The sequence below is a fragment of the Marinobacter sp. KM021 genome, assembly GCF_050707965.1.
Taxonomy (GTDB): domain Bacteria; phylum Pseudomonadota; class Gammaproteobacteria; order Pseudomonadales; family Oleiphilaceae; genus Marinobacter; species Marinobacter shengliensis.
Window position 1 is genome coordinate 4,358,386 of sequence record NZ_CP136129.1, and the last position, 55,207, is coordinate 4,413,592.

Consider the following 55,207-nt stretch of genomic DNA (forward strand, 5'->3'; position numbering starts at 1 on the left):
TGTGGGAAGGCTCAGACAGCTAGGAGGTTGGCTTAGAAGCAGCCATCCTTTAAAGAAAGCGTAATAGCTCACTAGTCGAGTCGGCCTGCGCGGAAGATGTAACGGGGCTCAAACTGGTCACCGAAGCTGCGGCTGCATACATTGTATGCGGGGTAGGGGAGCGTTCTGTAAGCCTGCGAAGGTGTGTTGAGAAGCATGCTGGAGGTATCAGAAGTGCGAATGCTGACATGAGTAACGACAATGCGGGTGAAAAACCCGCACGCCGGAAGACCAAGGGTTCCTGCGCAACGCTAATCGGCGCAGGGTGAGTCGGCCCCTAAGGCGAGACCGAAAGGTGTAGTCGATGGGAAACGGGTTAATATTCCCGTACCTTGGATAGCTGCGATGGAGAGACGGAGAAGGCTAGGTGAGCCGGGCGACGGTTGTCCCGGTTTAAGCGAGTAGGGAGTGGACTTAGGCAAATCCGGGTCCACAATCCTGAGACGCGACGACGAGTGCCCAAGGGCGCGAAGTCATTGATGCCCTGCTTCCAGGAAAATCTTCTAAGCTTCAGGCTATTCGAGACCGTACCCCAAACCGACACAGGTGGTCAGGTAGAGAATACCAAGGCGCTTGAGAGAACTCGGGTAAAGGAACTAGGCAAAATGGTGCCGTAACTTCGGGAGAAGGCACGCCGGTGTGTACGTGAAGCCCCTGCGGGTGGAGCGGAAGCCGGTCGAAGATACCAGGCCCCTGCGACTGTTTATTAAAAACACAGCACTCTGCAAACACGTAAGTGGACGTATAGGGTGTGACGCCTGCCCGGTGCCGGAAGGTTAATTGATGGGGTTAGCATTCGTGCGAAGCTCTTGATCGAAGCCCCGGTAAACGGCGGCCGTAACTATAACGGTCCTAAGGTAGCGAAATTCCTTGTCGGGTAAGTTCCGACCTGCACGAATGGCGTAACGATGGGGGCGCTGTCTCTACCCGAGACTCAGTGAAATTGAAATCGCCGTGAAGATGCGGTGTATCCGCGGCTAGACGGAAAGACCCCGTGAACCTTTACTATAGCTTCACAGTGAACTTTGAGCATGCTTGTGTAGGATAGCTGGGAGGCTTTGAACCCGGGACGCCAGTTCCGGTGGAGCCAACCTTGAAATACCAGCCTGGCATGTTTGAGGTTCTAACTCTGACCCCTTATCGGGGTTGAGGACACTGTGTGGTGGGTAGTTTGACTGGGGCGGTCTCCTCCCAAAGCGTAACGGAGGAGCACAAAGGTGGGCTAAGTACGGTCGGACATCGTACGGTTAGTGTAATGGCACAAGCCCGCTTGACTGCGAGACAGACACGTCGAGCAGGTACGAAAGTAGGTCATAGTGATCCGGTGGTTCTGTATGGAAGGGCCATCGCTCAACGGATAAAAGGTACTCCGGGGATAACAGGCTGATACCGCCCAAGAGTTCACATCGACGGCGGTGTTTGGCACCTCGATGTCGGCTCATCACATCCTGGGGCTGAAGCCGGTCCCAAGGGTATGGCTGTTCGCCATTTAAAGTGGTACGCGAGCTGGGTTTAGAACGTCGTGAGACAGTTCGGTCCCTATCTGCCGTGGACGTTGGAGATTTGAGGAAAGCTGCTCCTAGTACGAGAGGACCGGAGTGGACGAACCGCTGGTGTTCGGGTTGTGTCGCCAGACGCATTGCCCGGTAGCTATGTTCGGACAGGATAACCGCTGAAAGCATCTAAGCGGGAAGCCCCTTCCAAGATGAGATCTCCCTGAGGCCTTGAGCCTCCTGAAGAGCCGTTCAAGACCAGGACGTTGATAGGCTGGGTGTGTAAGCGCTGTGAGGCGTTGAGCTAACCAGTACTAATTGCTCGTGCGGCTTGACTATATAACACCCAAGACAATTGCGGATAACGCAGAGCGACAGCTCAATCGAAATCAAACATCACGTTCCATCTCGTCCTTCCCAGTGATCATCCGTTTTGCCTGACGACCATAGCGGTCTGGAACCACCTGATCCCATCCCGAACTCAGAAGTGAAACAGACCAGCGCCGATGGTAGTGTGGTTCGCCCATGTGAGAGTAGGTCATCGTCAGGCTCTTAATACCAAAAGCCCCAGCATCCTTGATGTTGGGGCTTTTTTATTTGTGTTTTCGAAAGTATGACTCGCCGCACAGCTACAACCTGCAAACAAAGTTAACATTCGGTAAAGACTGGCCGACCCAGAATATAAAAAGAGCCAGCTTCAGAGACACTCATCAGTCATTCAATCGATGCCGTCAATAACAAGAAACGGCGCAGGGTGTGGCTATGAGTAAAAAACTGCAGGCACTTGTTGTTGCCATTGTTTCCCTGCCGGTATCCGCCGAAGCAGGTCTTCAGCCTATTTCCGATGAGCAGATGTCGGAAGTCACCGGGCAAGCATTCCTTTCGGTTGATCGCCAATACCATCCCGATCCGGACAACACTACCTCTTATACCCGCGTTAACCTTGGCATGGACATAGAAATCCAGACCAATGTTGATGTTCTGGAGCTTGGCCGTTATGAACGGGAAGGTGAGAAGGCCGGCTCATCGGACGTCTTGATAAGGGATTTTGCGCTCGGCTATATCAACAACCAGGCCTACTATCAACGTAACCCCAAGGCGGCGAGACAATATCGTCCGGATGGCTCTTCTTATACCGAGAACGAAATCGTTCCGTTCATGATCGATAACCCCTTTTTCGAGTTTGCATTTGATGAGGCGACCAACGAAGTGGTTGGTGTTCGCCTTGGCTTTGGTGATGCAATGGGAGTGCTGTCGGGTAAGATCGAAACCCTGACGGGTAATGTGAATGTGGACATTATTGATCGGGGCGAAGGGCTGCGGGATGCCAGTTCCAGCGGTAACTTCTTTGATCAACTGATTGTTTTGCTGACCCCTCTTCTGGAAGGCGGAAGTCCCCTGGCAACCAAAGCGCAGCTGGTCTACGGCGATGATAACGATCCTCGGGTGGGTGAGCTTGACCCGATAAGAGCAGAGTACATCGGTATCCCCAACGGCGAAAAATTCGTTCTGGAGAACGCGGGCAGCTTCACCCGCTGGTCGGTTAAAAACCTGATTGGCTGGGGTTCGAGCTCGGAGATAGAGGTTCCCAATTGTTCATTCTTTAGCTGCGGCTCCGGTGATATCTACGTGTATGCCGATGGCTGCAGGGTGTTGGGCATTGACGCCTGTTTTGATCTGGATATCTATAACAGCTTCCCTATAGGGCAGGTAGAAGAGGTAAACGGAGAGCGTAGGCTCACCGGCCCTGCGGACGGAGCGTTCATTTCTTTCCAGACCAAAGATCTGGATTGGCTGAAAGACGTTAAGAAAAGCGATCTGACGGTGGCGGACTTTATCCGGGCGACCTCAGGAGCCTTCTTTAATATTCCGAACGGTGCCACCGAGGTTAACCTGAACGAAGCCCTGAATGGGACCGACCGGTATCGTACTGAGTATATCGACCGCGGCCGGGGGCTGTTCTGATGAACGGGCGTAGGCTGTCCTGTAAAGCAGGCTTCGGCTCTGCCTTTGCTGGCGTGTTTCTTGTTTTGGTTGCTATTACTCCGGCCTCCGCCCTGGCGGAGCTGGAGCGGCTCGCCGAGTCGGAGATGTCTGAGATAGATGGCGCAGGTATTGGTCTGGTATTCGATAACTTTACCTTTTCCCACGGCACTGACCGGCCGGACGCTGACGGCAACCAGGCTCGCATCTTCCGTATATCCGGTATCAAGAGCACCGATGGTCGGGAAGTGGATATCACGGTCAATCACCTGTATATCGCAGGCGCCAATTCAAATTACGGGGAAAACCTGACGCCGGTGAATCTTGGCAGGCTGGTTAATCCTTGGCGAATCGATATTGTTGACGGAAATGGCATTGGTGTTCCCGATAAGGCGGTTCTTGAACTGGCCACGCCGAGCAAGATTCCGGGAGCTGAAGGGTTCGACTGCATGGGCGCCACTGCCGCCGCCGGCAGTGGCCAATGTTCCAGTCGACCGGCCACAGCTGACTGGATTGGCGAGCGGGCAGATATCGGTATGCAGATGAATGTCGCCGTTGGCGATGACCGTTCAGCGAATCTCAATATCCATGCCCGAAGTGCTGTTATTGACGGGAGTTATCTGCGTTTGTGGGGTGATGACCAGCGCAGCCAGATGGCGGGGCAGTTCAAGCTCAACTTCTATTCACCCGAAGTGTCCATCAATGCCTGTACCCAAGACGGCACCGCTTGTGGTTCCCGGATTACCATGTCGGATTTTGCCTTGGAGCTGGCGATTGGTAACAGTTTACAGCCGGTATTTTTCGACGTTGATGGCGGCGGAAATTTCATCCTGGAGGTGGAAACCATTCGCTCCCCGGGCGCCGGCCAAATTGCTGCAAACGGACTGAGGGCCGGGAGTAATGCCCAAACCTGGGATTTCTATCAGGATTACTACAGCAACCCTGACTATCGAAGTAACCTCCAGATCGGCAACTTCAGCGTTGGCGACCGTGATTTCGGCGCTGCACGGGTTGAGGGCATGCTGATACAGCATTTGCAAATACAGACAAAGGATCTGGCGCCATGACTTTTTCATACGCAGTTCCTGTGCTCTCGCTGCCACTGATGGCAGTCCTCACCTTGCCGGCCAGCGCCGAGATGGCGCCGCTGGAAGATGAGGCCTTGTCGAAGGTAGCGGGACAGGGCGGAATTTATCTGTCGGGTGACATCAGCATCAATGAAATGGGCGGGCCGGTAGAGAATGCTTACTTTGGCCGTTGCGATGAAACGGACAAAAAATGCGGTGCCCGGTTTGCCTATCGCTTGAAAGGAGACGGAGGCTGGATGGTTCTTGATGAAATTCGGGGGCTGTTTGCGTTCGAGGGGTTAACGCTAAGGGTAAGAAAGATCGATTCCGGGTTTGGCGGCGACGGCGAGCTGTTTGATCGGGATGTGATTGAACTGGGGTTGCCAGATACCGTTCGGTTTACCGATGTGCATTTCAAGGTCGCAGCCAGCAGTACTGCCAGGCCGACCGATCCGGGGTTCATCCAGACCGATATTTTTGCGGTGCAGATGCAGGGTGATGTCATCATGCAGGGCAACCTGCTGGTCTTTCCGGACGGAAACCCATGAGGAAAAGCCTAATGGCCATGACAGATGCTCGTCTTTCCACGGCTCCTCTTTTATTGGTATCGATGGTGCCCGTGCTCGTTAACCCTGTGGCTGCCATGGAGCGGTTGGATGATACCGCCCTATCAAAGATTCAGGGGCAGAGCGGTATCACATTGGAGATGGAGTTGAACCTCTCCGCCGGCCGCCTCTCCTATTATGATGATGGCAAGGGTGTGCATCTTGAGGGTATGCGCGTTGGATCTTCCAGGGGAGATAATGCGGGGGCGTTCCATCGGGTAAAGGTTGACATTGGGGCCGATGCATCATTGAACCTCGATTATCTGGTAGAGGATCGAAGAGTCGAGTTTTCAGATATACGCCTGGCCGGAGCCCCCGGTGTGGGTATGGGGGGGATATTCTTTGATCACTCCCTGCAGGGTAGTCTGCGTATTCGACAAGGTGGGGCTGTGGGCGGCAGTGGTTACACCTTCGATACCGCCTACACCATGACGGGTGGGCGATTGGGATACCGGACTAATGGCAACAGCGTTTTCCTGGATGACATCACCATGGACGTCCAGGCTCTTGGGGTTACGCTGGATGTTGTGGGAGACACGCTGCAGCTGGTTTCCCCGGAGGTGATTGGCAACTGGAGCGTTGGTGCCATTCGCTACAGCAACGAACCGGGCAATTACGGCCAAAGTTATAGTTCTGCCACGGGGCTGCCCTTGCCGAGCTACGGTGGGCTGCAGGGGCACTACGAGCTATCCTCCGTGACCGACATTCGGGCCGGTGGCCGGTCGGGTGAGGGGTTAAGGCTGGATAATGAAACCATCATCCACTCGGCATCGTTTATCTATCTGGATGATGGCAACGGCCTGGCTTTGCGGGATATCACCGGTGACTATCGCATACACGACCTTCGCCTGGATGTTTCAGAGGACGGGCGTGGTCGACCTGCGGTTGCGCTGACCCTTGGTGGATTGCAGGGTAATCTGAATATCGGCTCTATAGAGGTGGGCAGTAGCGGCCAAAGCTTTGGCTCGCTGAATCTGTCGTTTTTACTGGAAGACCAGATATTCAACGGTCGAACCTATCGCAATGAGTTGTATCTCCAGGGTGGAGGGCACCCTGACGCCGGCCCGCAGGGACTGCGCATGGCAACGGAGTGGAGTTTGCGCCTCGCTGATCTGAGCTACACGGAAGATGGCAATCGTGTGATCTTCAGCGGTCTGCAATCCTGGGGATCGGGGGATGTCACCGTCAATGTCACGCGCAACGAAGTACGTAATGGCACACGGTTCTACGATGGCCTGCGAATTGGCTTTGAAGGCCTGGAAGCGGGTTATCGTATCAACGGGCTGAGAGTTGGCAGTGATGACGCACCGCTTCAGGGCGGTACCGAGTTGCTGTTGGCGCTGGGATTCTACCCCGCCTATGAGTTCGAACTGGATGGGCATATAACCCTGGGTGCCGGCGGCGCCTCGGGAGAGGGGCTCACAATCAATTCCGACATCCAGATTCGGGATGGTAAGGCAGCGGTGATCGCGGCTCCCTATGATGAAGGTAATGGCGAAATCGCCCAGAAGGGACTTTGGCTGACGGAAATGACTTATGACGGTCACGTCCGGGATATGACCCTGGATGTGACCGAAGAGGGGCTGGCCATTGGCACCGGGGAGTCCTGGAGCACCATGGATATAGGCAATGTGCGGGTGGGCACCAAGGACGACGGTGCCAGTATGGGACGGTTACGAATTCAAAAATATCAGACAGACAGCACGGCTTTGGTGAAGCCCGGAGGGGCCGGAGATATCTGTGTCGGGGGCGCTGGTAGTTCTGAGGGGGCCTGTGTGGCCGCCGGCGGGCAGTGGGAGACTCGGGGCAGCGAGGGTGTGACCATCGACATGGTGCAGGTTCTGGCTCGAGCCGAGGGCGACGACAAGAAGAACGCCTTGATGTGGGAGAGTAATCGCGCCGTGGATAGTCAGGGAAGGCCAATAAACAACACCGGTATGAAGTTGTTGGTTAACGATATCTATACCAGTGATGGCGGTGACTTTGATGGTGATGGCGTTGAAGACAATCGCTTCGGGATTCGAACCGATCTGTCGGTGGATGTCTACCAGACCAGGGTGACCAAAAAAGAGGATGGGCCTGACGCTCAGGGCGTCGTGGGAAGCCGCGGCGATGAGAAAATCATGAGCCCCGGGTCGGCGGCTGGGTACCGGTATGTAGCCAATCCAGGCCCGGGAGACGTTGCTAACCGCCCCCTTGGTTTTGCGGTAAAGGCAGATACCCGTTTCAAGGAGCTCTCAATCAATAACATCGACCTGATCCATCCTGTCGGCGGCAGTCAAACGGTTGTCTACGGAGCGAAATTCCAGAATGTAGATATCCGTGCGAACCTGACCGCAACCCCCATACCCTGACGATTCAGGGGGCCGGTTATGGCAAACGGGCAGTCAAGGCGACTGTCCTTTTTGTGTTTTTGGCTGTCCTGTTGTTTAATCCGGGCTGTTCCATGTCGCCTCCGGAAGTTGTTTCATGAAATCCAGCTCGCTGTTATCCCTTCTTGAAGATCGTCGAATCCATTCCGGCGAATCGCTGGCGCAAACGCTCGGTATTTCCCGAACCGCGGTCTGGAAGCAGATTCGCAAGGCGCAAGCCGAAGGCGTGGAAATCAGAACCATCCGCGGGCAGGGTTATCAGCTCATCTCTACGTTGGATCTCCTGGCAAGTGACCGCATTCGGCAAGCACTGCCGGAGCGCCTGCATAACGTCATTGCCCTTGATGTTCTGGATACCGTTGACTCAACCAACGCGGAAGTGGCGCGACGGTTGACCTCGGGGTTGAAAGGCGTGCCGGTGGTGGTGGCTGACAGCCAGACTGCAGGTCGTGGCCGCCGGGGGCGTCAATGGGTGAGTCCGCAAGGAGAAAACCTTTATCTGAGCCTGGGGTTGAGTGTTCAGGGCGGGTTTTCTGCCCTCGACGGTATGAGCCTTGTATTGGGGGTGGCGGTCAGTCGGGCCCTGTCGACCTTTGGGGCAACGGATGCCGGTTTGAAGTGGCCCAATGATCTGTTCTACGGTGACCGGAAGCTCGGCGGGATACTGGTTGAGATTCAGGGAGAGCTTCAGGACGGAGAAGTGCAGGTTATTGCTGGTATAGGGATTAACGTGCATATGAAGCAGGCTGAGTTGGTCGACCAGCCATGGATAAGTCTGGCCGAGGCATGGCCGGATGTCGTTTGGACGCGAAATGCTCTGGCGGCGGCCATTGTGTCGGAGGTAGTAGAGATTATCGCGCAGTTCGAACGTCAGGGCTTTGCCCCGTTCAGGGATGAATGGCAGGCACGGGATATCTTTTTCAGCAAAGATCTGGTGGCCAGAGATGGCGGCGTTGAGGGTAGAGGTGCTGGTATTGATGCCGCAGGCAACTATCAGGTTGATACCCCTGAGGGGCTGGTGCCCGTCAGGGCCGGAGATATCAGCTTGCGGGTGCGATCATGATTCTTTTGCTGGACTGTGGCAACACCCGGGTAAAATGGCGCCTCATGGCCGGTGGAGTCGTCGTGCATGACGGTGGGGGAGCCCTGGAAGAAACAGTGACTTTTACTGATTTGATACCGTACGCCCGCAAGATAGATCGTGTTGCCGTATCGACAGTCGCATCGGAACAGAGCCGACTGCGCCTAGAGGAGCGCTTGGCAACCGTTACCTCTGCCCCGGTTCGATACCACTGGGCGGAGGTGAGCCGGGACGGGCTCAGGAATTCCTACCAGGAAGTGGCCAAAATGGGTGCCGACCGATGGCACGCAATGGTGGCCGCGTGGGTTGGCGCCCGGCGCAGTTTCGCCGTCGTGGATGCGGGCAGTGCAGTGACTATTGACTATGTCGATGGCCAGGGCCAGCACCTGGGCGGGTATATTCTGCCAGGGCTGCATATGATGCGACGGAGCCTCAAGCTGGATGCCGCCCGCATTGGATTCGAATACGACGAACAGATCAACGCTGCGCCGGGCCAGTCCACCGGTGAGTGCGCAAACCACGGTCTCGCATGGCTGACAGAGAGCCTCGTTCAGCGTCTGCATCGTGATGTTGGTCGACTCGGGCTGGAACGAGTTGTTTTAACCGGCGGAGATGCGGGTCGTTTTCTGTCGTTGGGTCTGAAGGCGGAGCATCGGCCTGGTCTGGTGCTGGAGGGGCTGGAAATCGTCGATCTTCAGGAATCGCAGGCATGAGGCTGGTTGCGCTGGTGTTGTTGCTGGCCAACCTGGCTGTCTGGTTCGCCCCCGGCTTGATTCCGCCGGTCACCTATGAGACGTCGGCCGGTGGTATTTTGCCTCGCGTTGCAAGTCTGAAAGTGTCCGATTCGAGTGAGCAGGCTCCGCTACCTCCTACGGAGTGTGTCAGGGTCGGTTGGTTTGGCTCCCGCGAGGACGCCACTGCATTTGCAGAACGGGTTGGCGAGCATTTCCGCATTGAGGAGCGAGAGCGGGAGCTGCCGCCGCTGAATTGGGTGATGATCCCTCCGCAGCCCAGGGAGGTGGCGCTATCCCAGTTTCGCGATCTCTTTAGTCGTGGCGTGGAGTCTTATGTGGTGACAGAGGGTGAGTACCGAAACGCCATCTCGCTTGGCCTGTTTGAGTCGAGGGCAGCAGCAGAGTCTGTGCTGGAGGAAAAAAAACAGCAGAATCTCAATGTAGTGCTAGTCAACTTCCCCCGAAATCGTATAGGATACGCCCTCGTTTTTGATGTTGAGCCAGCAAGGGAAACCGAGGTGGTTCAGGCGGTTGAGGCGGAAAGTCACAGCAATTTCGACTTCGTTGAAATCTACGCTTGTGAAGGTGTTGCATCACCAGAAAAAAATCCGTAGTATACCGCCCTCGCTGAACAGGCGAATGTGAGCTGGCGTAGCTCAGTTGGTAGAGCAGCTGACTTGTAATCAGCAGGTCGGGGGTTCGATTCCGTCCGCCAGCTCCACTTTAAGTTTTGAGCAGATTTGCGGTTGCAGATCTGTACGGGAGGGGTTCCCGAGTGGCCAAAGGGATCAGACTGTAAATCTGACGCGAAAGCTTCGCAGGTTCGAATCCTGCCCCCTCCACCACTAATTGCTCGCGGGCATCGTATAGTGGCTATTACCTCAGCCTTCCAAGCTGATGACGTGGGTTCGATTCCCACTGCCCGCTCCAATTTGGTTTCAATGCTCATGTAGCTCAGTCGGTAGAGCACATCCTTGGTAAGGATGAGGTCACCGGTTCAATTCCGGTCATGAGCTCCATTTTTATCCGGTCAACGTTACGATCCTGGTTGATTAGGGAGATTGGTCGAATGTCTAAAGCAAAGTTTGAGCGTAACAAGCCGCACGTAAACGTGGGCACCATTGGTCACGTTGACCATGGTAAGACCACTCTGACAGCCGCCCTGACTCGTGTATGTCACGAAGTATGGGGTACTGGTGAGAGCCGTGCTTTCGATCAGATCGATAACGCACCGGAAGAGCGTGCGCGTGGTATCACCATCGCGACCTCTCACGTTGAGTACGATTCTCCGACCCGTCACTACGCACACGTAGACTGCCCGGGCCACGCGGATTATGTTAAGAACATGATCACCGGTGCTGCCCAGATGGACGGCGCTATCTTGGTTTGCTCCGCAGCTGACGGCCCCATGCCGCAGACTCGTGAGCACATCCTGCTGTCCCGTCAGGTTGGTGTACCGTTCATCGTTGTGTTCCTGAACAAAGCGGACATGGTAGACGATGAAGAGCTGCTTGAGCTGGTAGAGATGGAAGTTCGTGACCTGCTGAGCCAGTACGACTTCCCGGGTGACGACACTCCGATCATCACCGGTTCTGCGCTGATGGCTCTGGAAGGTAAAGACGACAACGAGATGGGTACTACCGCTGTTAAGAAGCTGGTAGAAGCCCTGGACGACTACATCCCTGAGCCGGAGCGTGCGATTGATCAGCCGTTCCTGATGCCGATCGAGGACGTATTCTCCATCTCTGGTCGTGGTACCGTTGTTACCGGTCGTGTAGAGCGTGGCATCATCAAAGTAGGTGACGAAGTGGAAATCGTGGGTATCCGCGACACCACCAAGACCACCTGTACTGGTGTTGAGATGTTCCGCAAGCTGCTGGACGAAGGTCGTGCCGGTGAGAACGTAGGTGTTCTGCTGCGTGGTACCAAGCGTGACGACGTTGAGCGTGGTCAGGTTCTGTGTGTACCGGGCTCCATCAAGCCGCACACCAAGTTCGAGTGTGAAGTGTACGTACTGTCCAAAGAAGAAGGTGGTCGTCATACTCCGTTCTTCAAGGGCTACCGTCCGCAGTTCTACTTCCGGACTACTGATGTAACCGGTTCTTGTGAACTGCCGGAAGGCGTTGAAATGGTAATGCCGGGTGACAACGTGAAAATGACTGTTACCCTGATCGCTCCGATCGCCATGGAAGATGGTCTGCGCTTCGCGATTCGCGAAGGCGGCCGTACCGTTGGTGCCGGCGTGGTCTCCAAGATCATCGAGTAACCTTCGGGTTACTCGTTGTTTGTTGCGCTGAGTTGTTTCGGTGCAGGCCAGTAGCTCAATTGGCAGAGCAGCGGTCTCCAAAACCGCAGGTTGGGGGTTCGATTCCCTCCTGGCCTGCCATTTTTCAACATCCGGATACATAAGTTGATTCCTATGGAGTCAAAAGCCGTTCAGTCAGCCGGCCGTTTCGATACCGTGAAATGGCTGGTTGTTTTCGTTTTGATTGCCGTCGGCGTTGTCGGTAATCAGTACTTCAGTGCCGAGTCCGTGCTATATCGGGTTCTGGCTCTTGTTGCGCTAGGCTTGGTTGCTGCGTTTGTGGCGTTGCAAACCGAGCGGGGGCGGCGTTTTGCCACCCTGTTAAAAGAAGCGCGTGTCGAGATCCGGAAAGTCGTCTGGCCGACCAGGCCAGAGTTGATTCAGACCACCATCATTGTGGTTGTGTTTGTTCTGGTAGTGGCGCTTATTTTGTGGGGCATGGATTCGCTGATCAGTTGGCTGGTCGCCGGATTTATCGGTTAACGGGAGTGGGCAATGGCTAAGCGCTGGTACGTCGTTCATGCGTATTCTGGCTTTGAGAAGCATGTAATGCGCACTCTTAAAGAGCGTGTGGCGCTCGAGCAGATGGAAGACAAGTTCGGCGAAATCCTGGTTCCGACTGAAGAAGTGGTCGAAATGCGGGACGGGAAGAAGCGCAAGAGTGAGCGCAAGTTTTATCCCGGCTACGTACTGGTCCAGATGGAAATGGACGACGCCTCGTGGCATCTTGTCAAGAATACACCTCGGGTGCTGGGCTTTATCGGCGGTACCAAAGACAAGCCGGCTCCGATTACTGAGCGCGAGGCTGAGGCTATTCTGCGTCGTGTTGAAAGTGGTGCAGACAAGCCCAAGCCCAAGACGCTGTTCGAGCCAGGTGAAATTGTTCGCGTTGTTGAAGGTCCGTTTGCAGACTTCAACGGTGTGGTAGAAGAAGTCGACTACGAGAAGAGTCGAGTGAAGGTTGCCGTTCTTATCTTTGGCCGTTCTACTCCGGTTGAGCTGGAGTTCGGGCAGGTCGAAAAAGACTGATGGCGGCTTTGAAAATTGAAAGCTCGCGCGCTACGGCGACGCGGGCTTTTTGTGTCTGCTTAAAGCAGTTGTGAAAAACCGGGGAGCCGAAAGGCGTTCGAACCCACAGGAGATCTATCATGGCAAAGAAGATTGAAGCCTATATCAAGCTTCAGGTTGCTGCCGGTCAGGCCAACCCGAGTCCCCCCGTTGGTCCTGCGCTGGGTCAGCGTGGTGTTAACATCATGGAATTCTGTAAGGCGTTCAACGCCAAGACTCAGGGCATGGAGCCTGGTCTGCCAATTCCGACCGTTATCACCGTTTACAGTGATCGCAGCTTCACATTCATCACCAAGACCCCGCCTGCGCCGGTCCTGCTGAAGAAGGCCGCTGGCATTAAGAGTGGCTCTGGTCGTCCGAACACTGACAAAGTGGGTACGGTTACCCGTGCTCAGCTGGAAGAAATCGCCAAGACCAAAGAGCCGGACATGACTGCTGCCGATATGGAAGCAGCCGTTCGCACCATCGCTGGTACTGCCCGCAGCATGGGCCTGAACGTGGAGGGTCTGTAAGATGGCTAAGCTGAGCAAGCGTCAAAAGCTGATTCGTGAAAAAGTAGACTCCACCCGCGCCTACTCTGTAGACGAAGCGGTTGCGCTGCTGGCCGAACTGGGTCAGAACGTGAAGTTCAAAGAGTCTGTAGACGTAGCGGTTAACCTGGGTGTTGATGCACGTAAATCCGACCAGGTTGTGCGTAGCAGCACTGTTCTGCCTCACGGTACCGGTAAATCCGTGCGTGTGGCTGTGTTCACCCAGGGTGCCAATGCCGAGAAAGCGACCGCGGCCGGTGCCGACATCGTAGGCATGGACGACCTGGCTGATGAAGTCAAAAAAGGCAACATGGACTTCGACGTGGTTATCGCCACTCCGGATGCCATGCGTGTTGTTGGTCAACTGGGCCAGATTCTCGGTCCCCGTGGCCTGATGCCGAACCCGAAGGTTGGCACCGTGACCGCTGATGTTGAGACAGCGGTTAAGAACGCCAAAGCTGGTCAGGTTCGTTACCGTACTGACAAAAACGGCATTATCCACGCTCCGCTGGGTAACGTTGAGTTCTCTGCCCAGAACATCAAGGAAAACCTTGAAGCTCTGGTGGCAGACCTGAAAAAGGCCAAGCCTGCATCGTCCAAGGGTGTGTATCTGAAAAAGATCACCATCTCTTCTACGATGGGTCCTGGTCTGACTATTGATCAGGGTACTCTGAGTCTCTGATTGGTAGTTACTTTGTAGTCTGGGCGGAAGCCAAGGCTGTCAAAGACCGCAGGCCCCCGAAGCCCTTGGTAACAAGGGCTGCAAGGGTTAAAGCAACGCCTGCGCAGACGGTGTGAAGACGTTCTCTCTGAACCCAAACACCGTTAGGCGTCCTCGTTGAGGACAATGATGGGTTTGCCGGCATAACGCTGGCGAAATCGAGGAGAAATCCAGTGGCAATTAGACTCGAAGACAAGAAGGCGATCGTCGCTGAAGTCAACGAGACTGCTGGAGCTGCTCTGTCTGTGGTTTTGGCTGACTACCGTGGTGTCACCTCTGGTGACATGACTGCCCTTCGTGCCAAAGCTCGTGCCGAGAATGTTCGTCTGAAGGTTGTTCGTAACAACCTGGCGAAGATTGCTATCAAAGGTACTGAGTTTGAGTGCATCGATCCGGCGCTGGTTGGCCCGACCATTCTGGCTTTCTCTATGGAAGATCCGGGTGCCGCTGCGCGCCTGCTGAAGGATTTTGCCAAAGAGAAAGAGGCGTTTGAGATCAAGGGTCTGGCTGTCGGCGGTGAGCTGATGGGCGCAGAACAGATCGATCGCCTGGCCACGCTGCCGACGCTGCACGAAGCGTTGACCAAGCTGGCTATTGTTACACAGGCACCAGTTACCAAGCTTGCACGTACCCTGAACGATATTCCGGGCAGGATCACACGTGTTGTAGCTGCAGTCCGCGACCAGAAGCAAGACGCTGCTTGATTCTGTTGAACACCATTTTTTACATTTTCGGAGAAAGTCATGGCTCTGTCTAAAGACGATATTTTGAATGCAATTGCTGAAATGAGCGTAATGGAAGTTGTTGAGCTCGTTGAAGCTATGGAAGAGAAGTTCAATGTTTCTGCTGCCGCTGCTGTTGCCGCTGCACCTGCTGCTGCCGCTGGTGGCGAAGCTGCTGAAGAGCAGACCGAGTTCGACGTAGTTCTGACTGGCGCTGGCGAGAAGAAAGTCAACGTCATCAAGGCCGTTCGTGAGCTGACTGGTCTGGGTCTGAAAGAAGCCAAGGAAATGGTTGACGGCGCTCCTTCTACTGTTAAGGAAGGCGCTAGCAAGGACGAGGCTGAAGAAGCCAAGAAGAAGCTTGAGGAAGCAGGCGCTTCTGTTGAGCTCAAGTAATAGTCGGCTGTTGATCGACACCGTGCGTTAAGCATGGATGGGCTGGTGGCTCTGTGCCACCGGCCTTTTTCTGTTGTATATGCTATAGAGTCTGGTGTGCTTTTACGGGTTAATGTCAGATCTATAACCTACAGCCAGAGTCTTGTTCAAGACGGCGCGATAAGCCGAGCAATTCGGCCCCGAAGCAGAACATTTGATTGCTTCTTGATACCAGGTATCAGGTCTAAAGCTGGGGAATGCAGATGACTTACTCCTACACTGAGAAAAAGCGGATTCGCAAAGATTTTAGTAAATTGCCTTCCGTGATGGACGTCCCCTATTTGCTGTCTATTCAGCTGGATTCGTTCCGGGACTTCCTGCAAATGGAAGCCGCTCCTGAAGACCGCCGGGAAACCGGTCTTCACGCAGCGTTCAAATCCGTATTCCCGATTGTCAGTTACTCTGGCAACGCCGCGCTCGAGTATGTGAGCTATCGAATCGGCGAGCCAGTGTTCGACGTCAAGGAATGTCAGCTCAGGGGCGTTACTTACGCCGCGCCGCTGCGGGTGAAAGTCCGCTTGATCATTTATGACAAGGAATCGTCCAACAAGGCGATCAAGGACATCAAAGAGCAAGAAGTCTACATGGGCGAGATGCCCCTGATGACTGAAAACGGTACCTTCGTGGTCAACGGTACCGAGCGTGTTATTGTTTCCCAGCTGCACCGTTCGCCTGGCGTCTTCTTTGATCACGACAAAGGCAAGACTCACTCCTCCGGCAAGCTGTTGTATTCGGCCCGAGTGATTCCTTACCGTGGTTCCTGGCTTGACTTCGAATTCGATCCGAAGGACTCCGTGTTCGTTCGTATCGACCGTCGTCGTAAGCTGCCTGCGTCGATCCTCCTGCGCGCTCTGGGGTACACCTCTGAGCAGATGCTCGACATGTTCTTCGAAACCAGTAAGTTTGCTCTGGGTGAAGAAGTCTGCAAGCTTGAGTTGGTGCCCAGCCGGCTGCGTGGTGACATTGCGACCTTTGACATCAAAGATAAGGAAGGCAACGTCATTGCTGAAGAAGGCCGCCGTATTACGGCGCGTCACATCAAGCAGTTGGAAAAGGCCGGCATTACCGAGCTGGAAGTTCCCACTGAATACCTGTACGGCCGTGTTCTTGCCAAGGACATGATCGATCAGTCTACCGGCGAAGTGCTGGTGGAATGTAACACCGAGCTGACCGAAGAAGTCATCACCAAGATTCTCGGCGCTGGTGTTAAGGATATTGAAACTCTTTACACCAACGATCTGGATTGTGGTCCGTTCATGTCTGATACCCTGCGTATCGACCCGACCCGAACTCCGTTGGAAGCGTTGGTTGAAATCTACCGGATGATGCGCCCGGGCGAGCCGCCCACCAAGGAATCCGCGGAGAACCTGTTCAACAACCTGTTCTTCTCTGAGGAGCGCTACGACCTGTCCGGCGTTGGCCGGATGAAGCTCAACCGTCGCCTTGGTCGTGACGAGAGCACCGGTGAGGGCACGCTGACCCACGACGATATCATCGACGTGCTGAAAACCCTGATTGCCATTCGTAATGGCCAGGGCCAGGTGGATGATATCGACAACCTGGGCAACCGTCGGGTTCGCTGTGTTGGCGAGATGGCTGAAAACCAGTTCCGGGTAGGCCTGGTACGGGTTGAGCGCGCGGTTCGAGAGCGTCTGAGTCTGGCTGAAAGCGAAGGCCTGATGCCGCAGGACCTGATCAACGCCAAGCCTGTTGCGGCCGCAGTCAAGGAGTTCTTTGGTTCCAGCCAGCTGTCCCAGTTTATGGACCAGAACAATCCGCTGTCTGAGGTAACTCACAAGCGTCGTATCTCCGCGTTGGGTCCGGGCGGTCTGACCCGTGAGCGTGCCGGCTTTGAGGTTCGGGACGTTCACCCGACCCATTACGGCCGTGTGTGTCCTATCGAGACTCCGGAAGGCCCGAACATCGGTCTGATCAACTCGCTGGCAACCTATGCCCGTGCCAACTCCTACGGCTTCCTGGAAAGTCCGTACCGTAGAGTCGTCGACGGCGTGGTGACCGATGAGCTGGTGTATCTGTCTGCGATTGAAGAGAGCAACTATGTGATCGCTCAGGCCAGTGCTGCTACCGATGATGGCAAGCGCCTGACCGACGAGCTGGTTACCGTGCGTCACCAGAACGAATTTACCGTCGCCCCGCCGGAAGCGGTTAACTTCATGGACGTATCTCCACGCCAGGTTGTATCGGTGGCGGCGTCTCTGATCCCGTTCCTTGAGCACGACGATGCTAACCGGGCCCTGATGGGTGCGAACATGCAGCGTCAGGCGGTTCCGACGCTGAAATCACAGGTTCCGCTGGTCGGCACCGGTGTAGAACGCACCGTTGCCCAGGATTCCGGCGTGTGCGTGACCGCCCGTCGTGGCGGTGTGATTGAAAGCGTGGACGCTGCCCGTATCGTGGTGCGCGTAAACAACGAAGAAACCGAGGCCGGTGATGCAGGTGTGGATATCTACAACCTCACCAAGTACACCCGCTCTAACCAGAATACCTGTATCAACCAGCGCTCCATCGTGCGTCAGGGCGATGTGATTGCCCGTGGCGACGTGCTGGCAGATGGTCCCTCCGTGGATCTGGGTGAGCTGGCGCTGGGCCAGAACATGCGCATCGCGTTCATGCCCTGGAACGGTTACAACTTCGAGGACTCCATCCTGATCTCCGAAAAGGTGGTTCAGGAAGACCGGCTGACCACGATCCACATTCAGGAACTGACCTGTGTGGCCCGTGACACCAAGCTGGGTAGCGAAGAAATCACTGCGGATATTCCGAACGTTGGTGAAAGCGCCCTGTCCAAGCTGGATGAGTCCGGTATTGTCTACATCGGTGCGGAAGTGGGCCCGGGCGACATTCTGGTGGGTAAGGTCACGCCGAAAGGTGAGACCCAGCTGACACCGGAAGAGAAGCTGCTGCGTGCGATCTTTGGTGAAAAGGCCTCTGACGTTAAAGATACCTCTCAGCGTGTTCCGACCGGCACCCGCGGAACGGTTATCGATGTTCAGGTATTCACCCGTGACGGTATCGAAAAAGATGCCCGCGCTCAGTCCATCGAGAAAGAGCAGCTCGATCAGTACCGTAAGGATCTGAAAGACGAGTACCGCATTGTCGAAGGCGCTACCTATGAGCGTCTGACTGCAGCACTCAACGGCCAGGAAGTGATCAGTGGCCCGGGTCTGAAGAAGGGCGCCAAGCTTGATGAAGCCTATCTGGCCGATCTGCCGCGTCCGGACTGGTTCAAGCTGCGCATGAAAGACGAAGCTCTGAACGAACTTCTGGAGAAATCCGAGCAGGGTCTGGAAGATCGCAAGAAAGAGCACGAAGCCCGCTTCGACGACAAGAAAGGCAAGCTGCAGCAGGGCGATGACCTTGCTCCGGGCGTGCTGAAAATCGTCAAGGTTTACCTGGCCATCAAGCGTCGCATCCAGCCGGGTGACAAGATGGCCGGTCGTCACGGTAACAAGGGTGTTATCTCCGCGGTAATGCCGATTGAGGATATGCCTTACGACGAAAACGGCACCACCGTTGATATCGTGCTCAACCCGCTGGGTGTTCCTTCGCGGATGAACGTTGGTCAGGTTCTGGAAACCCATCTGGGCGCAGCCGCCAAGGGGCTGGGTGAAAAGATCAGCCGGATGCTGGAAGAGCAGCGTAAAGTGGCTGAACTGCGCAAGCTGCTGGATGAGATCTACAACCACTCAGACGAAGTGACCAAGGTTGATCTCGACAGCCTGAGCGACAAGGAAATTCTGGAGCTGTGCGGTAACCTGCGTGACGGTGTCCCGATGGCAACGCCGGTCTTTGACGGTGCCAAGGAAGCCGAGGTCAAGCGTATGCTTGAGCTGGCCGACATGGATACCAGTGGTCAGGTCAAGCTGTACGACGGCCGCACCGGTGATGCATTTGACCGTCCGGTGACTGTGGGCTACATGTACATGCTCAAGCTCAACCACTTGATCGATGACAAGATGCACGCTCGTTCCACCGGCTCTTACAGCCTGGTAACCCAGCAGCCGCTGGGTGGTAAGGCTCAGTTCGGTGGTCAGCGTTTCGGTGAGATGGAAGTCTGGGCTCTGGAGGCATACGGTGCCGCCTATACCCTGCAGGAAATGCTTACCGTCAAGTCTGATGACGTCAACGGTCGGACCAAGATGTACAAGAACATTGTCGATGGTGATCATCGTATGGAGCCGGGCATGCCCGAATCCTTCAACGTTCTCGTCAAGGAAATCCGCTCGTTGGGTATCGACATCGAGCTGGAATCCGAGTGAGCCGAATTGTTTTTGGCAGCGTGAGCGGGCACCTCGTGTGCCCGCCCGAGATTAACGCCATCCGGAGCTTTTACTGATGAAAGATTTGCTGAATCTTCTCAAGAGCCAGAATCAGAGCAAGGAATTCGACGCCATCCGTATCGGACTGGCTTCGCCTGACATGATTCGTTCCTGGTCTTTTGGCGAAGTAAAAAAGCCTGAGACCATTAACTACCGTACCTTCAAGCCGGAGCGTGACGGTCTTTTCTGTGCCAAGATTTTCGGCCCGATCAAAGACTACGAGTGCTTGTGCGGAAAATACAAGCGCCTGAAGCATCGCGGCGTTATCTGTGAAAAGTGCGGTGTTGAAGTCGCACTGGCCAGCGTGCGCCGTGAGCGTATGGGCCATATCGAGCTGGCCAGCCCGGTCGCTCACATCTGGTTCCTGAAGTCATTGCCGTCCCGTATTGGCCTGATGCTGGACATGACCCTGCGAGATATCGAGCGGGTTCTGTACTTTGAATCCTTCATCGTTATCGATCCGGGTATGACCACCCTGGAGAAGGGCCAGTTGCTGAATGACGAGCAGTACTATGAGGCCCTGGAAGAATTCGGTGACGAGTTCGACGCCCGTATGGGTGCCGAGGCCATCAAAGAGTTGCTCGAAGCTATCGATCTGCAGGCGGAAGTTGACGCCCTGCGGGAAGAGATCCCCCAGACCAACTCCGAGACCAAGATCAAGAAATTCAGCAAGCGCCTGAAAATTCTTGAGGCGTTCCTGTACTCCGGTAACAAGCCGGGCGACATGGTGATGACCGTTCTGCCGGTTCTGCCGCCCGATCTGCGCCCGCTGGTTCCCCTGGACGGTGGCCGTTTTGCCACTTCCGACCTGAACGATCTGTACCGTCGGGTCATTAACCGGAACAACCGTCTCAAGCGCCTGCTGGAACTGAACGCTCCGGATATCATCGTGCGCAACGAGAAGCGTATGCTGCAGGAAGCGGTTGACGCCCTGCTGGATAACGGTCGTCGTGGTCGGGCCATCACTGGCACCAACAAGCGTCCGCTGAAGTCTCTGGCTGACATGATCAAGGGTAAGCAGGGTCGTTTCCGTCAGAACCTGCTGGGTAAGCGAGTCGACTACTCTGGCCGTTCTGTGATCGTGGTGGGTCCGTACCTGCGCCTGCACCAGTGCGGTCTGCCCAAGAAGATGGCCCTGGAGCTGTTCAAGCCGTTCATTTTCTCCAAGCTTGAGCACCGTGGCCTGGCGACCACCATCAAGGCCGCCAAGAAAATGGTCGAGCGCGAGGAAGGCGTGGTCTGGGATATCCTGGACGAAGTCATCCGCGAGCACCCAATCCTGCTGAACCGTGCGCCCACCCTGCACCGTCTGGGCATCCAGGCGTTCGAGCCGGTTCTGATCGAAGGTAAAGCGATCCAGCTGCACCCGCTGGTGTGTGCGGCTTACAACGCCGACTTCGACGGTGACCAGATGGCGGTACACGTACCGCTGACCCTGGAAGCCCAGCTTGAAGCCCGTGCGTTGATGATGTCCACCAACAACGTGCTGTCTCCAGCGAACGGTGAGCCGATCATCGTACCGTCTCAGGACGTGGTATTGGGTCTGTATTACATGACCCGCGAGCGCCACGCTGCCCTGGGTGAAGGCATGGTGTTTGCTGATGTCAAAGAAGCCCATCGTGCCTATGGTGCCGGCAAGGTTGACCTGCAGGCGAAGGTCAAGGTGCGGGTTAAGGAAGTGGCCTATGCCGAGGATGGCAGTAAGTCCGAAGCCTACCGTGTGGTTGATACCACCGTTGGCCGTGCTTTGTTGTTTGATATCGTTCCTGACGGCCTGCCGTTTGAAATCGTCAACCGTCCTATGGTCAAGAAGGCGATTTCCAACCTGATCAACACCTGTTATCGGGACGCTGGTCTGAAAGATACTGTCATCTTTGCTGACCAACTGATGTACATGGGTTACCACTATGCAACCCGTTCCGGTATTTCTATCGGCTTCAACGACTTCGAGATTCCGCCGGAGAAGTATGAGCTGGTTGATGCGGCGTCTGACGAAGTAAAAGACATCGAGAACCAGTACGCATCCGGTCTGCTGACCCAGGGTGAGAAGTACAACAAGGTGATCGATATCTGGTCCCGCGCCAACGATAAAGTGTCCAAGGCGATGATGGAGCGTCTGTCCAAAGAGCAGGTTATTGGTCCTGACGGCCAGCCTGTGAAGGGTGAAGACGGCGAAGACCTGATGCAGGAATCCTTCAACTCCGTCTACATGATGGCCGATTCCGGTGCGCGGGGTTCCGCTGCCCAGATTCGTCAGTTGTCCGGTATGCGTGGTCTGATGGCCAAGCCGGATGGCTCCATCATCGAAACGCCGATTACCGCGAACTTCCGTGAAGGTCTGAACGTACTCCAGTACTTCATCTCCACCCACGGTGCTCGTAAAGGTCTGGCGGATACTGCACTGAAGACCGCGAACTCCGGTTACCTGACCCGTCGTCTCGTTGACGTGTCCCAGGACCTGGTAGTGACCGAGGAAGACTGCGGTACCGATGAAGGTCTGCTGATGACGCCGCACATTGAAGGTGGCGACGTTGTTGTGCCGCTGGGTGATCGTGTTCTGGGGCGTGTGACAGCCCGTGACGTATTCACCCCAACCGACAAGGACAACGCTGTTGTTCCGGCCGGCACATTGCTGGACGAGAAAACCGTCGAGATGGTCGAGCGCGCCGGTGTGGATGAGATCTGGGTTCGCTCTGCGATTACCTGTGAGACTCGTCACGGCATCTGCTCCAAGTGTTACGGCCGCGATCTTGCCCGTGGTCACCGTGTTAACGTGGGTGAGGCCGTCGGTGTTATCGCTGCCCAGTCCATCGGTGAGCCAGGCACTCAGCTGACCATGCGGACCTTCCACATTGGTGGTGCGGCCAGCCGGGCCTCCGCCGTGGATAACATTCAGGTCAAGCACGGCGGCACGGTACGTCTGCACAACCTGAAGTCCATCGAGAAGACCGATGGCTCCCTGGTTGTGGTGTCCCGTTCTTCGGCCCTGGCGATTGCCGACGAGCAGGGTCGTGAGCGCGAGTGGTACAAGCTGCCCTACGGTGCCGTTCTGTCTGTGAAGAACGGTGACGTGGTTGAGGCTGGCGTTGTAGTTGCCAAGTGGGATCCGCACACGCATCCGATCATCGCCGAAGCGAAAGGCACGGCCAAGTTTGTCAACATGGAAGAGGGCATTACTGTCCGTACCCAGGCTGACGAGCTGACCGGTCTGTCCACCATGGAAGTGATTGACCCGAAAGAGCGTCCTGCTGCTGGTAAGGACATTCGTCCGGCTATCCAGCTGATCGACGATGCGGGTGAAGAAGTAGAACTGCCAGGCGGTGGTACCGCGATCTTCTTCCTACCGGCTAACGCGCTGGTGACCATGGCTAATGGCGCGAAGATCGAGCTGGGTGACGTAGTTGCCCGTATTCCGCAGGAAAGCTCGAAGACCCGGGACATCACCGGTGGTCTGCCGCGGGTTGCCGACCTGTTCGAGGCTCGTCGCCCGAAAGAGTCTGCCATCCTGGCGGAAATCAGTGGTGTGGTGTCTTTCGGTAAAGAGACCAAAGGCAAGAAGCGCCTGGTCATCACGCCGAAAGATGACGATGCCTATGAGGTTCTGATTCCGAAGCATCGCCAGCTCAACGTTTTCGAAGGTGAAACGGTTGAGAAGGGTGAGGTGATTTCCGACGGTCCGTCCAACCCGCACGACATCTTGCGTCTGCTGGGTGTGGTCGAGCTGGCCAAGTACATCACCAACGAAATCCAGGATGTGTACCGCCTGCAGGGTGTTGTCATCAACGATAAACACATCGAGGTTATCGTTCGGCAGATGCTGCGCAAGGTGGAAATTACCGATCCGGGTGATACCACCCTGCTGTCTGGCGACCAGGTGGAAATCACTCAGGTGCTGGAAGAGAACGAAAAGGCGAATCAGGCGGACAAAGAGCCTGCCAGATTCGAGCGTCTGCTGCTTGGTATTACCAAGGCATCGCTGGCCACCGAATCGTTCATTTCTGCGGCTTCGTTCCAGGAAACCACCCGGGTGCTCACCGAAGGTGCGGTGACCGGTAAGCGTGACTTCCTGCGAGGTCTGAAAGAAAACGTTGTGGTTGGTCGACTGATTCCGGCGGGTACCGGTCTGGCTTACCACAGCGAACGTCGTCGCAAGCGTGACCTGGAAGAGCAGGGCGTGACCGCGGCAGATGTTGAAGAAGCTCTGAGCGCGGAGCTCAACCGAGAAGGTTGATTGCCGGCGTGCCATTCTCGGGGTAGTTACTTATCCCGAGGGTGGTTAAAAAGAGAACAGTCATCTTGACTGAGTCGGGGCGCAGGCTTACACTTGCGTCCCTTAAATTTTACCCCCTGCACAGGGGGTAAGTTTCATTGGTATGGTTTTTTGGAGTTTGCTTACATGGCAACGATTAATCAGTTGGTGCGTAAGCCTCGTAAGCGCAAGGTAGCCAAGAGCGATGTTCCTGCTCTCCAGGCTTGTCCTCAGCGCCGTGGTGTGTGCACTCGTGTGTACACCACAACGCCGAAGAAGCCGAACTCAGCACTTCGTAAAGTGTGCCGTGTTCGTCTGACCAACGGCTTCGAGGTTTCCTCTTACATTGGTGGTGAAGGTCACAACCTTCAGGAGCACAGTGTTGTGCTGATCCGTGGTGGTCGAGTAAAAGACCTTCCGGGTGTGCGCTATCACACTGTTCGCGGTACTTTGGATACCCAAGGTGTTCAGAACCGTAAGCAGGGCCGCTCCAAGTACGGTGCAAAACGACCCAAGTCCTGATGTCCCGAGCGGGTGTCTTTTATCGTTGCTTGTAAGAACGGTAAGAGTAAGGCTGAGTAGCATTTGGCTATCTCAGGGGTTCCTGAAGACCTTTTAGATATAAGGGCTTATCGATGCCTAGAAGAAGAGTTGCAGCAAAGCGGGAAATCATTCCCGATCCTAAATTCGGCAGTGCACGTCTTGCCAAGTTCATCAACCATGTGATGGAAAGCGGTAAGAAGTCGGTTGCAGAGCGCATTGTTTACGGTGCTCTGGATATCGTTGCCGAGAAATCTAAAGAAGAGCCGATCGAAATGTTCGAGAAGGCCCTGGAGAACATCCAGCCGATGGTTGAGGTTAAGTCCCGTCGTGTGGGTGGTGCTACTTACCAGGTGCCGGTTGAAGTTCGGCCTTCCCGTCAGAACGCGTTGGCGATGCGCTGGCTCGTTGAATATTCCCGGAAGCGCGGTGAGAAGAGCATGGCGCAGCGTCTGGCTGGCGAAATTCTTGATGCGGCCGATAGCAAGGGTGCCGCAGTGAAGAAGCGCGAAGACGTGCATCGCATGGCAGAAGCCAACAAGGCATTCTCTCACTTCCGTTTCTAACAAGCCGAGGTTTATATCGTGGCACGCAAGACTCCTATCAAACGTTACAGAAACATTGGTATCTGTGCGCACGTGGATGCGGGCAAGACTACTACCACCGAGCGTATTCTTTATTACACCGGTCGTAGTCACAAGATGGGTGAGACCCATGACGGCGCTTCCACTACAGACTGGATGGAGCAGGAGCAGGAGCGTGGTATCACCATCACGTCTGCCGCTGTTACAACCTTCTGGCAGGGTATGGACAAGCAGTATCCCGAGCACCGTATCAACATCATCGACACCCCGGGGCACGTTGACTTCACCATCGAAGTAGAGCGTTCCCTGCGTGTTCTTGATGGTGCCGTGGTTGTGTTCTGTGGTTCCTCAGGTGTTGAGCCGCAGTCCGAGACTGTATGGCGCCAAGCCAACAAGTATGAAGTTCCCCGCATGGTTTTCGTCAACAAAATGGACCGTGCAGGCGCCAACTTCATGCGCGTTGTTGAGCAGATTCGTAACCGTCTGGGTGCTATCACTGTGCCCATCCAGCTGCCGATCGGCGCCGAAGACGATTTCGAGGGTATCGTGGATCTGCTTCGCATGAAGGCAATCTACTGGAACGAAGCTGATCAGGGTATGACCTACGAGCTTCGCGATATTCCTGAGTCCATGGTTGCTGAGGCCGAGAAAGCGCGCGAGCAGATGATCGAAGCCGCCGCTGAAGCCAACGAAGAGTTCATGGAGAAATACCTCGAAGGCGAAGAGCTGACCTACGAAGAGATCAAGCAGGGTCTGCGTACTCGTACCATCGCCAACGAAATCGTTCTGGCTACCTGTGGTTCTGCGTTCAAGAACAAGGGCGTGCAGGCGGTGCTGGATGCGGTCATCGAATTCCTGCCGGCCCCGGATGAGGTTAAAGCCATCCGCGGTGAGGTGGATGACGAGGGTACCGAGGAAACCCGTCCGGTTGACGACGATGCTCCGTTCGCCGCTCTGGCGTTCAAGATCGCTACCGACCCGTTCGTGGGTACGCTGACGTTCTTCCGGGTTTACTCCGGTAAGCTTGAGTCCGGTAACGCGGTATTCAACTCCGTGAAGGGCAAGAAAGAGCGTGTGGGCCGTATGGTTCAGATGCACGCCAACGACCGTGAAGAGATCAAAGAAGTTCTGGCGGGCGACATCGCGGCTGCGATCGGCCTGAAGAACGTGACCACGGGTGACACCCTGTGTGATGAGAACAACAGAATTGTTCTTGAGCGCATGGAGTTCCCGGAGCCGGTTATCTCCGTTGCGGTTGAGCCGAAGTCGAAAGCCGACCAGGAAAAGATGGGTGTTGCTCTGGGTAAGCTGGCCCAGGAAGATCCGTCATTCCGTGTTCGCACCGACGAAGAGTCCGGCCAGACCATCATCTCCGGTATGGGTGAGCTTCACCTGGATATCATCGTTGACCGTATGCGTCGCGAGTTCAAGGTAGAAGCAAATATCGGTAAGCCGCAGGTTGCTTACCGTGAGTGCATCCGCAAGCCGGTTGACGTTGAAGGTAAGTTCGTTCGTCAGTCTGGTGGTCGCGGTCAGTACGGTCACGTAAAAGTGAAGTTGGAGCCGCTGCCTCTGGATGATGAAGATGCTGAAAACTTCATCTTCGTGAACGAGATTGTTGGTGGTGTGGTTCCGAAGGAATACATCCCGGCTGTTCAGCAGGGTATCGAAGAGCAGATGCAGAACGGCTGTCTGGCCGGCTATCCGCTGCTGGGTATCAAGGCAACGCTGTACGATGGTTCCTACCACGACGTTGACTCCAACGAGATGGCGTTCAAAATCGCTGGTTCCATGGCGATGAAGAAAGGCGCCCTCGAAGCGAATCCTGCCCTTCTTGAGCCGATCATGAAGGTTGAGGTTGTTACCCCTGAAGATTACATGGGTGACGTTGTTGGCGACCTGAACCGTCGTCGCGGCCTTGTGCAGGGTATGGATGAAGGCCCTGCGGGCAAGGTCATCCGTGCTGAAGTTCCGTTGTCGGAGATGTTCGGTTACGCCACCGACCTGCGTTCTGCAACACAGGGTCGGGCGTCTTATGCGATGGAGTTCTCCCGCTATATGGAAGCTCCTTCGAACATTGCCGAAGCGATCATTAAAAAGGGTTGATCCCCAGGACTTAAGAAACAGGAAGAGGTGTAACCGTGTCTAAAGCAAAGTTTGAGCGTAACAAGCCGCACGTAAACGTGGGCACCATTGGTCACGTTGACCATGGTAAGACCACTCTGACAGCCGCCCTGACTCGTGTATGTCACGAAGTATGGGGTACTGGTGAGAGCCGTGCTTTCGATCAGATCGATAACGCACCGGAAGAGCGTGCGCGTGGTATCACCATCGCGACCTCTCACGTTGAGTACGATTCTCCGACCCGTCACTACGCACACGTAGACTGCCCGGGCCACGCGGATTATGTTAAGAACATGATCACCGGTGCTGCCCAGATGGACGGCGCTATCTTGGTTTGCTCCGCAGCTGACGGCCCCATGCCGCAGACTCGTGAGCACATCCTGCTGTCCCGTCAGGTTGGTGTACCGTTCATCGTTGTGTTCCTGAACAAAGCGGACATGGTAGACGATGAAGAGCTGCTTGAGCTGGTAGAGATGGAAGTTCGTGACCTGCTGAGCCAGTACGACTTCCCGGGTGACGACACTCCGATCATCACCGGTTCTGCGCTGATGGCTCTGGAAGGTAAAGACGACAACGAGATGGGTACTACCGCTGTTAAGAAGCTGGTAGAAGCCCTGGACGACTACATCCCTGAGCCGGAGCGTGCGATTGATCAGCCGTTCCTGATGCCGATCGAGGACGTATTCTCCATCTCTGGTCGTGGTACCGTTGTTACCGGTCGTGTAGAGCGTGGCATCATCAAAGTAGGTGACGAAGTGGAAATCGTGGGTATCCGCGACACCACCAAGACCACCTGTACTGGTGTTGAGATGTTCCGCAAGCTGCTGGACGAAGGTCGTGCCGGTGAGAACGTAGGTGTTCTGCTGCGTGGTACCAAGCGTGACGACGTTGAGCGTGGTCAGGTTCTGTGTGTACCGGGCTCCATCAAGCCGCACACCAAGTTCGAGTGTGAAGTGTACGTACTGTCCAAAGAAGAAGGTGGTCGTCATACTCCGTTCTTCAAGGGCTACCGTCCGCAGTTCTACTTCCGGACTACTGATGTAACCGGTTCTTGTGAACTGCCGGAAGGCGTTGAAATGGTAATGCCGGGTGACAACGTGAAAATGACTGTTACCCTGATCGCTCCGATCGCCATGGAAGATGGTCTGCGCTTCGCGATTCGCGAAGGCGGCCGTACCGTTGGTGCCGGCGTGGTCTCCAAGATCATCGAGTAATCTGCTCGTTTGATCAGGAAAAAGGGGCTGACTGGTTCAGCCCCTTTTTCTGTTTAAGTCGCAAAGTCTGCCTGACCTCCGTCAATATCAATGATGTTGACAGGGTTGGGTATTATGCATACAATGCGGCTCCTTTTTTTGAAGGTCGGCTAACTAGTAGCTGCTACGAGTGGAGTTTGGTGCATCATGCAAAGCCAAAAGATTCGAATCCGGTTGAAGGCGTTTGATTATCGCCTGATCGACCAGTCCACGCAGGAGATCGTCGATACCGCCAAGCGGACCGGCGCTCAGGTGCGTGGTCCTATTCCTCTGCCGACGCGCAAGGAAAAGTACACGGTATTGATCTCTCCGCACGTCAATAAAGACGCGCGTGATCAGTATGAAATTCGTACCCACAAGCGTTTGCTCGACATTGTTGAGCCGACGGAGAAGACAGTGGATGCTCTGATGAAACTGGACCTGGCAGCAGGTGTAGACGTTCAGATCAGCCTCGGCTAATACCGCCCGGTATTAGTCTGTGTAACTGTCACAGGCCATAGAGGGTGCAAGCCCCGTACACTTAAGAGGTGAAACATGGCAATTGGTGTTGTCGGTCGTAAGGCCGGTATGACCCGTATTTTTACGGACGAGGGGCAGGCATTGCCCGTAACGGTAATCGAGGTTGAGCCCAACCGCATTACCCAACTGAAAACTCTCGAAAACGACGGCTACCGCGCTGTGCAGGTAACCGTAGGTTCTCGTCGTGCCTCCCGCGTGAGCAAGGCTGCTGCTGGTCACTTTGCGAAAGCAGGTGTTGAAGCTGGTCGTGGCGTGTGGGAATTTCGTCTGGCTGATGGCGAAGGTGAAGACCTGGCTGCAGGCGGCGAGCTGACAGTCTCTGTGTTTGAAGACGGTCAGGTGGTTGATGCCACTGGTCAGTCCAAAGGTAAGGGCTTCCAGGGTGGTGTCAAGCGCTGGAACTTCTCCATGCAGGACGCTACTCACGGTAACTCCCTGTCTCATCGTGCTCCGGGTTCTATTGGTCAGAACCAGACTCCGGGCAAGGTATTCAAGGGTAAAAAGATGGCCGGTCAGATGGGTAACGCGCAGGTCACTGTGCAGAACCTGAAAATCGTCCGTGTCGATGCCGAGCGCAACCTGCTGCTGGTAAGTGGTGCCGTACCTGGTGCGACTGGCGGCGACGTTGTCATCAAGCCTGCAGTTAAAGCCTGAGGAGCGGTGCGATGGAATTGACAATTACTGGTAGCGGCAAGGGGATTTCTGTTTCCGACGCTGCGTTTGCCAAAGATTTTAATGAAGCACTGGTGCACCAGGTGGTAACTGCCTACATGGCAGCTGGCCGTCAGGGTACCAAGGCTCAGAAAACACGTTCCGAAGTCAGTGGCGGTGGCAAGAAGCCGTGGCGTCAGAAGGGCACCGGTCGCGCTCGTGCGGGCACCATTCGTAGCCCGATCTGGCGTTCAGGCGGCGTAACTTTTGCGGCCAAGCCCCGTGATTTCGAGCAGAAAGTTAACCGCAAGATGTATCGTGCGGCTATGTGTTCCATTCTTTCCGAGCTGGTCCGTCAGGAGCGTCTGGTGGTTGTTGACGATATGAACGTTGACAGTCCCAAGACCAAGGCGTTCACCGCCAAGCTGAAGGATCTGGGCGTATCTAACGCTCTGATTCTTTCCGATAGCGTTGAGCAGAACCTGCACCTGGCTTCCCGCAACATTCCTCACGTGGATGTTCGCGACGTGGCAGGTCTGGATCCGGTCAGCCTGGTTGCCTACGAGAACGTTGTGGTAACTGTTCCCGCTCTGAAGAAGATCGAGGAGATGCTGGGATGAATCAGGAACGTATTTATAAGGTCCTGCTGGGACCGCACGTATCAGAGAAAGCGTCTCTGGCAGCCGAGCGTGGTCAGGTGGTATTCCGTGTAGCACCAGACGCCACCAAGCCGGAGATCAAAAAAGCCGTTGAGCAGCTGTTCAACGTCACCGTCGAAGGTGTTCAGGTTCTGAACCGTAAGGGTAAGCTCAAGCGCACTATCCGCGGGTTCGGCAAGCGTAATGACATTCGTAAGGCTTACGTCAAGCTGGCAGAAGGTCAGGACATCGATTTTCTGGATGTGGAATAAGGTAAAGGGGTCGTAATATGCCGATCGTCAAAACCAAGCCAACATCTGCCGGACGCCGTCACGTTGTAAAACTTTACAACCCGGATCTGCACAAAGGACGTCCTTACGAGCCGTTGGTAGAAACTAAGAGTAAGTCAGGTGGTCGTAACAACGCTGGCCGCATTACTACTCGTCACATTGGTGGTGGCCACAAGCAGCACTACCGTGTAATTGATTTCAAGCGGACCAAAGATGGTATCCCGGCGGTTATTGAACGCCTAGAATATGATCCTAACCGCTCTGCGCACATCGCGCTGCTGAAGTACTCCGATGGCGAGCGTCGCTACATCATCGCTCCCAAAGGTATGAAGGCAGGTGATCCTGTGCGGTCCGGCGTCGACGCGCCGATTAAGGTGGGTTCCACTCTGCCGCTCCGGAACATTCCGGTTGGTTCTGTGATCCACTGCGTCGAACTCAAGCCTGGCAAAGGTGCCCAGCTGGCTCGCTCCGCGGGCGCATCCGTACAGCTGGTAGCTCGGGAAGGGGCTTATGCCACTATCCGCCTGCGTTCAGGTGAAATGCGTAAGGTGCTTGTAGATTGCCGTGCAACGCTGGGTGAAGTATCCAACAGCGAGCACAGCCTCAAGCAGCTTGGTAAAGCGGGTGCATCACGTTGGCGCGGTAAACGTCCAACAGTACGTGGTGTTGCTATGAACCCAGTTGACCACCCACATGGTGGTGGTGAAGGGCGTACCTCTGGCGGGCGTCACCCGGTTACTCCGTGGGGTGTTCCGACCAAAGGGCATAAGACTCGTAAGAACAAACGTACTGACAAGATGATAGTACGTCGTCGTTCAGCCAAGTAAACGACTACATAGAGGTAAATGCTGTGCCACGTTCTTTGAAGAAAGGTCCTTTTATAGACCTGCATCTGTTGAAGAAGGTCGAGGCAGCTCTGGAAACAAGTGACAAGCGGCCGATCAAAACCTGGTCCCGCCGGTCAACAATCTTTCCGGAGATGGTAGGCCTGACCATTGCAGTCCACAACGGCAAGCAGCACGTGCCGGTTTATGTCACCGAAGATATGGTCGGACATAAACTGGGTGAGTTCGCGGCAACGCGTACTTATCGTGGTCATGCGGCCGACAAGAAAGCTAAACGCTGATTGTGAGGTAATAGAAATGGAAGTAGCAGCCAAGTACAAGGGCGCTCGCCTCTCAGCTCAGAAAGCACGTCTTGTTGCCGACCAGGTACGCGGCAAGGCTGTTGAGGACGCCCTGAACATTCTGACTTTCAGCCCTAAGAAGGCAGCGGTTGTGATCAAGAAAGCTCTTGAATCCGCCATTGCCAACGCTGAGCACAACGAAGGTCTGGACGTAGATGATCTGCGGGTTTCCACTGTCATGGTGGATGAGGGCCCAACGCTCAAGCGAATCAAAGCTCGAGCCAAGGGGCGCGCTGACCGTATTTTCAAGCGCACCTGTCATATCACCGTCAAGGTCGCCGACAAGTAGGAGATGCTCAGATGGGTCATAAAGTAAATCCAACCGGCATGCGCCTGGGTGTGATCAAAGAGCACAACTCAGTGTGGTATGCCGACAAGAAGGACTACGCGAAGAATCTGCTGAATGATATTCAGGTTCGCGAGTTCCTGGACAAGCGTCTGGTTAAGGCGTCTGTCAGCAAGATCGTGATCGAGCGCCCTGCTCAGAACGCCCGGATCACGATCCATACCGCCCGCCCCGGTATTGTTATCGGTAAGAAGGGTGAAGATGTTGACCGTCTGCGTCGCGAAGTCAGCGACATGATGGGTGTGCCTGTGCACATCAACATCGAAGAAGTCCGCAAGCCGGACCTGGATGCCCGCCTGGTAGCGCAAAACGTTGCCGGTCAGCTGGAGCGTCGTGTGATGTTCCGTCGCGCTATGAAGCGTGCGGTTCAGAACGCCATGCGTCAGGGTGCCAAGGGTATCAAGATTCAGGTTGGCGGTCGTCTTGGGGGTGCTGAAATCGCACGTTCCGAGTGGTATCGCGAAGGTCGTGTACCTCTGCACACATTACGTGCAGATATTGATTATGCAACCTATGAAGCGCACACCACTTACGGCGTTATCGGCGTAAAGGTATGGATCTTCAAAGGTGAGATTCTTGGTGGTATGGAGCAGGTCCGTGCTGACAAGAAAGCCTCTGGGAAGAAAGGTTCTAAGTAAAGGGGCACTCTTATGCTGCAACCAAAACGCACCAAATTCCGCAAGGTAATGAAAGGCCGTAACACCGGTCTTGCTCACCGCGCCAACAAGGTGAGCTTCGGTGAATACGGATTGAAAGCGACCAGTCGCGGGCGTATAACTGCGCGCCAGATTGAGGCGGCACGTCGTACTATGACACGTCGTATCAAGCGGGGCGGTAAGATCTGGATCCGGGTTTTCCCGGACAAGCCGATCACCGGTAAGCCGCTTGAAGTACGGATGGGTAAAGGTAAAGGTTCTGTCGAGTATTGGGTGGCTGAAATTCAGCCAGGCCGTATGTTGTATGAGATGGAAGGTGTTTCCGAGGAAATCGCTCGTGAGGCTTTCACTCTTGCAGCGGCCAAACTGCCGGTACAGACCACCTTTGTAACGAGGACGGTGATGTGATGAATGCAACAGAGCTGCGTGAAAAGTCAGTCGAGGAGCTGAACAAAGAGCTGATCGACCTCCTGAAGGAGCAGTTCAACCTGCGCATGCGCAAAGCGACAGGTCAGCTGAATCAGTCTCACCTCCTCGGCAAGGTGAAGCGCGATATCGCTCGCGTTAAAACGGTATTGAATGAAAAGGCAGGACAGTGACATGACCGAAGCTACCCAAACTGCCAGAACTCTGAGCGGCAAGGTCGTGAGCAACAAGATGGATAAGTCCATCGTGGTCCTGGTTGAGCGTCAGGTGAAACATCCTCTGTACGGCAAGTACATGAAGCGCTCGACCAAGATCCATGCGCACGATGAAAGCAATCAGTGCAACATCGGCGACATCGTAACCATTCAGGAAACCCGCCCGGTCTCCAAGACCAAAAGCTGGGCCCTGGTGGAAGTCACCGAACGCGCGTCCAAGGTGTAATTCGCCCGGAGAACAACCATGATTCAGACTCAAACAATGCTTGAAGTCGCGGATAACAGTGGTGCACGTCAGGTTATGTGCATCAAGGTCCTGGGCGGATCTCACCGGCGTTATGCGAGCGTTGGGGATATCATCAAGGTAACCGTTAAGGAAGCCATCCCCCGCGGTAAGGTGAAGAAAGGCCAGGTCCTCAAGGCTGTTGTAGTACGTACCCGTAAGGGTGTGCGTCGTCCGGACGGTTCATTGATCCGTTTTGACGGTAACGCGGCGGTACTTCTGAACAATCAGGACGCTCCCATTGGTACCCGTATCTTCGGACCGGTTACCCGTGAACTGCGTAACGAGAAGTTCATGAAGATTATCTCACTGGCACCCGAAGTACTTTAAAGGACCAGAGGCCGGTTATGAAAAAGATCAAACGAGATGACGAAGTAATCGTCACCACGGGGAAAGACAAAGGCAAACGTGGTAAAGTCCTGAAGGTTCAGGACGACGGCCGTGTGATTGTTTCTGGCATCAATATGATGAAGAAGCACACCAAGCCGAACCCGATGCTCGGCACCCCGGGTGGTATCGTCGAAAAAGAAGCGCCTATCCAGGCTTCCAACGTGGCTATTTTTAATCCGCAGACCGGCAAAGCCGATCGTGTTGGCTTCCAGACCAAGGAAGACGGCAGCAAAGTGCGGATCTTCAAGTCCACGAACGAAGCTGTCGATAACCAGTAAGCGGTGGTGGTTACGATGCTTAACATGAAAGAGCAGTACACTAAGGAAGTGGTACCCGCCCTGCAGAAAGAGTTCGGTTACAAGAACGTTATGCAGGTGCCGCGTATCGAGAAAATCACCCTGAACATGGGTGTTGGCGAAGCGGTTGGTGACAAAAAGCTGATTGAAAACGCGGTGGCGGATCTTGAGCGCCTGGCGGGTCAAAAAGCGGTTGTTACCAAGGCACGCAAATCCGTAGCGGGTTTCAAAATCCGTGAAGGTTGGCCGATTGGCTGTAAGGTGACCCTGCGCGGTGAGCGTATGTGGGATTTCTTTGATCGCCTGGTGCACATTGCGGTTCCCCGCATTCGTGACTTCCGCGGTCTGAACCCGAAATCCTTCGACGGTCGCGGTAACTACAGCATGGGTGTTCGTGAGCAGATCATCTTCCCTGAGATCGAGTACGACAAAGTCGACAAGATCCGCGGGCTGGATATCACCATCACCACCACTGCCGGTACCGACGACGAAGGTCGCGAACTGTTGAAAGCCTTTGGCTTTCCGTTCAAGAAATAAGGAACGAGTGACATGGCGAAGGTTTCAATGAAAAACCGTGAGCTCAAGCGCGAAAAGACTGTGGCTAAATTCGCAGCCAAGCGCGCCGAGCTCAAGGCGATTATCAAAAACCCGAATACCAGCGAAGAAGATCGTTGGAACGCGCAAATGAAGCTGCAACAGCTGCCTCGTGATGCGAGTCCCTCACGTCTTCGGAATCGTTGCCAGGTGACTGGTCGTCCCCACGGCGTTCTGCGCAAGTTCGAACTGTCACGGATCAAACTCCGTGAGTACGGCATGCGCGGTGACGTTCCGGGCCTGACCAAGGCAAGCTGGTAAGATAGGTCGCCTGACTTCGGTCAGGTGCCTGTTGGTAAGCGGTGCGGCACGCCGCTGCACAACTAAAAAGATCAGGAGCCTCATACTAATGAGTATGCAAGACACGCTTGCGGATATGTTTACCCGTATCCGTAATGCCCAGATGGCATCGAAAGCTGATGTGACGATGCCATCTTCAAAAATGAAGGTCTCCGTGGCCCAGGTCCTTAAGGACGAAGGCTACGTAGCAGATTTTTCTGTTTCAGCTGACGCGAAGCCCGAGCTGACTATCACTCTGAAATACTTCGGCGGCAAGCCGGTTATCGAAGAGATCAAGCGGGTCAGCCGTCCGAGTCTGCGCCAGTATAAAGGCGCTGGGGAACTGCCGAAGGTTTCCGGCGGTCTGGGAGTCGCGATTGTCTCAACGTCCAAGGGCGTTATGACAGACCGCGCCGCACGTGCTGCAGGCGTGGGTGGCGAAGTCATCTGCACCGTATTCTAGGAGATACACATGTCCAGGGTTGCCAATAATCCTGTCGTGCTGCCTTCCGGTGTTGAGGTTAAGCTGAACGGACAGGAAATTAATGTGAAGGGCTCCAAGGGAGCTCTCCAATTCACCATTCACCAAGCGGTTGAAGTGAAGCAGGAAGAGGGTTCTCTTCGCTTTGCGGCCCGCGATGGTGCGAAACAGTCCCGCGCTCTTGCTGGTACTACTCGTGCGCTGGTTAACAACATGGTTACCGGCGTATCCACAGGCTGGGAGCGTAAGCTGCAGCTGACGGGCGTAGGTTATCGTGCGCAGGCGCAAGGTAAGAAGCTCAATCTGACACTGGGTTTTTCTCACCCGGTTGAGTACGAGCTGCCCGAGGGTGTTACCGCTGAAACTCCGTCCAATACGGAAGTTGTGATTCGCGGTATCGACAAGCAACAGGTTGGCCAGGTCGCTGCTGAAATCCGCGCGTTCCGTCCGCCCGAGCCTTATAAGGGCAAGGGTGTTCGTTATGCGGATGAGCAGGTCAGACGCAAAGAAGCCAAGAAGAAATAAGGCGGGACTATGAGCGCGAATAACGAAAGATTGCGTCGCGCACGCAAAGTGCGCATGAAGATCCGTGAACTGGGTACCGACCGTCTGTGCGTTCACCGCACGCCGCGTCATATGTACGCCCAGGTTACGACTGCAGATGGCAGCAAAGTGCTGGCCACTGCCTCCACGTTGGATAAGGAACTGCGCCAGGGTGCAACCGGTAACGTGGACGCTGCCAAGAAGGTCGGTCAGCTGATTGCTGAGCGTGCCAAGGCGGCAGGCATTGAGAAGGTCGCTTTTGACCGCTCAGGTTACCGTTATCACGGTCGTGTACAGGCTCTGGCCGACGCAGCCCGTGAAGCTGGCTTGCAATTCTAAGAGGTGGAGAAGATGAGCGTTAACGAACAGAAGGCGCCTGAGCTCCAGGAAAAGCTGGTTCAGGTCAATCGCGTCGCCAAGGTAGTTAAAGGCGGCCGTATTTTTGCCTTCACCGCACTGACTGTAGTGGGTGATGGCAAAGGACGCGTTGGTTTCGGTCGTGGTAAGGCCCGGGAAGTCCCGGTTGCCATCCAGAAGGCGATGGAAGCTGCTCGCAAGAACATGGTAGACGTGGCCCTTGACGGCACCACCCTGCAGTACGCAGTTCGTGCCCAGCACGGTGGCTCCAAGGTGTTCATGCAGCCTGCATCCGAAGGTACCGGTATTATCGCCGGTGGTGCGATGCGTGCGGTACTGGAAGTGGCCGGCGTACACAACGTACTGTCCAAGTGCTACGGCTCTACCAACCCGGTGAACGTTGTACGTTCTACCATCAAGGGTCTGCAGGCCATGAAGGCGCCTGAAGATATTGCAGCCAAGCGCGGTAAATCCGTCGAAGATATTCTGGGTTGAAGTCATGGCGAACGCAAAAACGATCAAAGTAACTCTGACCCGCAGCCCGATCGGCTGTCAGCCCAAGCACAAGCTGTGTGTGAAAGGCCTGGGTCTTCGTAAAATCGGTCATACCGTTGAAGTGGAAGATACACCTTCTATTCGCGGCATGATCAACCGGGTTAACTACCTGGTACAGGTTGAGGAGAACTAAGATGCGTCTGAACGAACTTGCTCCGGAACCTGGTTCACGTCCTTCCGCCAAGCGTGTTGGTCGTGGTATCGGTAGCGGTCTGGGTAAAACTGGTGGTCGCGGTCATAAAGGTCTGAAATCCCGTTCCGGTGGCTCTGTAGCGCCTGGTTTCGAGGGTGGTCAGCAGCCTTTGGCCCGTCGTCTGCCAAAGTTTGGTTTCACTTCCCGCCAGCAGCGCTATGTTGCCGAAATTCGCCTGAACGAGCTGGCGAAGGTTGAAGGCGACGTGGTCGATCTGGCTGCACTGAAGAAGGCTGACATCATTCGCGAAGAAATTCGCGAAGCCAAGGTTATGCTGTCCGGTGAGCTGGATCGCGCTGTAACCGTTAAAGGGCTACGTGTCACCAAAGGCGCACGCGAGGCAATCATTGCCGCGGGTGGGAAAGTCGAAGACTAAGACGAGTCGAGGACTAAATGGCCAAGACAGCATCATTGCCTGCGGGCGCCGGAAAGGGATTTGCAGAGCTGCGTTCGCGGCTCTGGTTCGTGTTTCTGGCGTTGTTGGTGTACCGGATCGGTGCCCACATTCCCGTTCCAGGCATCAACCCGGACCGGTTGGCGGCACTGTTTGATCAGAACCAGGGAACCATCCTGAGTTTGTTCAACATGTTTTCCGGTGGTGCGCTTGAGCGCATGAGTATCTTCGCACTCGGTATCATGCCGTACATTTCGGCTTCTATTATCATGCAGCTCATGACTGCGGTCAGTCCGCAGCTTGAGCAGCTGAAGAAGGAAGGCGAGGCGGGTCGTCGCAAGATCAGCCAGTATACGCGGTATGGTACGGTTGTCCTGGCCCTGGTTCAGGGCTTTGGTATTTCTGTAGGGTTGGCCTCTCAGGGCGTCACCTTCAACGACAGCTTCAGCTTCCACTTTGTGGCAGTGGTGTCTTTCGTGTGTGGTGCCGTCTTCATGATGTGGCTCGGTGAGCAGATCACCGAGCGTGGCGTTGGCAACGGTATATCACTGCTGATTTTCGCAGGGATTGTCGCCGGCTTGCCGGGCGCCATCGGTCAGACTCTGGAGCAGGCCCGTAACGGTGAAATGAGCCTGCTGGTAGTGCTCGGTATTGGTGTGTTGGCGATCGCGGTGGTTGGCTTCGTGGTGTTCATGGAGCGGGGCCAGCGGCGGTTAACCATCAATTATGCCAAACGGCAGCAGGGCCGCCGGGTGTTTGCCCAGCAGTCCAGTCATTTGCCGCTGAAGGTCAATATGGCCGGTGTCATTCCGCCGATCTTTGCCTCGTCGATTCTGTTGTTCCCGGCCTCCTTGGGCCAGTGGTTCGGGCAGGGTGAGGGCATGGAATGGTTGAGTGACATTTCTCAGGCATTGGCTCCGAGCCAGCCGTTGTATATCATCCTGTTCGCAGCAGCAGTGGTCTTCTTCTGCTTCTTCTATACAGCACTGATGTACAACCCGAAGGAAGTTGCGGATAACCTCAAGCGTTCCGGCGCGTTCATCCCGGGCATTCGCCCAGGAGAGCAGACTGCCAAGTACATCGATGGTGTACTGACCCGTCTGACGTTGTTCGGGGCTATGTATATTGCAGCAGTGTCCTTGTTCCCTCAGTTCCTGATGGTGGCAGGTAATGTACCTTTCTATCTTGGTGGTACCTCACTGCTGATTGTTGTAGTCGTGGTGATGGATTTCATGGCTCAGGTTCAGTCGCACCTGATGTCGCATCAGTATGAATCGCTGATGAAGAAGTCCAATCTCAAGGGCTATGGTCGGAACGGCTGACACAGCCGTTCCCCTTGAAAACTGGAGTCGACAATGAAAGTACGCGCTTCGGTAAAGAAAATTTGCCGTAACTGCAAAGTAATTCGTCGCAATGGCTCGGTTCGAGTCATCTGCACGGAGCCTCGTCACAAGCAGCGCCAGGGCTGATTTCCAAGAAATCGCTCTGACATTGTAAAAGGGGTTCGGAATAGTAGCGCTTGACTCGCGAGCGGGTCAGGCGCTATTATTTCGCGCCCTTTTTGTGGCGGAAAATTCACACAGCAAAGCTTTGAACGCGGAGTAATTTGGATGGCACGTATAGCCGGTGTCAATATACCCGATCACAAACATGCTGTTATCTCGCTCACCTACATCTTTGGTGTTGGCAAGACAACAGCCCAGAAGCTTTGCGATGCAACCGGCGTTAAGCCGGACGTCAAGGTCAAAGACCTGAGCGACGAGCAGCTTGAAGCACTTCGTACCGAAGTGGGCAAGTTCACCGTCGAAGGCGATCTGCGTCGTGAAGTACAGATGAACATCAAGCGTTTGAAGGATCTCGGTTGCTTCCGTGGTCTGCGTCATCGTCATGGACTTCCGGTCCGTGGCCAGCGCACCAAGACCAACGCCCGCACCCGTAAAGGTCCTCGCAAACCTATTCGTAAGTAACAGGTAGGCAAACATGGCAAAGCCAGGTACACGTACCCGTAAAAAGGTGAAAAAGACGGTTGTTGATGGCGTCGCGCACATTCACGCGTCCTTCAACAACACCATCGTGACCATTTCGGACCGTCAGGGCAACGTCCTGTCCTGGGCCACCTCAGGTGGTTCCGGTTTCCGCGGCTCACGTAAGAGTACACCTTTTGCTGCGCAGGTAGCAGCTGAAAGAGCCGGTAATGCGGCTGCTGAATACGGCCTTAAAAACCTGGACGTAGAGGTTAAGGGTCCTGGGCCCGGACGTGAATCTGCAGTTCGCGCGCTGAATGCGTGTGGCTACAAGATCACCAACATCACTGATGTGACGCCGATTCCCCATAACGGCTGTCGTCCGCCCAAGAAGCGCCGCGTCTAACACAGGAGACAGTGAAATATGGCTCGTTATATAGGCCCGAAGTGCAAGCTGTCTCGTCGTGAAGGGACAGATCTTTTTCTGAAGAGCGGCGTACGCGCGCTCGATTCGAAGTGCAACATCGAGACTCCGCCGGGTATGCACGGCGCGCGTCGCGGTCGTCTGTCCGAGTACGGCGTACAGCTTCGTGAAAAACAGAAAGTCCGTCGTATCTACGGCGTACTTGAGAAGCAATTCCGCAACTACTACAAAGAGGCCGCTCGCCTGAAGGGTGCAACCGGTGAAAACCTGCTGCAACTTCTGGAAGGTCGTCTGGATAACGTTGTGTATCGCATGGGCTTTGGTTCTACCCGTGCAGAAGCCCGTCAGCTCGTCTCTCACAAGGCGATCCTGGTGAACGATAAGCCGGTCAACGTGCCGTCCTATCAAGTCAAGCCGGGCGACGTTGTGAGTGTGCGTGAGAAGGCCAAAAACCAGCTGCGCGTTAAAGGTGCACTGGATCTGGCTGGTAGCCGCGCACCGGTAAGCTGGGTAGAGGTTGACGCCAACAAGATGTCCGGCGTTTACAAGTCAGTACCTGAGCGTACTGAACTGCCGGCCGACATCAACGAGAACCTCATCGTCGAGCTTTACTCCAAGTAAAGCCCAGTTAGCAACGATAGCAGATAGGGGCGTCTATGCAGCGTTCAGTACATGAGTTATTGACACCTCGTACCATTGACGTGAAAGAATCCAGCGCCACGCGCGCCAAGGTGACACTGGAGCCGCTTGAGCGCGGTTTCGGTCATACCCTGGGTAGCGCACTGCGTCGCATTCTCTTGTCTTCGATGCCGGGCTGCGCCGTGACTGAAGCACAGATCGACGGTGTCCTGCACGAGTACAGCGCCATTGAGGGTGTCCAGGAGGACGTCATCGAGATTCTTCTGAATCTCAAGGGCGTCGCCGTAAAGATGAACGGCCGTGACGATGCTGAGCTGACGCTCAGCAAGAAGGGCCCGGGTGTAGTGACCGCCGGCGATATCAAGCTGGACCACGATGTGGAAATCGCTAACCCCGAGCACGTGATCTGTCACCTGAGCGAGAACGGCGAAGTCAACATGCGTTTGCGTGTTGCCCGCGGTCGCGGCTATGAGCCGGCTGATCAGCGTGGTCTGGACGAGGATGAAACTCGTGCCATCGGACGTTTGCAGCTTGATGCTACGTTCAGCCCGGTTCGCCGAGTGGCGTATGCCGTCGAAAGCGCACGGGTTGAGCAGCGTACAGATCTGGACAAGCTTGTTATTGATCTGGAGACAAATGGCACCATCGATCCGGAAGAAGCGATTCGCCGGGCGGCCACGATTCTCCAGCAGCAGCTGGCTGTGTTTGTAGATTTCGATCATGAGAAAGAGCCAGAGCGTGTAGAAGAAGAGGAAGAAATCGATCCGATTCTGCTGCGCCCGGTTGATGATCTGGAATTGACTGTGCGTTCAGCTAACTGCTTGAAGGCAGAAAACATTTACTATATCGGCGATCTTATCCAGCGCACCGAAGTGGAGCTGCTGAAGACGCCTAACCTTGGCAAAAAGTCGCTGACCGAGATCAAGGACGTTCTTGCGTCCCGTGGTTTGTCTCTGGGCATGCGTCTTGATAACTGGCCGCCGGCAAGCCTTCGTGGTGATGACCGGGTTCTGGGCGGTTGATCGCCGATTAGTTTAAGGTAAGGAATCAGAGCAATGCGTCATCGTAAGAGTGGTCGTAAGTTCAGCAGGACCAGTGCGCATCGCAAGGCCATGTTCCGTAACATGACTGCGTCACTGGTTGAACATGAGCTGATCAAGACAACGCTGCCGAAAGCCAAAGAGCTTCGTCGTGTAGCTGAGCCGTTGATCACGCTCGCAAAGAATGATTCGGTTGCAAATCGTCGTCTGGCGTTCTCACGCCTGCGTAGCGATGCTGCGGTAGCCAAGCTGTTCAATGAGCTGGGCCCCCGTTATAGCGAGCGTCCGGGTGGTTATCTTCGTATTCTGAAGTGCGGTTTCCGTGCTGGCGACAATGCCCCTATGGCATTCGTTGAGCTGGTTGGCCGTCCTCTGGACATCGAGGCTGAAGAAGTGGACGAAGGCGAAGAGTAAAATCTACGCTCTAGTTCAAAAAAACCGGGTTCCGAAAGGTTCCCGGTTTTTTTTGTGGTGAAAACCTACTTGAGCATAGGCTTCAGATAACGCCCGGTATGGGATGCCGGATTGTCCGCTACCTCCTCCGGCGTTCCCTCAGCAATAATCTGCCCGCCGCCAGAACCACCCTCTGGTCCCAGGTCGACAATCCAGTCAGCCGTTTTGATCACATCCAGATTGTGTTCGATGACCACGATGGTGTTGCCGTGATCCCTTAGGCGTTCAAGGACGTTCAACAGTTGCTGGATGTCGTAAAAGTGCAAACCCGTGGTGGGTTCGTCGAGGATGTACAAGGTTTTGCCGGTGTCGCGCTTGGACAGTTCCTTGGCCAGTTTTACCCGCTGGGCTTCACCACCCGATAGGGTAACCGCGCTCTGGCCGAGTCGGATGTAGGATAGGCCGACGTCCATCAGTGTTTGCAGTTTTCTGGCAATAAAGGGTACGGCGTCGAAGAATTCGCGCCCCTCTTCCACGGTCATCTCCAGCACTTCGTTGATGTTCTTGCCCTTGTAGCGGACTTCCAGGGTTTCGCGGTTGTAGCGTTTGCCTTTGCAGATGTCGCAGGGTACGTAGACGTCTGGCAGGAAGTGCATTTCCACTTTGATTACGCCGTCGCCCTGGCAGGCTTCACAGCGGCCGCCTTTGACGTTGAAGGAGAATCGGCCGGGCTTGTAGCCGCGAGACCGTGCTTCCTGGGTGCCGGCAAAGAGCTCACGGATGGGGGTGAACAGGCCGGTGTATGTCGCCGGATTCGACCGGGGGGTGCGCCCGATCGGACTTTGATCAATGTCGATAACCTTATCGAGGTGATCCAGGCCCTTGAGGTTTTTATAGGGGGCATGGTTCAGGCTGGTGGCCTTGTTTAGCTTGGCCGCAGCCACCGGGTACAGGGTGCTGTTAATGAGGGTGGATTTACCGGAGCCGGAGACCCCGGTTACGCACGTCATGACCCCCAGTGGCAGCGTTAGCGTGACGTCCTGAAGGTTGTTGCCTGTGGCGCCGGACAGGACCAGGTGTTTGCCGTTGCCCTTGTTGCGGGTTGCTGGCACGGCAATTTCTTTCTCTCCGCTCAGGTATTGGCCAGTCATCGATGCCGGGTTGGCGATAATCTCTTCAGGGGTGCCGCGGGCAACGATTTCACCACCGTGTACGCCGGCACCGGGACCAATATCGATGACATAATCGGCAGCACGGATGGCGTCTTCGTCGTGCTCAACGACAATCACGGTATTGCCGAGGTCGCGCAGGTGGGTGAGGGTGGCCAGCAGGCGGTCGTTGTCCCGCTGGTGCAGGCCGATGGACGGTTCGTCCAGGATGTACATGACACCCACCAGCCCGGCGCCAATCTGGCTTGCCAGGCGAATCCGCTGTGCCTCACCGCCCGAGAGGGTGTCTGCGCTGCGTTCCAGTGTCAGGTACTCAAGGCCGACATTGACCAGGAACTGTAAGCGTTCCCGCACTTCCTTGAGGATTTTTTCGGCGATTTCACCTTTACGGCCGGGGAGAGTCAGCTCGCTGAAGTAGCGGTGAGCGTCGCCTACCGGCAGGTGAGTGATTTCCGGTAGTGTCCGTTCTTCAATAAAGACGTTGCGGGCGCCGCGGCGAAGCCGGGTGCCTCCGCAGTCTTTGCACGGCTGGGTGCTCAGGTTGCGGGCCAGTTCCTCGCGCATGCTTTGGGAGTCTGTCTCCCGGTAGCGGCGCTCCAGGTTCGGGATGATGCCCTCAAATGGGTGGGCTCTCTCCATGATCTGGCCACGGGAATTGACGTACCGGAAGCTGATCTCTTCATTGCCGGAGCCATAGAGCAGTGCTTGCTGAAACGGTTCTGGCAAGTCTTCCCACGGCGTTTCCAGGTCGATGTCATAATGCTCGGCCACGCTGGTCAGCATCTGGAAATAGTAGACCGCGCGCCGGTCCCAGCCCTTAATCGCGCCGGAGGCCAGTGTGGCTTCCGGGTTCTGGATAACCTTCTCGGCATCAAAGAACTGGCGGACTCCGAGACCGTCACAGGTGGGGCAGGCGCCGGCGGGGTTGTTGAAGGAGAAGAGCTTGGGTTCGAGTTCGCTCAGTGAATACCCGCATTGGGTACAGGCATAGCGTGCCGAGAAGGTCTGTTCTTCGCCGTCGCCGGTCATTGGGGCGACCAGCGCGATACCATCGGCCAACTCAAGGGCGGTTTCGAAACTTTCCGCCAATCGCTGTTCCAGGCCCTCTTTGACCTTGAAGCGGTCTACCACGACATCAATCTGGTGTTTGCGCTTCTTGTCCAGTGCCGGAACATCATCGATGTCATAAACCGTGCCGTCGATCCTAAGGCGGATGAAACCCTGGCTGCGCATGGTATCAATCACCTGGAGGTGCTCGCCTTTTCGGTCCCTGATCACCGGCGCCAGGATCATCAGTTTGCTGCCTTCAGGCATCGCCAGGACCTGATCGACCATTTGGCTCACGGTCTGGGCTTCCAGCGGCTGGCCGTGGTCCGGGCAGCGGGGTTCGCCGGACCGGGCAAAAAGCAGTCGCAGGTAGTCGTAGATTTCAGTGATGGTGCCAACGGTTGAGCGAGGGTTATGGGATGTGGACTTCTGTTCAATGGAAATGGCGGGTGACAGGCCTTCGATGTGGTCAACATCGGGTTTTTCCATCATCGACAGGAATTGTCGCGCGTAGGTGGACAAAGACTCAACATACCGGCGCTGCCCTTCGGCATAGAGGGTGTCGAAAGCCAGTGAGGATTTTCCTGAACCTGACAGCCCGGTGATGACAATGAGTTTGTCTCTTGGCATATCCAGGTCGATGTTCTTCAGGTTATGCGTGCGTGCGCCTTTGATCTGGATATGGTCCATAACACCTCGCTTGGGTAAAACCACCATTATATCGTTTTCGGTAGCCCCCGGCGAAACTGGTGTTGTGCCGCCTGGGGTACGCTGTCTTGGGTAGTCCCTCACCCGGGGCGCATCTGTTACAATGCGCCGCTCGCAGCCAGTAGCTGCCTTCCCAATTTTTTCAATCCGGCACAGGTAAGCATGAACGCGCTTGAAAAACGCTCTGTTACGGCTTTGGCCTCGGTGTACGCAATGCGTATGCTTGGCCTGTTCATGGTCATGCCGGTGTTCGTGTTGCTCGGTAGTGATCTGCAGGGCGCGACGCCTGCGCTCATTGGTTTGGCAATTGGGGCCTATGGTCTCAGTCAGGCCCTGTTGCAGATTCCGTTCGGCTTGCTGTCTGACCGGGTTGGCCGCAAGCGGATGATCTATATCGGGCTGGTGCTGTTCGCCGCTGGAAGCCTGCTGGCGGCCTCCACCGACTCCATATACGTTGTGATTGCCGGACGGATTCTTCAGGGGGCAGGCGCGATTGCCAGCGTGTTGATGGCCCTGTTAAGCGACCTGACCCGCGAGGAAGAGCGCACCAAGGCAATGGCTATGGTGGGCATTTCCATTGGTCTGTCGTTCTCGGTGTCACTGGTGGTTGGACCCCTCCTGGGCTCGCTCTGGGGATTGTCCGGCATTTTCTATGCAACGGCAGCCATGGCCATGGTGGCCTTGTTCATCGTAGCCAGAGTGGTGCCAACGCCCCATGCCCACAGAATCAGCGCGGATACCCATCCCGCGAGGGAGATGGTCGGGCGGGTGCTGCGGGACGGTCGCCTGCTGCGGCTGGACTTCGGTATCTTCATCCTCCATTTTGCCCTGACAGCGCTGTTTCTGGTGTTTCCCACCATGCTTCAGGATCAGTTGGGGCTGGCCAGCGTTTCCCATTGGTGGTTCTACTTGACGGTGATGGTGACATCCTTCTTCGCCATGGTGCCGTTTATCATCATTGGCGAGAAAAAGCGGGTGATGAAACCGGTGCTTTGCGGTGCCATCGCCCTGCTTTCGCTGGCAACGGCCGCACTGACCGGTGTGGAGCAGAGTATCTGGCTGGCCTGGGGCGTACTGTTCTTCTTCTTTATGGCGTTTAACCTTCTGGAAGCGAGCCTGCCCTCATTGATCAGCAAAGAAGCTCCGGCCGCCAGTAAGGGGACCGCTATGGGGGTTTACTCGACGTCGCAGTTTTTTGGTGCGTTTCTCGGCGGTGCCCTGGGCGGTTACTTGCTACAATCTGCCGGCCTGGAAGGGGTTCTCTGGTTAATGGCCGGTGGTTTGGCTGCCTGGTTTCTGGTAGCACTGACGATGCCGGCGCCGAATTACACCACGAGCTTTGTGGTTGAGTTGGAGCAGGTGCTGCCTGCCGGTTTTGATGAGATTGATGAGACATTGCGCCGCCTGCCCGGTGTGCAGGACGTGGTGATTGTGGAAGATGCGGCAACCGCTTACTTAAAAGTGGACCGTCAGCATTTTCATGAAGATCAGCTTGCGCACTTTGAATTTGTGCGGCAGGGTAAAGGTTCTTAAACAAAGGATGCGTGCATGGACCGCACGTGTTCCGGAAAATCGATCAGGAGCAGAAGATGGCACGAGGCATTAACAAGGTAATTCTCATTGGTAATCTGGGCCAGGATCCGGATACCCGCTATACCCCGAATGGCAACGCGGTTGTGAATCTCAACCTGGCTACCGATGAAAGTTACAAGGATCGCCAGACTGGCCAGATGGTACCGAGAACCGAATGGCACCGGGTTGTGCTGTTCGGCAAGGTGGCGGAAGTGGCCGGCCAGTACCTGCGTAAAGGTTCCAAGGTGTATATCGAAGGTCGCCTGCAAACCCGCAAGTGGCAGAATAAAGAAGGGCAGGACGTATACACCACCGAGATTGTGGTAGACATCAACGGCCAGATGCAGATGCTCGACAGCCGCGGTGGCGAAGGTGGCATGAACCAGGGAGCTCCCCAGGGCCGGCCGCAGCAGCAACCCCAATCTCAGTATAATGCTCCGCCCCAGCAGCAGGGTGGTCAGGCTCAGCAGCCGTCCGGAGGGTATAACCCTCAAGGGCAGCAGGGCGGTGGCATGCCGGAACCGATTGATGATTTTGATGACGACATTCCGTTCTGAATGTGATCCAGCTCATCGACAACCAAAAGCCCGTGCTCTGCGCGGGCTTTTTTGTTAACGAGTTGCAAAATCTCCGTGAAATCAGTCGATGAAACGTAGAGTTACGTTCACTTTCTCAACTATCATGTAAGCCTGTGTAAAAAGTGCTGATAATTTAAACACCTCGTGCGTCCCGGCCGGCAGCAACGCTGTGGTCACGACCTGGGAATCCATGATCCTGAATCTTGTTACGACGCTACAAAAACTGATCCGCCGCAAGCCTTTGGGACAGCCTGTCTGTCTTGAGGTGCGCCCGGATGGCATTGCCTGGGCCAGAGCCGCTGCTTCGCCCGGGCAGTCGCTGGGCTTTGTTGAGTGTGTTTCTGCACAACGGCAGGACACGCTCAGCAAGCTGGTGGACGACCAGGGCTGGGCTGGTGTGCCTGCGGTTCTGGTCCTGCCCATTGATCAATATCAGGTGTTTCAAGTTGAGCGTCCGGAGGGTGTTGAGGACAGTGAGCTGGCCGATGCGCTCAAATGGAAGCTCAAGGACTTCCTCGATTTCAGCCCGGCCGACGCCGTGTCGGATGTGTTTGCATTTCCGGAAGACGCGTCCCGTGGGCGTGGCCCGCTGGTGAACGTTGTTGCAGCCCGTAAATCTCTGGTTCGCGAGCTGATTGGTCTGGTAGCGGATGCAGGCCTTGAGCTGGATCGAATCGATATTGCCGAGTTGGCCTTGCGAAATCTGGCGGCCCGCCTGGATCAGTCGAATAGGGGGGTGGCTCTGGTTCATCTTCGTGACCGCTATGGCCAGATGGTCATATGCCAGGGCGATACCCTGTATCTCTCCCGCCGCCTTGAGCTGTCTTATGATGATCTGCGGGACGCCTCCAGCCAGGAGAGTGCTGTGCAATCCCTGGCGCTGGAGATCCAGCGTTCCATGGACTATTTCGAGAGCCAGCTCGGCCAGGTGCCACCGTCGACCATCCAACTGGTGGCCCGGGATTCGGTATTACCGTTGAACTCCATGCTCTCATCTTACATGGCGGCCGGTATCGAGGTGCCTGAGTGGAGCCAGTTTGGCTTGTCTGACGCGCTTGATAGCCGATGCCTGCCCGCCTGGAGTGCGGCGCTTGGCCAGGGGAGTCCGGCATGATCAGGCAACAGGTGAACCTGTATACCCCGGAACTTCGCCCTACAAGGCAACGGCTGCATGCCGGTACGGCCGGAGCTTTGGTTGGGATGGTATTGCTGATACTCGTGGCCGTCATGGCTTTTGGCCGCTGGCACAATCAGACGCTGGAGCAGCAGGTAGAGCGGCTGGAACAGCAGAACCGGAATCTGGAAACGGCGGTTGCCACCATGGCCGACCAGGTGCAGGCAAGGCAACCAGATCCTGACCTGGAAGCCTCGCTGGCGCGGATCACTGAGACAATTGCTCGCAGGCAGCGTCTGCTCGAACGGGTGGAAGGGCTGGCAACCCACAACCACGGTGGTTTTTCCGGGCGGCTTTCGGCCCTGGCGCGCCAGGTTCCTGAGGACCTGTGGCTGACAGCCGTGCGCTTGCAATCGCTTCCCTCGGCCATGCGTCTTGAGGGCAGGACTCGGGCGGCGGAACTGGTGCCTAGCTACCTCGCGCGCTTGGGTGACGAGCCGGCGTTTGTTGGTGAAACCTTTGGCGATTTCCGGTTGCAGCGGCCAGACGACGAAGCTGATCATCAGTGGGTGGAATTTCGTGTTGCAACACAACCGGGAGAGGCGTCGGGGCGATGAGTAAATTGACAGATTCCCTGGCCACCACTGCGCAGTGGTACAACGACCGCCCGATCCGTGAGCGGGTTTTGATCGTCGTGACTGCCTGTGTGCTCATGTTCGTCCTGGGCTGGGAGTTGTTGGTTACCCCAGTGGAAACCCGGCAGCAGCAACTCAATAACCGAGTGCAGGCACTAACGGCTACGCAGAACAGCTTGCTTAGCCAACAGGAAACCCTCAACAGCCAGTTGGCCGGTGACCCTTCGGAGGCATTGCGCCAGCGACTGGCTTCCCGGCAAAGCCGCCTGGAGCGGCTGGATCAGGAAATTACCGAGACTACCGGGCAGCTGATCGCACCGAGGGACATGGTCACGCTGTTGCGGGACATGCTCTCAGCTCAACAGGGCTTGCAGTTGGAATCCATGACATTGCGCACGCCAACACCGGTTTATGACGGTGCCCAGCCAGAGGCGGGTAATCGGCAAGCTGCAGAGCCCTTGCTCTATGCCCACGACGTGGAGCTGACCATCCGTGGTGGTTATCTCGATGTGCTGGCGTATCTACAGCGGCTCGAAACCATGGATGAGCGTCTGGGGTGGATACAGCTGGACTATCAGGCCGGTGCCTGGCCCAAGGGTGAAGCGACCATCCGTGTGCGCACCCTGAGCCTTGATGCCGCCTGGCTGGGAGTTTGAGATGGCACATCCTTTGTTCAGATATTTGATGATGACGTTGGTGTTACTTGGGTCGCTCCAGGCCTATGCCTTGCAAGACCCGACCCGACCTCCCGGTGCTGACGCGCAGCCGGTGGTGGCATCGCCGGCCCGGGAAATTCGGCTGGGCTCGATCCTCCTGGGCAAGGAGCGGCGGATTGCCGTCATTGAGGGTGTAGCCCTGAAAGAGGGCGACAGCCATGACAACATACGTGTGCGCCGTATCTTCAAAGATCGGGTAGAAGTAACAGATCGCGGCCAACCCAGAACCCTGTATCCGGAACCGCTCCCGCAGGTGCGGAGAACACCATGACAGACAGTCGGACCATGATGACAACACTCAGACCTCTCGCAGCTGCCATGCTCTCACTCACACTGGTTGCCTGCGCCAATAACCCGCTGATGCGGACGTCTGCTGCCACATCAACAGACGTTGCCGATCAGATTGACCAGGCGCTGGCCGAAGCCGAGCGGCAAACCCCTGCCTCGGGCTCCGCATCCGGTGATCCTGCTCCTGTATCAGCCGCGGAAATCAGCAGTCAGTTGCTACCGCCCCTGTCCAGTGCGCAGGAGCAGGACGAGCGTTTTGATGTGAATGCTCGCGGCGTTCCAGCCTCCAGCTTCTTTGAAGCGCTGGTGGAGGGTACCCGCTATAACGTGGTGGTCCATCCGGGCGTTACGACACCGGTTGATCTGCGCCTGAGCGATGTCACCGTCCCGGAAGTCATGGAGATTGCTGCGGATTTATACGGTCTGGATATCCAGCGTAATGGCCGGCTGTTTCGGGTGGCGGAAGACCGGATACAGACAAGACTGTTCCCCATTGACTACCTGCATTTCAAACGCCGCGGTGGCTCAGAAACCCGTGTCAGTTCGGGCCAGGTCAGCAGCGCCCGGGGCAGTGGCAACGGTGCTTCCAACTCAAACTCCAATTCCAATTCCAATACTGGTAATGAAACCCGAAACCTGGTGGGCACCACCATCTCGACCGATACCGAGTCTGACTTCTGGCGGGATATTCGCCAGACGGTGGCTATGATCGTGGGTAATGATGGCCAGGTAGTGGTTAACGCTGGCGCGGGCCTGGTGATGGTCCGGGCGGGCTCTGACGATTTGCGGATGGTGGAGGATTACCTGCGCCGGACTGAACTGATCATGCAGCGTCAGGTTGTTCTGGAAGCGAAAATACTGGAGGTTACCCTGAACGAGGGCTACCAGCAGGGCATCAACTGGGCTGACGTCCAGAGCTCCGCCGGTCGTGCCGATTATTTCACGGCCCAGTCGATGGCGGGTCAGCCGATCCGCACCCCGGATATTGGCGGGCTGTTCTCCGCCACGGTGAGCGCCGGCGATTTCACCGGTCTTATTCAGCTGTTGGGTCAGCAGGGCAATGTGCAGATTCTGTCGAGCCCGCGCATCTCCACCATCAACAACCAGAAAGCCGTCATCAAGGTAGGTACCGACGAGTTCTTCGTCACCGATATTGATTTCAATGATAACAACTCGGCGGTGACCGCCACCGACAGAACCTCCACTTCGGTTGAGTTGACGCCGTTCTTCTCCGGCATTTCCCTGGACGTTACCCCGCAGATTTCCGACAGCGGCGCGATAACACTGCATGTGCATCCATCAGTCAGCGAAGTGAATGACCAGGAAAAGGTCATCACCATTGGCGAGCGGGATGTCACCCTGCCGTTGGCTCGCAGCACGGTGCGTGAAACCGACAGCGTGATTCGGGCAGAGAGTGGTCAGATTGTGGTGATTGGTGGTTTGATTCAGGACACCAGTGAAGACACTACTTCTGCCGTACCCTTCTTCAGCGATATTCCGCTGGTGGGGGAATTGTTCAAGCAGCGCCGCTTCGAATCCCGCAAGAGCGAACTTGTCATCCTGATACGGCCCATGGTGGCCAATGCTGGCCAAATGCAGGCGGATGTGCAGGCCAGCCGGGAGCGGATGAACGTGCTCAGAGATCTGCTGAACTCGGCAGAGTCGGTTAAACCCCAGGCGGAGACGGCCCCCCGCTGATGTACGAAAGCCATTTTGGACTGCAGGAAGCACCGTTCGCATTGACGCCAAACACCCGATATTTCCTCCGGGCGCCCAGTCATGCCGATGCGTTGGAGCTGTTATTGGTGGCGTTGCAGCAACGGGAAGGCTTTATCAAGGTGACTGGCGAGGTGGGCACCGGAAAGACCCTGCTCTGCCGCTTGCTGCTCAACGAACTGGATAAGACCGCCTGCACGGCTTACATACCCAATCCGAACCTGCCGCCGGAGACCCTCTATGAGGCGGTTGCCGAGGAACTGGGTGTCGACGTGGCCGGGTGTAGTAACGGCCACCAGATTCTCAAGGCGCTGAACCAGCGATTGATTGCCCTGGCCATGGAACAAAGCCCGGCGGTACTGGTGATTGATGAAGCCCAGGCCATGCCCGAAGAAACCATTGAGGCTCTGCGGTTGCTGACCAACCTGGAAACCGAAAGCACCCGGTTGTTGCAGATTGTGCTGTTTGGCCAGCCGGAGCTGGATACCATCCTGGCGAAGGACAGCCTGCGCCAGTTGCGCCAGAGAATCACCTTTCAGACCCGATTGCAGCCACTGGGTCAGGAATCCGTGGGCCAGTACCTGCGGCATCGCCTGGCCCGGGCCGGCTATAACGGAGCGGACATTTTTGCCCCGGCAGCATTAAAGGTCATCTGGCGTTCATCCGGCGGTATTCCCCGGCTGGTGAATGTCCTGGCCCACAAATCCATGCTGGCGGCCTGGGGGCGGGGAGACCGCCAGGTGGCCAGAAAGCACGCTCTGCAAGCCGTGAAAGACACAGAGAGTGCCCGCCCCGTTAGCTGGCTCCGGAGGTGGGTATGAGCTTGTTGAATGATGCCCTGAGGGCCGCAGAGGAACGGCAGAATCCGCCCCGTGTGGCCGGCACTTACACTGGCCAGCCTGTGGCCCGGGATTCGGCAGCGTCCGGGATGCCGATTGCCATTGTTTTGACGGTGGCACTGGCGTTGATGGGTGGCGTAGGTGCCTGGTGGATGCTGTCAGGTAGTTCTGAAGAGCAGTCCGTTGTCGCCGATAGCGCCAGGGTTTCGGCATCCCCGGAATCACAAGAGATCACGGAGACAGCCGCCCTGCCAGAGTTCATCGTCGAACCGATCCCTGTTGAGCCTGCTTCTGAAACCGAGGTGTCGACCCCTGATAGTGCATCCACGGCGGAGGTCGTGTTGGTAACCGAGCCCACGCCGAAGCGCTCCGAGCCGGCCAATGCGGAGCCCGCGGCGGACCAGGACGAGCCCGAGGTTATTCAGGTGGCGCAAGCGCAGCCACAAACCCCTGAGCGGGAGGTGAACACTGGGAATCGTGCGCCGGAAGCATCGGTAAAGCAGCAACGGGAAACGCCGGAAGCGGTGGACCTGCGCACCAGTCGTGAACTGGCCAGCTTGCTGGCAACCGGTCGCAATGGTGAGGCAGAGCGTGCACTGACGGAACTGACCACCCGTCAAACGGCTCCCCGAAGCCGGGAGATCTTTGCCCGGGAGATGCTGGTTCTGGATAGGCCAGGGCGTGCCCTGGAATGGCTGCCGGACTCTGTGACCAACGAACATGCCAACCTGAGATTGCTGAAAGCCCGCGCCCAATTGGCACTGGGCGATTTGAACCTGGCGATCGCTACCTTGCAGGCCCGGGTGCCCCCGGTAGCTGAACAGGTGGAGTATCGCATTACCCTGGCCACTTTGTTGCAACAGGCCGGCGCAGCCGATGAATCGGCTGGCCACTGGTCTGAATTGATCGCCCACGACGACAGCCAGGGTACCTGGTGGCTGGGGCTGGCCATTGCACTGGAAACCGGTGGGCGCAACCGAAGTGCGCTGCAGGCCTACACCCAGGCAGCGGCCATGCCCGGATTATCCGCCTCGCTGGCGGACTACGCACGGCAACGCATCTCAGTACTGCAGGCGGAATCATGAGCACGGAACCGAAAAAGAAAATCCGCATAGGCGACCTGCTGGTTCAGAATAATGTCATCACTGAACAGCAGTTGATGACCGCCCTGCGGGAGCAGAAAAGTACCGGTCGCAAGCTTGGCCGAACGCTCATCGAGCTGGGCTATGTCGACGAAGACAACCTGCTCAACATCCTCTCGCGCCAGTTGGACGTGCCCTTTGTTCAGCTGCGCCATTACCAGTTCAATAACGAACTGGTTAAGAAGCTGCCAGAAGCCATGGCGCGCCGGTTCCGGGCCATTGTGCTGGCGGAACAGGGCGGGGAGTTGCTGGTGGGCATGGCCGACCCGCTGGATATCTTCGCCTACGACGAATTGGTGCGGGTGCTCAAGCAGCCCATCAAACAGGCGGTGGTGCGGGAGAGCGAACTGCTCAACACCCTGGATCTGGTCTACCGCCGCACCGATGAAATCGCCTCCCTGGCGGAAGAGCTGGAAGACGAACTGGGTGATGACGCGTTCGACCTGGCTGACCTGTCCGCCGAATCCGAAAGCGCCGACGCCCCGGTGGTCAAACTGCTGCAGACCCTGTTCGAAGATGCCGTACAGGCCAGAAGCTCGGATATCCATATCGAGCCCGACGAGACCGTCGTGCGCATTCGCCAGCGGGTGGATGGTGTACTGCAAGAACAGGTGATGAAAGAAAAGCGCGTAAATGCAGCGCTTGTTCTGCGCCTGAAGCTGATGGCCGGGCTCAACATTTCCGAGAAGCGCCTGCCCCAGGATGGCCGCTTTAACGTGCGGGTGAAAGGCCGCAGCATTGATGTGCGGGTATCCACCATGCCGGTTCAGTACGGCGAATCGGTGGTAATGCGTTTGCTGGATCAGAGCCAGGGCACTTTGGATCTGGAAAGCACCGGCATGCCGTCACACCTGCTGGACCGCTTCCGCAAACTGATCAAAAAGCCCCATGGCATGATTCTGGTCACCGGCCCCACCGGTAGTGGTAAAACCACCACCCTCTACGGTGCCCTGACCGAGCTGAACAAGGCAGAAGTGAAGATCATCACCGCCGAAGACCCGGTGGAATACCGGCTGCCGCGCATCACCCAGGTACAGGTAAACCCGAAAATCGGGCTGGAGTTCGCCACGGTGTTGCGCTCCGCCCTGCGGCAAGACCCGGACATCATCCTGGTGGGTGAGATGCGGGACCACGAAACCGTGGAAATCGGCCTGCGCGCCGCCATGACCGGCCACCTGGTGCTGTCGACCCTGCATACCAACGATTCCATCAGCAGTGCCATGCGTTTGATCGACATGGGCGCTGAGCCGTTCCTGGTGGCCAGTTCCCTACTGGGCGTGGTGGCCCAGCGCCTGGTGCGCCGAGTGTGCGATAACTGTAAGGAAACCTACCAGCCTTCTGAGCAGGAACTGGTGTGGCTGCAGTCCTTCGACCTGGACCCACTGGATATCGAGGCCGGCTTCGTGCACGGCCGTGGCTGCTACCAATGCAGTAATACCGGTTACAAGGGCCGGGTGGGCGTGTACGAAATGCTGGAAATGAACGAAGACATGCTGGATGCCCTGCGCAGAAAGGACGTGTCCGACTTTACCCGGGCTGCCCGCAAGAGCCCGTTGTTCCGACCGCTTGGCCAGTGCGCCATGGACTATGCCCTGCAGGGCGTGACCTCTTTACAGGAGGTTGCGCGGGTGGCGGCTACTACAGAAGGTGCATTGCTGGAAGGTGACGATCTGGCAGCCGACGGCG

At 56.0% G+C, this 55,207-nt stretch carries 59 protein-coding genes, 5 tRNA genes and 2 rRNA genes (2 of these 66 running past the window's edge); 65 read left to right on the forward strand and 1 reads right to left on the reverse strand.

Annotated elements, in window-relative coordinates:
- From RVM24_RS20335 to rplQ, 55 genes are all read left to right on the forward strand, one after another.
- Positions 1-1,871, forward strand: a 23S ribosomal RNA gene (locus RVM24_RS20335) (it extends 1,021 nt beyond the left edge of the window).
- Positions 1,872-1,968: 97 nt separating this feature from the next.
- Positions 1,969-2,082 (forward strand): 5S ribosomal RNA (gene rrf / locus RVM24_RS20340).
- A 212-nt stretch (positions 2,083-2,294) separates the two neighbouring features.
- Entirely contained in the window at positions 2,295-3,497 is a 1,203-nt protein-coding gene (locus RVM24_RS20345; protein ID WP_286921954.1) for a DUF6160 family protein, read from the forward strand.
- The gene (locus tag RVM24_RS20350; RefSeq protein ID WP_431474656.1) at positions 3,497-4,582 is read left to right on the forward strand and encodes a hypothetical protein; all 1,086 of its coding nucleotides are present in this window, start codon (positions 3,497-3,499) and stop codon (positions 4,580-4,582) included. Before RVM24_RS20345 ends, RVM24_RS20350 begins: the two co-directional genes overlap by 1 nt.
- Entirely contained in the window at positions 4,579-5,130 is a 552-nt protein-coding gene (locus RVM24_RS20355; protein WP_431474657.1) for a hypothetical protein, read from the forward strand. Before RVM24_RS20350 ends, RVM24_RS20355 begins: the two co-directional genes overlap by 4 nt.
- An 11-nt stretch (positions 5,131-5,141) precedes the next feature.
- Positions 5,142-7,541 (forward strand): DUF6160 family protein, encoded by a 2,400-nt coding sequence (locus RVM24_RS20360; protein ID WP_431474658.1) that lies wholly within the window; start codon positions 5,142-5,144, stop codon positions 7,539-7,541.
- A 115-nt stretch (positions 7,542-7,656) separates the two neighbouring features.
- Positions 7,657-8,622, forward strand: coding sequence for a biotin--[acetyl-CoA-carboxylase] ligase (locus RVM24_RS20365; RefSeq protein ID WP_431474659.1), 966 nt, complete (start codon positions 7,657-7,659; stop codon positions 8,620-8,622).
- Complete coding sequence (locus tag RVM24_RS20370) at positions 8,619-9,353, forward strand: type III pantothenate kinase (protein WP_431474660.1); 735 nt, start codon at positions 8,619-8,621, stop codon at positions 9,351-9,353. The genes RVM24_RS20365 and RVM24_RS20370 overlap by 4 nt, the downstream gene beginning before the upstream one ends.
- A complete protein-coding gene (locus RVM24_RS20375; protein ID WP_431474661.1) occupies positions 9,350-9,988 on the forward strand; it encodes a hypothetical protein in 639 nt (212 codons plus the stop codon). Before RVM24_RS20370 ends, RVM24_RS20375 begins: the two co-directional genes overlap by 4 nt.
- A gap of 31 nt (positions 9,989-10,019) precedes the next feature.
- Positions 10,020-10,095: transfer RNA gene (locus RVM24_RS20380), tRNA-Thr, on the forward strand.
- Between the two features lie 40 nt (positions 10,096-10,135).
- Positions 10,136-10,219, forward strand: a tRNA-Tyr gene (locus RVM24_RS20385).
- Positions 10,220-10,229: 10 nt separating this feature from the next.
- Positions 10,230-10,304 (forward strand) — tRNA-Gly (locus tag RVM24_RS20390).
- Positions 10,305-10,317: 13 nt separating this feature from the next.
- A tRNA-Thr gene (locus RVM24_RS20395) sits at positions 10,318-10,393 on the forward strand.
- Positions 10,394-10,443: 50 nt separating this feature from the next.
- Positions 10,444-11,640 (forward strand): elongation factor Tu, encoded by a 1,197-nt coding sequence (gene tuf, locus RVM24_RS20400; protein WP_068351550.1) that lies wholly within the window; start codon positions 10,444-10,446, stop codon positions 11,638-11,640.
- A gap of 44 nt (positions 11,641-11,684) precedes the next feature.
- A tRNA-Trp gene (locus RVM24_RS20405) sits at positions 11,685-11,760 on the forward strand.
- Between the two features lie 33 nt (positions 11,761-11,793).
- Entirely contained in the window at positions 11,794-12,162 is a 369-nt protein-coding gene (secE, locus tag RVM24_RS20410; protein ID WP_072678396.1) for a preprotein translocase subunit SecE, read from the forward strand.
- A 12-nt stretch (positions 12,163-12,174) separates the two neighbouring features.
- Positions 12,175-12,708: a transcription termination/antitermination protein NusG gene (gene nusG / locus RVM24_RS20415; RefSeq protein WP_058092381.1), complete on the forward strand. Its 534-nt coding sequence runs from the start codon at positions 12,175-12,177 to the stop codon at positions 12,706-12,708.
- Between the two features lie 119 nt (positions 12,709-12,827).
- Entirely contained in the window at positions 12,828-13,259 is a 432-nt protein-coding gene (gene rplK, locus RVM24_RS20420; RefSeq protein WP_058092380.1) for a 50S ribosomal protein L11, read from the forward strand.
- A 1-nt stretch (position 13,260) separates the two neighbouring features.
- Positions 13,261-13,959, forward strand: coding sequence for a 50S ribosomal protein L1 (rplA, locus tag RVM24_RS20425; protein WP_058092379.1), 699 nt, complete (start codon positions 13,261-13,263; stop codon positions 13,957-13,959).
- A gap of 212 nt (positions 13,960-14,171) precedes the next feature.
- A complete protein-coding gene (gene rplJ / locus RVM24_RS20430; protein ID WP_061333835.1) occupies positions 14,172-14,702 on the forward strand; it encodes a 50S ribosomal protein L10 in 531 nt (176 codons plus the stop codon).
- A gap of 39 nt (positions 14,703-14,741) precedes the next feature.
- The gene (gene rplL / locus RVM24_RS20435) at positions 14,742-15,116 is read left to right on the forward strand and encodes a 50S ribosomal protein L7/L12 (protein WP_061333837.1); all 375 of its coding nucleotides are present in this window, start codon (positions 14,742-14,744) and stop codon (positions 15,114-15,116) included.
- Positions 15,117-15,358: 242 nt separating this feature from the next.
- Positions 15,359-19,435 (forward strand): DNA-directed RNA polymerase subunit beta, encoded by a 4,077-nt coding sequence (gene rpoB / locus RVM24_RS20440; RefSeq protein WP_061333843.1) that lies wholly within the window; start codon positions 15,359-15,361, stop codon positions 19,433-19,435.
- A 76-nt stretch (positions 19,436-19,511) separates the two neighbouring features.
- Entirely contained in the window at positions 19,512-23,726 is a 4,215-nt protein-coding gene (gene rpoC, locus RVM24_RS20445; protein ID WP_058092376.1) for a DNA-directed RNA polymerase subunit beta', read from the forward strand.
- A gap of 165 nt (positions 23,727-23,891) precedes the next feature.
- On the forward strand, positions 23,892-24,266 hold the full coding sequence (rpsL, locus tag RVM24_RS20450) for a 30S ribosomal protein S12 (RefSeq protein ID WP_012139854.1): 375 nt from the start codon (positions 23,892-23,894) through the stop codon (positions 24,264-24,266).
- Positions 24,267-24,379: 113 nt separating this feature from the next.
- Positions 24,380-24,850, forward strand: coding sequence for a 30S ribosomal protein S7 (gene rpsG / locus RVM24_RS20455; RefSeq protein WP_011784243.1), 471 nt, complete (start codon positions 24,380-24,382; stop codon positions 24,848-24,850).
- An 18-nt stretch (positions 24,851-24,868) separates the two neighbouring features.
- The gene (gene fusA, locus RVM24_RS20460) at positions 24,869-26,974 is read left to right on the forward strand and encodes an elongation factor G (protein WP_061333841.1); all 2,106 of its coding nucleotides are present in this window, start codon (positions 24,869-24,871) and stop codon (positions 26,972-26,974) included.
- Between the two features lie 35 nt (positions 26,975-27,009).
- A complete protein-coding gene (gene tuf, locus RVM24_RS20465; protein WP_068351550.1) occupies positions 27,010-28,206 on the forward strand; it encodes an elongation factor Tu in 1,197 nt (398 codons plus the stop codon).
- A gap of 186 nt (positions 28,207-28,392) precedes the next feature.
- Complete coding sequence (gene rpsJ / locus RVM24_RS20470; RefSeq protein ID WP_004580743.1) at positions 28,393-28,704, forward strand: 30S ribosomal protein S10; 312 nt, start codon at positions 28,393-28,395, stop codon at positions 28,702-28,704.
- A 75-nt stretch (positions 28,705-28,779) separates the two neighbouring features.
- A complete protein-coding gene (rplC, locus tag RVM24_RS20475) occupies positions 28,780-29,418 on the forward strand; it encodes a 50S ribosomal protein L3 (RefSeq protein WP_058089994.1) in 639 nt (212 codons plus the stop codon).
- 11 nt (positions 29,419-29,429) lie between these two features.
- Entirely contained in the window at positions 29,430-30,035 is a 606-nt protein-coding gene (gene rplD / locus RVM24_RS20480) for a 50S ribosomal protein L4 (protein WP_061333569.1), read from the forward strand.
- Complete coding sequence (gene rplW / locus RVM24_RS20485; protein ID WP_008174862.1) at positions 30,032-30,325, forward strand: 50S ribosomal protein L23; 294 nt, start codon at positions 30,032-30,034, stop codon at positions 30,323-30,325. The genes rplD and rplW overlap by 4 nt, the downstream gene beginning before the upstream one ends.
- A gap of 17 nt (positions 30,326-30,342) precedes the next feature.
- The gene (gene rplB / locus RVM24_RS20490; protein WP_058089996.1) at positions 30,343-31,170 is read left to right on the forward strand and encodes a 50S ribosomal protein L2; all 828 of its coding nucleotides are present in this window, start codon (positions 30,343-30,345) and stop codon (positions 31,168-31,170) included.
- 23 nt (positions 31,171-31,193) lie between these two features.
- The gene (rpsS, locus tag RVM24_RS20495; protein WP_061333570.1) at positions 31,194-31,469 is read left to right on the forward strand and encodes a 30S ribosomal protein S19; all 276 of its coding nucleotides are present in this window, start codon (positions 31,194-31,196) and stop codon (positions 31,467-31,469) included.
- Between the two features lie 16 nt (positions 31,470-31,485).
- Complete coding sequence (gene rplV / locus RVM24_RS20500; protein ID WP_008940674.1) at positions 31,486-31,818, forward strand: 50S ribosomal protein L22; 333 nt, start codon at positions 31,486-31,488, stop codon at positions 31,816-31,818.
- An 11-nt stretch (positions 31,819-31,829) separates the two neighbouring features.
- Complete coding sequence (rpsC, locus tag RVM24_RS20505) at positions 31,830-32,513, forward strand: 30S ribosomal protein S3 (RefSeq protein WP_058089998.1); 684 nt, start codon at positions 31,830-31,832, stop codon at positions 32,511-32,513.
- Positions 32,514-32,525: 12 nt separating this feature from the next.
- A complete protein-coding gene (gene rplP / locus RVM24_RS20510; RefSeq protein WP_044387654.1) occupies positions 32,526-32,939 on the forward strand; it encodes a 50S ribosomal protein L16 in 414 nt (137 codons plus the stop codon).
- Positions 32,939-33,130, forward strand: coding sequence for a 50S ribosomal protein L29 (gene rpmC / locus RVM24_RS20515; RefSeq protein ID WP_058089999.1), 192 nt, complete (start codon positions 32,939-32,941; stop codon positions 33,128-33,130). Before rplP ends, rpmC begins: the two co-directional genes overlap by 1 nt.
- 1 nt (position 33,131) lies before the next feature.
- Complete coding sequence (rpsQ, locus tag RVM24_RS20520; protein ID WP_044387650.1) at positions 33,132-33,398, forward strand: 30S ribosomal protein S17; 267 nt, start codon at positions 33,132-33,134, stop codon at positions 33,396-33,398.
- Positions 33,399-33,416: 18 nt separating this feature from the next.
- Positions 33,417-33,785: a 50S ribosomal protein L14 gene (rplN, locus tag RVM24_RS20525; RefSeq protein WP_007154005.1), complete on the forward strand. Its 369-nt coding sequence runs from the start codon at positions 33,417-33,419 to the stop codon at positions 33,783-33,785.
- A 17-nt stretch (positions 33,786-33,802) separates the two neighbouring features.
- Complete coding sequence (gene rplX, locus RVM24_RS20530; RefSeq protein WP_061333571.1) at positions 33,803-34,123, forward strand: 50S ribosomal protein L24; 321 nt, start codon at positions 33,803-33,805, stop codon at positions 34,121-34,123.
- Between the two features lie 15 nt (positions 34,124-34,138).
- A complete protein-coding gene (gene rplE / locus RVM24_RS20535) occupies positions 34,139-34,678 on the forward strand; it encodes a 50S ribosomal protein L5 (RefSeq protein ID WP_058090001.1) in 540 nt (179 codons plus the stop codon).
- A gap of 12 nt (positions 34,679-34,690) precedes the next feature.
- Positions 34,691-34,996 (forward strand): 30S ribosomal protein S14, encoded by a 306-nt coding sequence (gene rpsN / locus RVM24_RS20540; protein ID WP_058090002.1) that lies wholly within the window; start codon positions 34,691-34,693, stop codon positions 34,994-34,996.
- An 88-nt stretch (positions 34,997-35,084) separates the two neighbouring features.
- Positions 35,085-35,477, forward strand: a complete 393-nt coding sequence (gene rpsH, locus RVM24_RS20545; protein ID WP_058090003.1) for a 30S ribosomal protein S8 — start codon at positions 35,085-35,087, stop codon at positions 35,475-35,477.
- A 9-nt stretch (positions 35,478-35,486) separates the two neighbouring features.
- Positions 35,487-36,020, forward strand: coding sequence for a 50S ribosomal protein L6 (gene rplF / locus RVM24_RS20550; RefSeq protein ID WP_058090004.1), 534 nt, complete (start codon positions 35,487-35,489; stop codon positions 36,018-36,020).
- 9 nt (positions 36,021-36,029) lie between these two features.
- Positions 36,030-36,377, forward strand: coding sequence for a 50S ribosomal protein L18 (rplR, locus tag RVM24_RS20555; protein WP_011784258.1), 348 nt, complete (start codon positions 36,030-36,032; stop codon positions 36,375-36,377).
- 12 nt (positions 36,378-36,389) lie between these two features.
- Positions 36,390-36,890, forward strand: coding sequence for a 30S ribosomal protein S5 (gene rpsE, locus RVM24_RS20560; RefSeq protein WP_058090005.1), 501 nt, complete (start codon positions 36,390-36,392; stop codon positions 36,888-36,890).
- A 4-nt stretch (positions 36,891-36,894) separates the two neighbouring features.
- A complete protein-coding gene (rpmD, locus tag RVM24_RS20565; RefSeq protein WP_007153997.1) occupies positions 36,895-37,083 on the forward strand; it encodes a 50S ribosomal protein L30 in 189 nt (62 codons plus the stop codon).
- Position 37,084: 1 nt separating this feature from the next.
- Positions 37,085-37,519 carry a 50S ribosomal protein L15 gene (gene rplO / locus RVM24_RS20570; RefSeq protein WP_022989795.1) on the forward strand — a complete coding sequence of 145 codons (435 nt, stop codon included), beginning with the start codon at positions 37,085-37,087 and terminating at the stop codon, positions 37,517-37,519.
- Between the two features lie 17 nt (positions 37,520-37,536).
- Positions 37,537-38,859: a preprotein translocase subunit SecY gene (gene secY, locus RVM24_RS20575; protein WP_058090006.1), complete on the forward strand. Its 1,323-nt coding sequence runs from the start codon at positions 37,537-37,539 to the stop codon at positions 38,857-38,859.
- Positions 38,860-38,892: 33 nt separating this feature from the next.
- Complete coding sequence (gene rpmJ, locus RVM24_RS20580; RefSeq protein WP_004580765.1) at positions 38,893-39,006, forward strand: 50S ribosomal protein L36; 114 nt, start codon at positions 38,893-38,895, stop codon at positions 39,004-39,006.
- Positions 39,007-39,147: 141 nt separating this feature from the next.
- A complete protein-coding gene (gene rpsM / locus RVM24_RS20585) occupies positions 39,148-39,504 on the forward strand; it encodes a 30S ribosomal protein S13 (protein ID WP_029655315.1) in 357 nt (118 codons plus the stop codon).
- A gap of 13 nt (positions 39,505-39,517) precedes the next feature.
- Positions 39,518-39,907 (forward strand): 30S ribosomal protein S11, encoded by a 390-nt coding sequence (rpsK, locus tag RVM24_RS20590; protein WP_007153992.1) that lies wholly within the window; start codon positions 39,518-39,520, stop codon positions 39,905-39,907.
- 18 nt (positions 39,908-39,925) lie between these two features.
- Positions 39,926-40,546, forward strand: a complete 621-nt coding sequence (gene rpsD, locus RVM24_RS20595; RefSeq protein ID WP_058090007.1) for a 30S ribosomal protein S4 — start codon at positions 39,926-39,928, stop codon at positions 40,544-40,546.
- Positions 40,547-40,581: 35 nt separating this feature from the next.
- On the forward strand, positions 40,582-41,586 hold the full coding sequence (locus RVM24_RS20600; RefSeq protein ID WP_008174911.1) for a DNA-directed RNA polymerase subunit alpha: 1,005 nt from the start codon (positions 40,582-40,584) through the stop codon (positions 41,584-41,586).
- Between the two features lie 33 nt (positions 41,587-41,619).
- Positions 41,620-42,018: a 50S ribosomal protein L17 gene (gene rplQ, locus RVM24_RS20605; RefSeq protein WP_058090008.1), complete on the forward strand. Its 399-nt coding sequence runs from the start codon at positions 41,620-41,622 to the stop codon at positions 42,016-42,018.
- 65 nt (positions 42,019-42,083) lie between these two features.
- On the opposite strand, the gene uvrA is transcribed toward rplQ, so the two are convergent.
- Entirely contained in the window at positions 42,084-44,903 is a 2,820-nt protein-coding gene (gene uvrA / locus RVM24_RS20610) for an excinuclease ABC subunit UvrA (protein ID WP_431474662.1), read from the reverse strand.
- Positions 44,904-45,083: 180 nt separating this feature from the next.
- Between uvrA and RVM24_RS20615 the strand changes: the two genes are divergently transcribed.
- From RVM24_RS20615 to RVM24_RS20660, 10 genes are all read left to right on the forward strand, one after another.
- Positions 45,084-46,454 (forward strand): MFS transporter, encoded by a 1,371-nt coding sequence (locus RVM24_RS20615; RefSeq protein ID WP_431474663.1) that lies wholly within the window; start codon positions 45,084-45,086, stop codon positions 46,452-46,454.
- 56 nt (positions 46,455-46,510) lie between these two features.
- A complete protein-coding gene (gene ssb, locus RVM24_RS20620; RefSeq protein ID WP_374816049.1) occupies positions 46,511-47,050 on the forward strand; it encodes a single-stranded DNA-binding protein in 540 nt (179 codons plus the stop codon).
- Positions 47,051-47,261: 211 nt separating this feature from the next.
- Positions 47,262-48,185 (forward strand): biogenesis protein MshI, encoded by a 924-nt coding sequence (locus RVM24_RS20625; protein ID WP_431474664.1) that lies wholly within the window; start codon positions 47,262-47,264, stop codon positions 48,183-48,185.
- Positions 48,182-48,802, forward strand: a complete 621-nt coding sequence (locus RVM24_RS20630) for a PilN domain-containing protein (protein WP_431474665.1) — start codon at positions 48,182-48,184, stop codon at positions 48,800-48,802. Before RVM24_RS20625 ends, RVM24_RS20630 begins: the two co-directional genes overlap by 4 nt.
- Positions 48,799-49,476 carry a type II secretion system protein GspM gene (gene gspM, locus RVM24_RS20635; RefSeq protein WP_061333575.1) on the forward strand — a complete coding sequence of 226 codons (678 nt, stop codon included), beginning with the start codon at positions 48,799-48,801 and terminating at the stop codon, positions 49,474-49,476. The genes RVM24_RS20630 and gspM overlap by 4 nt, the downstream gene beginning before the upstream one ends.
- A 28-nt stretch (positions 49,477-49,504) precedes the next feature.
- Positions 49,505-49,807, forward strand: a complete 303-nt coding sequence (locus RVM24_RS20640; RefSeq protein WP_431474666.1) for a hypothetical protein — start codon at positions 49,505-49,507, stop codon at positions 49,805-49,807.
- The gene (gene mshL / locus RVM24_RS20645) at positions 49,804-51,522 is read left to right on the forward strand and encodes a pilus (MSHA type) biogenesis protein MshL (RefSeq protein WP_431474667.1); all 1,719 of its coding nucleotides are present in this window, start codon (positions 49,804-49,806) and stop codon (positions 51,520-51,522) included. Before RVM24_RS20640 ends, mshL begins: the two co-directional genes overlap by 4 nt.
- Positions 51,522-52,361 carry an ExeA family protein gene (locus RVM24_RS20650; protein ID WP_420195121.1) on the forward strand — a complete coding sequence of 280 codons (840 nt, stop codon included), beginning with the start codon at positions 51,522-51,524 and terminating at the stop codon, positions 52,359-52,361. Before mshL ends, RVM24_RS20650 begins: the two co-directional genes overlap by 1 nt.
- Complete coding sequence (locus tag RVM24_RS20655) at positions 52,358-53,464, forward strand: tetratricopeptide repeat protein (RefSeq protein ID WP_431474668.1); 1,107 nt, start codon at positions 52,358-52,360, stop codon at positions 53,462-53,464. The genes RVM24_RS20650 and RVM24_RS20655 overlap by 4 nt, the downstream gene beginning before the upstream one ends.
- A protein-coding gene (locus tag RVM24_RS20660) for a GspE/PulE family protein (RefSeq protein ID WP_286921624.1) crosses the window boundary here: on the forward strand, positions 53,461-55,207 show its 5' portion. 20 nt of this gene lie beyond the right edge of the window; only the first 1,747 of its 1,767 coding nucleotides appear in the window; its start codon is at positions 53,461-53,463; the stop codon falls past the right edge of the window. Before RVM24_RS20655 ends, RVM24_RS20660 begins: the two co-directional genes overlap by 4 nt.

Excerpts from the sequence above, each read along its gene's own strand:
- rplF (WP_058090004.1), top strand. The coding sequence starts at position 35,487 with ATGTCCAGGGTTGCCAATAATCCTGTCGTGCTGCCTTCCGGTGTTGAG.
- rpmJ (WP_004580765.1), top strand. The coding sequence starts at position 38,893 with ATGAAAGTACGCGCTTCGGTAAAGAAAATTTGCCGTAACTGCAAAGTA.
- rpmC (WP_058089999.1), top strand. The coding sequence starts at position 32,939 with ATGAATGCAACAGAGCTGCGTGAAAAGTCAGTCGAGGAGCTGAACAAA.
- rpsG (WP_011784243.1), top strand. The coding sequence starts at position 24,380 with ATGCCTAGAAGAAGAGTTGCAGCAAAGCGGGAAATCATTCCCGATCCT.
- RVM24_RS20375 (WP_431474661.1), top strand. The coding sequence starts at position 9,350 with ATGAGGCTGGTTGCGCTGGTGTTGTTGCTGGCCAACCTGGCTGTCTGG.
- RVM24_RS20615 (WP_431474663.1), top strand. The coding sequence starts at position 45,084 with ATGAACGCGCTTGAAAAACGCTCTGTTACGGCTTTGGCCTCGGTGTAC.
- rplL (WP_061333837.1), top strand. The coding sequence starts at position 14,742 with ATGGCTCTGTCTAAAGACGATATTTTGAATGCAATTGCTGAAATGAGC.
- rplV (WP_008940674.1), top strand. The coding sequence starts at position 31,486 with ATGGAAGTAGCAGCCAAGTACAAGGGCGCTCGCCTCTCAGCTCAGAAA.
- rpsE (WP_058090005.1), top strand. The coding sequence starts at position 36,390 with ATGAGCGTTAACGAACAGAAGGCGCCTGAGCTCCAGGAAAAGCTGGTT.
- ssb (WP_374816049.1), top strand. The coding sequence starts at position 46,511 with ATGGCACGAGGCATTAACAAGGTAATTCTCATTGGTAATCTGGGCCAG.
- tuf (WP_068351550.1), top strand. The coding sequence starts at position 10,444 with ATGTCTAAAGCAAAGTTTGAGCGTAACAAGCCGCACGTAAACGTGGGC.
- mshL (WP_431474667.1), top strand. The coding sequence starts at position 49,804 with ATGACAGACAGTCGGACCATGATGACAACACTCAGACCTCTCGCAGCT.
- RVM24_RS20650 (WP_420195121.1), top strand. The coding sequence starts at position 51,522 with ATGTACGAAAGCCATTTTGGACTGCAGGAAGCACCGTTCGCATTGACG.
- rplD (WP_061333569.1), top strand. The coding sequence starts at position 29,430 with ATGGAATTGACAATTACTGGTAGCGGCAAGGGGATTTCTGTTTCCGAC.
- rplN (WP_007154005.1), top strand. The coding sequence starts at position 33,417 with ATGATTCAGACTCAAACAATGCTTGAAGTCGCGGATAACAGTGGTGCA.
- rplP (WP_044387654.1), top strand. The coding sequence starts at position 32,526 with ATGCTGCAACCAAAACGCACCAAATTCCGCAAGGTAATGAAAGGCCGT.
- rpoB (WP_061333843.1), top strand. The coding sequence starts at position 15,359 with ATGACTTACTCCTACACTGAGAAAAAGCGGATTCGCAAAGATTTTAGT.
- rplX (WP_061333571.1), top strand. The coding sequence starts at position 33,803 with ATGAAAAAGATCAAACGAGATGACGAAGTAATCGTCACCACGGGGAAA.
- rpsH (WP_058090003.1), top strand. The coding sequence starts at position 35,085 with ATGAGTATGCAAGACACGCTTGCGGATATGTTTACCCGTATCCGTAAT.
- rplK (WP_058092380.1), top strand. The coding sequence starts at position 12,828 with ATGGCAAAGAAGATTGAAGCCTATATCAAGCTTCAGGTTGCTGCCGGT.
- rplW (WP_008174862.1), top strand. The coding sequence starts at position 30,032 with ATGAATCAGGAACGTATTTATAAGGTCCTGCTGGGACCGCACGTATCA.
- rpoC (WP_058092376.1), top strand. The coding sequence starts at position 19,512 with ATGAAAGATTTGCTGAATCTTCTCAAGAGCCAGAATCAGAGCAAGGAA.
- rpsK (WP_007153992.1), top strand. The coding sequence starts at position 39,518 with ATGGCAAAGCCAGGTACACGTACCCGTAAAAAGGTGAAAAAGACGGTT.
- rpsQ (WP_044387650.1), top strand. The coding sequence starts at position 33,132 with ATGACCGAAGCTACCCAAACTGCCAGAACTCTGAGCGGCAAGGTCGTG.
- RVM24_RS20360 (WP_431474658.1), top strand. The coding sequence starts at position 5,142 with ATGGCCATGACAGATGCTCGTCTTTCCACGGCTCCTCTTTTATTGGTA.
- uvrA (WP_431474662.1), bottom strand. The coding sequence starts at position 44,903 with ATGGACCATATCCAGATCAAAGGCGCACGCACGCATAACCTGAAGAAC.
- gspM (WP_061333575.1), top strand. The coding sequence starts at position 48,799 with ATGAGTAAATTGACAGATTCCCTGGCCACCACTGCGCAGTGGTACAAC.
- RVM24_RS20350 (WP_431474656.1), top strand. The coding sequence starts at position 3,497 with ATGAACGGGCGTAGGCTGTCCTGTAAAGCAGGCTTCGGCTCTGCCTTT.
- RVM24_RS20365 (WP_431474659.1), top strand. The coding sequence starts at position 7,657 with ATGAAATCCAGCTCGCTGTTATCCCTTCTTGAAGATCGTCGAATCCAT.
- rpsM (WP_029655315.1), top strand. The coding sequence starts at position 39,148 with ATGGCACGTATAGCCGGTGTCAATATACCCGATCACAAACATGCTGTT.
- rplQ (WP_058090008.1), top strand. The coding sequence starts at position 41,620 with ATGCGTCATCGTAAGAGTGGTCGTAAGTTCAGCAGGACCAGTGCGCAT.
- RVM24_RS20640 (WP_431474666.1), top strand. The coding sequence starts at position 49,505 with ATGATGACGTTGGTGTTACTTGGGTCGCTCCAGGCCTATGCCTTGCAA.
- RVM24_RS20355 (WP_431474657.1), top strand. The coding sequence starts at position 4,579 with ATGACTTTTTCATACGCAGTTCCTGTGCTCTCGCTGCCACTGATGGCA.
- rplA (WP_058092379.1), top strand. The coding sequence starts at position 13,261 with ATGGCTAAGCTGAGCAAGCGTCAAAAGCTGATTCGTGAAAAAGTAGAC.
- rplO (WP_022989795.1), top strand. The coding sequence starts at position 37,085 with ATGCGTCTGAACGAACTTGCTCCGGAACCTGGTTCACGTCCTTCCGCC.
- rpmD (WP_007153997.1), top strand. The coding sequence starts at position 36,895 with ATGGCGAACGCAAAAACGATCAAAGTAACTCTGACCCGCAGCCCGATC.
- RVM24_RS20630 (WP_431474665.1), top strand. The coding sequence starts at position 48,182 with ATGATCAGGCAACAGGTGAACCTGTATACCCCGGAACTTCGCCCTACA.
- rplR (WP_011784258.1), top strand. The coding sequence starts at position 36,030 with ATGAGCGCGAATAACGAAAGATTGCGTCGCGCACGCAAAGTGCGCATG.
- rpsN (WP_058090002.1), top strand. The coding sequence starts at position 34,691 with ATGGCGAAGGTTTCAATGAAAAACCGTGAGCTCAAGCGCGAAAAGACT.
- RVM24_RS20345 (WP_286921954.1), top strand. The coding sequence starts at position 2,295 with ATGAGTAAAAAACTGCAGGCACTTGTTGTTGCCATTGTTTCCCTGCCG.
- rplB (WP_058089996.1), top strand. The coding sequence starts at position 30,343 with ATGCCGATCGTCAAAACCAAGCCAACATCTGCCGGACGCCGTCACGTT.
- rpsD (WP_058090007.1), top strand. The coding sequence starts at position 39,926 with ATGGCTCGTTATATAGGCCCGAAGTGCAAGCTGTCTCGTCGTGAAGGG.
- nusG (WP_058092381.1), top strand. The coding sequence starts at position 12,175 with ATGGCTAAGCGCTGGTACGTCGTTCATGCGTATTCTGGCTTTGAGAAG.
- RVM24_RS20655 (WP_431474668.1), top strand. The coding sequence starts at position 52,358 with ATGAGCTTGTTGAATGATGCCCTGAGGGCCGCAGAGGAACGGCAGAAT.
- rpsC (WP_058089998.1), top strand. The coding sequence starts at position 31,830 with ATGGGTCATAAAGTAAATCCAACCGGCATGCGCCTGGGTGTGATCAAA.
- rpsJ (WP_004580743.1), top strand. The coding sequence starts at position 28,393 with ATGCAAAGCCAAAAGATTCGAATCCGGTTGAAGGCGTTTGATTATCGC.
- RVM24_RS20370 (WP_431474660.1), top strand. The coding sequence starts at position 8,619 with ATGATTCTTTTGCTGGACTGTGGCAACACCCGGGTAAAATGGCGCCTC.
- secY (WP_058090006.1), top strand. The coding sequence starts at position 37,537 with ATGGCCAAGACAGCATCATTGCCTGCGGGCGCCGGAAAGGGATTTGCA.
- rplC (WP_058089994.1), top strand. The coding sequence starts at position 28,780 with ATGGCAATTGGTGTTGTCGGTCGTAAGGCCGGTATGACCCGTATTTTT.
- rpsL (WP_012139854.1), top strand. The coding sequence starts at position 23,892 with ATGGCAACGATTAATCAGTTGGTGCGTAAGCCTCGTAAGCGCAAGGTA.
- rplE (WP_058090001.1), top strand. The coding sequence starts at position 34,139 with ATGCTTAACATGAAAGAGCAGTACACTAAGGAAGTGGTACCCGCCCTG.
- RVM24_RS20600 (WP_008174911.1), top strand. The coding sequence starts at position 40,582 with ATGCAGCGTTCAGTACATGAGTTATTGACACCTCGTACCATTGACGTG.
- secE (WP_072678396.1), top strand. The coding sequence starts at position 11,794 with ATGGAGTCAAAAGCCGTTCAGTCAGCCGGCCGTTTCGATACCGTGAAA.
- RVM24_RS20625 (WP_431474664.1), top strand. The coding sequence starts at position 47,262 with ATGATCCTGAATCTTGTTACGACGCTACAAAAACTGATCCGCCGCAAG.